General features: G+C 62.6%; 44 protein-coding genes, 2 tRNA genes and 1 pseudogene. 21 read left to right on the top strand and 26 right to left on the bottom strand.

All coding sequences use genetic code 11. The annotated features are described in order from the left end of the window. Positions 1–224 precede the first annotated feature (224 nt). On the bottom strand, positions 225–1,655 hold the full coding sequence (locus VBE63_RS03320; RefSeq protein WP_323681571.1) for an O-antigen ligase family protein: 1,431 nt from the start codon (positions 1,653–1,655) through the stop codon (positions 225–227). A 353-nt stretch (positions 1,656–2,008) separates the two neighbouring features. On the opposite strand from VBE63_RS03320, the gene VBE63_RS03315 reads away from it, so the two are divergent. The 3 genes from VBE63_RS03315 to VBE63_RS03305 all read left to right on the top strand — a co-directional run bounded on the left by VBE63_RS03315 (position 2,009) and on the right by VBE63_RS03305 (position 6,311). Then, positions 2,009–3,238: a glycosyltransferase gene (locus VBE63_RS03315; protein WP_323681570.1), complete on the top strand. Its 1,230-nt coding sequence runs from the start codon at positions 2,009–2,011 to the stop codon at positions 3,236–3,238. 111 nt (positions 3,239–3,349) lie between these two features. Continuing rightward, positions 3,350–5,179: an asparagine synthase (glutamine-hydrolyzing) gene (gene asnB / locus VBE63_RS03310; protein WP_323681569.1), complete on the top strand. Its 1,830-nt coding sequence runs from the start codon at positions 3,350–3,352 to the stop codon at positions 5,177–5,179. Beyond that, entirely contained in the window at positions 5,172–6,311 is a 1,140-nt protein-coding gene (locus VBE63_RS03305; RefSeq protein WP_323681568.1) for a glycosyltransferase, read from the top strand. Before asnB ends, VBE63_RS03305 begins: the two co-directional genes overlap by 8 nt. 83 nt (positions 6,312–6,394) lie before the next feature. Here the strand turns inward: VBE63_RS03305 and VBE63_RS03300 are convergent, their stop codons facing one another. Next, positions 6,395–6,565: a hypothetical protein gene (locus VBE63_RS03300; RefSeq protein WP_323681567.1), complete on the bottom strand. Its 171-nt coding sequence runs from the start codon at positions 6,563–6,565 to the stop codon at positions 6,395–6,397. A 23-nt stretch (positions 6,566–6,588) separates the two neighbouring features. Here VBE63_RS03300 and VBE63_RS03295 point away from each other — a divergent pair, with 23 nt between their 5' ends. Continuing rightward, positions 6,589–8,331, top strand: a complete 1,743-nt coding sequence (locus VBE63_RS03295) for a chloride channel protein (protein WP_323681566.1) — start codon at positions 6,589–6,591, stop codon at positions 8,329–8,331. A 95-nt stretch (positions 8,332–8,426) separates the two neighbouring features. Here VBE63_RS03295 and VBE63_RS03290 read toward each other — a convergent pair. Next, positions 8,427–8,502: transfer RNA gene (locus VBE63_RS03290), tRNA-Glu, on the bottom strand. Positions 8,503–8,581: 79 nt separating this feature from the next. Beyond that, a tRNA-Ala gene (locus tag VBE63_RS03285) sits at positions 8,582–8,657 on the bottom strand. Between the two features lie 267 nt (positions 8,658–8,924). On the opposite strand from VBE63_RS03285, the gene htpX reads away from it, so the two are divergent. The 3 genes from htpX (at position 8,925) to odhB (ending at position 14,529) form a co-directional block, all read left to right on the top strand. Beyond that, positions 8,925–9,812: a protease HtpX gene (gene htpX / locus VBE63_RS03280; protein ID WP_323681565.1), complete on the top strand. Its 888-nt coding sequence runs from the start codon at positions 8,925–8,927 to the stop codon at positions 9,810–9,812. Positions 9,813–10,159: 347 nt separating this feature from the next. Next, complete coding sequence (locus VBE63_RS03275; protein ID WP_323681564.1) at positions 10,160–13,084, top strand: 2-oxoglutarate dehydrogenase E1 component; 2,925 nt, start codon at positions 10,160–10,162, stop codon at positions 13,082–13,084. A gap of 41 nt (positions 13,085–13,125) precedes the next feature. Further along, entirely contained in the window at positions 13,126–14,529 is a 1,404-nt protein-coding gene (odhB, locus tag VBE63_RS03270) for a 2-oxoglutarate dehydrogenase complex dihydrolipoyllysine-residue succinyltransferase (protein ID WP_323681563.1), read from the top strand. 21 nt (positions 14,530–14,550) lie between these two features. Here odhB and rplI read toward each other — a convergent pair whose 3' ends face one another. The 3 genes from rplI to rpsF all read right to left on the bottom strand — a co-directional run bounded on the left by rplI (position 14,551) and on the right by rpsF (position 15,840). Continuing rightward, positions 14,551–15,006, bottom strand: a complete 456-nt coding sequence (gene rplI / locus VBE63_RS03265; protein WP_323681562.1) for a 50S ribosomal protein L9 — start codon at positions 15,004–15,006, stop codon at positions 14,551–14,553. A 43-nt stretch (positions 15,007–15,049) separates the two neighbouring features. Beyond that, complete coding sequence (rpsR, locus tag VBE63_RS03260; RefSeq protein WP_200244815.1) at positions 15,050–15,274, bottom strand: 30S ribosomal protein S18; 225 nt, start codon at positions 15,272–15,274, stop codon at positions 15,050–15,052. 119 nt (positions 15,275–15,393) lie between these two features. Beyond that, positions 15,394–15,840: a 30S ribosomal protein S6 gene (gene rpsF / locus VBE63_RS03255; protein WP_323681561.1), complete on the bottom strand. Its 447-nt coding sequence runs from the start codon at positions 15,838–15,840 to the stop codon at positions 15,394–15,396. Positions 15,841–16,043: 203 nt separating this feature from the next. On the opposite strand from rpsF, the gene VBE63_RS03250 reads away from it, so the two are divergent. Continuing rightward, positions 16,044–17,171: an NAD(P)/FAD-dependent oxidoreductase gene (locus tag VBE63_RS03250; protein WP_323681560.1), complete on the top strand. Its 1,128-nt coding sequence runs from the start codon at positions 16,044–16,046 to the stop codon at positions 17,169–17,171. 7 nt (positions 17,172–17,178) lie between these two features. On the opposite strand, the gene VBE63_RS03245 is transcribed toward VBE63_RS03250, so the two are convergent. The 6 genes and pseudogenes from VBE63_RS03245 to VBE63_RS03220 all read right to left on the bottom strand — a co-directional run bounded on the left by VBE63_RS03245 (position 17,179) and on the right by VBE63_RS03220 (position 26,934). Next, complete coding sequence (locus VBE63_RS03245; RefSeq protein ID WP_323681559.1) at positions 17,179–17,661, bottom strand: hypothetical protein; 483 nt, start codon at positions 17,659–17,661, stop codon at positions 17,179–17,181. 274 nt (positions 17,662–17,935) lie between these two features. Next, positions 17,936–21,841: a methionine synthase gene (gene metH / locus VBE63_RS03240; RefSeq protein ID WP_323681558.1), complete on the bottom strand. Its 3,906-nt coding sequence runs from the start codon at positions 21,839–21,841 to the stop codon at positions 17,936–17,938. A 405-nt stretch (positions 21,842–22,246) separates the two neighbouring features. Then, complete coding sequence (locus VBE63_RS03235) at positions 22,247–22,624, bottom strand: cysteine-rich small domain-containing protein (RefSeq protein WP_323681557.1); 378 nt, start codon at positions 22,622–22,624, stop codon at positions 22,247–22,249. A 221-nt stretch (positions 22,625–22,845) separates the two neighbouring features. Then, on the bottom strand, positions 22,846–23,634 hold the full coding sequence (locus tag VBE63_RS03230) for an anaerobic ribonucleoside-triphosphate reductase activating protein (RefSeq protein WP_323681556.1): 789 nt from the start codon (positions 23,632–23,634) through the stop codon (positions 22,846–22,848). Positions 23,635–23,741: 107 nt separating this feature from the next. Next, a pseudogene (gene nrdD, locus VBE63_RS03225) lies at positions 23,742–23,909 on the bottom strand (anaerobic ribonucleoside-triphosphate reductase); the annotation flags it as partial. A 43-nt stretch (positions 23,910–23,952) separates the two neighbouring features. Next, entirely contained in the window at positions 23,953–26,934 is a 2,982-nt protein-coding gene (locus tag VBE63_RS03220) for a ribonucleoside triphosphate reductase (RefSeq protein ID WP_323681555.1), read from the bottom strand. A gap of 474 nt (positions 26,935–27,408) precedes the next feature. Here VBE63_RS03220 and miaB point away from each other — a divergent pair, with 474 nt between their 5' ends. The 4 genes from miaB (at position 27,409) to VBE63_RS03200 (ending at position 31,373) form a co-directional block, all read left to right on the top strand. Then, positions 27,409–28,803, top strand: coding sequence for a tRNA (N6-isopentenyl adenosine(37)-C2)-methylthiotransferase MiaB (gene miaB, locus VBE63_RS03215; protein ID WP_323681554.1), 1,395 nt, complete (start codon positions 27,409–27,411; stop codon positions 28,801–28,803). A gap of 69 nt (positions 28,804–28,872) precedes the next feature. Beyond that, complete coding sequence (locus tag VBE63_RS03210; protein WP_323681553.1) at positions 28,873–29,850, top strand: PhoH family protein; 978 nt, start codon at positions 28,873–28,875, stop codon at positions 29,848–29,850. Continuing rightward, positions 29,828–30,475: an rRNA maturation RNase YbeY gene (gene ybeY, locus VBE63_RS03205; protein WP_323681552.1), complete on the top strand. Its 648-nt coding sequence runs from the start codon at positions 29,828–29,830 to the stop codon at positions 30,473–30,475. The genes VBE63_RS03210 and ybeY overlap by 23 nt, the downstream gene beginning before the upstream one ends. After that, positions 30,462–31,373 carry an HlyC/CorC family transporter gene (locus VBE63_RS03200; RefSeq protein ID WP_323681551.1) on the top strand — a complete coding sequence of 304 codons (912 nt, stop codon included), beginning with the start codon at positions 30,462–30,464 and terminating at the stop codon, positions 31,371–31,373. Before ybeY ends, VBE63_RS03200 begins: the two co-directional genes overlap by 14 nt. A 127-nt stretch (positions 31,374–31,500) precedes the next feature. Here the strand turns inward: VBE63_RS03200 and VBE63_RS03195 are convergent, their stop codons facing one another. The 8 genes from VBE63_RS03195 to VBE63_RS03160 form a co-directional block, all read right to left on the bottom strand. Beyond that, positions 31,501–32,391, bottom strand: a complete 891-nt coding sequence (locus VBE63_RS03195; RefSeq protein WP_323681550.1) for a phosphoribulokinase — start codon at positions 32,389–32,391, stop codon at positions 31,501–31,503. A 171-nt stretch (positions 32,392–32,562) separates the two neighbouring features. Then, positions 32,563–33,273, bottom strand: coding sequence for an electron transport complex subunit E (locus VBE63_RS03190; RefSeq protein ID WP_323681549.1), 711 nt, complete (start codon positions 33,271–33,273; stop codon positions 32,563–32,565). Continuing rightward, positions 33,273–33,965, bottom strand: coding sequence for an electron transport complex subunit RsxG (gene rsxG / locus VBE63_RS03185; RefSeq protein ID WP_323681548.1), 693 nt, complete (start codon positions 33,963–33,965; stop codon positions 33,273–33,275). Before rsxG ends, VBE63_RS03190 begins: the two co-directional genes overlap by 1 nt. Before the next feature lie 27 nt (positions 33,966–33,992). Further along, positions 33,993–35,057, bottom strand: a complete 1,065-nt coding sequence (rsxD, locus tag VBE63_RS03180; protein ID WP_416274499.1) for an electron transport complex subunit RsxD — start codon at positions 35,055–35,057, stop codon at positions 33,993–33,995. A gap of 11 nt (positions 35,058–35,068) precedes the next feature. Next, positions 35,069–36,802: an electron transport complex subunit RsxC gene (gene rsxC / locus VBE63_RS03175; RefSeq protein ID WP_323681546.1), complete on the bottom strand. Its 1,734-nt coding sequence runs from the start codon at positions 36,800–36,802 to the stop codon at positions 35,069–35,071. Between the two features lie 94 nt (positions 36,803–36,896). Further along, complete coding sequence (gene rsxB, locus VBE63_RS03170) at positions 36,897–37,487, bottom strand: electron transport complex subunit RsxB (protein ID WP_323681545.1); 591 nt, start codon at positions 37,485–37,487, stop codon at positions 36,897–36,899. Positions 37,488–37,583: 96 nt separating this feature from the next. Further along, positions 37,584–38,165 (bottom strand): electron transport complex subunit RsxA, encoded by a 582-nt coding sequence (gene rsxA, locus VBE63_RS03165; RefSeq protein WP_323681609.1) that lies wholly within the window; start codon positions 38,163–38,165, stop codon positions 37,584–37,586. 144 nt (positions 38,166–38,309) lie between these two features. After that, positions 38,310–38,489, bottom strand: coding sequence for a hypothetical protein (locus tag VBE63_RS03160; protein ID WP_323681544.1), 180 nt, complete (start codon positions 38,487–38,489; stop codon positions 38,310–38,312). A 14-nt stretch (positions 38,490–38,503) separates the two neighbouring features. Between VBE63_RS03160 and thiM the strand changes: the two genes are divergently transcribed. The 9 genes from thiM (at position 38,504) to der (ending at position 47,793) form a co-directional block, all read left to right on the top strand. Then, positions 38,504–39,328, top strand: a complete 825-nt coding sequence (gene thiM / locus VBE63_RS03155) for a hydroxyethylthiazole kinase (protein ID WP_323681543.1) — start codon at positions 38,504–38,506, stop codon at positions 39,326–39,328. A 152-nt stretch (positions 39,329–39,480) separates the two neighbouring features. Further along, the gene (gene ndk / locus VBE63_RS03150) at positions 39,481–39,909 is read left to right on the top strand and encodes a nucleoside-diphosphate kinase (RefSeq protein WP_200246837.1); all 429 of its coding nucleotides are present in this window, start codon (positions 39,481–39,483) and stop codon (positions 39,907–39,909) included. Between the two features lie 36 nt (positions 39,910–39,945). Further along, positions 39,946–41,082, top strand: coding sequence for a 23S rRNA (adenine(2503)-C(2))-methyltransferase RlmN (gene rlmN, locus VBE63_RS03145; RefSeq protein WP_416274498.1), 1,137 nt, complete (start codon positions 39,946–39,948; stop codon positions 41,080–41,082). A gap of 25 nt (positions 41,083–41,107) precedes the next feature. Continuing rightward, positions 41,108–41,866, top strand: coding sequence for a type IV pilus biogenesis/stability protein PilW (pilW, locus tag VBE63_RS03140; protein ID WP_323681541.1), 759 nt, complete (start codon positions 41,108–41,110; stop codon positions 41,864–41,866). Then, positions 41,863–43,152: a RodZ domain-containing protein gene (locus VBE63_RS03135; RefSeq protein WP_323681540.1), complete on the top strand. Its 1,290-nt coding sequence runs from the start codon at positions 41,863–41,865 to the stop codon at positions 43,150–43,152. The genes pilW and VBE63_RS03135 overlap by 4 nt, the downstream gene beginning before the upstream one ends. A 10-nt stretch (positions 43,153–43,162) precedes the next feature. Next, a complete protein-coding gene (hisS, locus tag VBE63_RS03130) occupies positions 43,163–44,446 on the top strand; it encodes a histidine--tRNA ligase (protein WP_323681539.1) in 1,284 nt (427 codons plus the stop codon). A 52-nt stretch (positions 44,447–44,498) separates the two neighbouring features. Continuing rightward, positions 44,499–45,140, top strand: coding sequence for a YfgM family protein (locus tag VBE63_RS03125; protein ID WP_323681538.1), 642 nt, complete (start codon positions 44,499–44,501; stop codon positions 45,138–45,140). Between the two features lie 5 nt (positions 45,141–45,145). After that, a complete protein-coding gene (gene bamB / locus VBE63_RS03120; protein ID WP_323681537.1) occupies positions 45,146–46,393 on the top strand; it encodes an outer membrane protein assembly factor BamB in 1,248 nt (415 codons plus the stop codon). A 5-nt stretch (positions 46,394–46,398) separates the two neighbouring features. After that, positions 46,399–47,793 carry a ribosome biogenesis GTPase Der gene (der, locus tag VBE63_RS03115; RefSeq protein WP_323681536.1) on the top strand — a complete coding sequence of 465 codons (1,395 nt, stop codon included), beginning with the start codon at positions 46,399–46,401 and terminating at the stop codon, positions 47,791–47,793. 135 nt (positions 47,794–47,928) lie between these two features. On the opposite strand, the gene VBE63_RS03110 is transcribed toward der, so the two are convergent. The 5 genes from VBE63_RS03110 to VBE63_RS03090 all read right to left on the bottom strand — a co-directional run bounded on the left by VBE63_RS03110 (position 47,929) and on the right by VBE63_RS03090 (position 57,670). Next, a complete protein-coding gene (locus tag VBE63_RS03110; protein WP_323681535.1) occupies positions 47,929–50,796 on the bottom strand; it encodes a DNA phosphorothioation-associated putative methyltransferase in 2,868 nt (955 codons plus the stop codon). Positions 50,797–50,974: 178 nt separating this feature from the next. Beyond that, positions 50,975–52,261: an ATP-binding protein gene (locus VBE63_RS03105; RefSeq protein WP_323681534.1), complete on the bottom strand. Its 1,287-nt coding sequence runs from the start codon at positions 52,259–52,261 to the stop codon at positions 50,975–50,977. Positions 52,262–52,382: 121 nt separating this feature from the next. Continuing rightward, complete coding sequence (locus VBE63_RS03100; protein ID WP_323681533.1) at positions 52,383–56,750, bottom strand: hypothetical protein; 4,368 nt, start codon at positions 56,748–56,750, stop codon at positions 52,383–52,385. Next, a complete protein-coding gene (locus VBE63_RS03095; RefSeq protein ID WP_323681532.1) occupies positions 56,678–56,863 on the bottom strand; it encodes a hypothetical protein in 186 nt (61 codons plus the stop codon). The genes VBE63_RS03100 and VBE63_RS03095 overlap by 73 nt, the downstream gene beginning before the upstream one ends. Before the next feature lie 21 nt (positions 56,864–56,884). Next, positions 56,885–57,670 (bottom strand): hypothetical protein, encoded by a 786-nt coding sequence (locus VBE63_RS03090; RefSeq protein WP_323681531.1) that lies wholly within the window; start codon positions 57,668–57,670, stop codon positions 56,885–56,887. Position 57,671: the final 1 nt, after the last annotated feature.

The raw sequence follows: 57,671 nt of genomic DNA, 5'->3' as shown, positions 1-57,671 counted from the left end.
GCAGGCACCCGCGTTGAACTGCTGGCCTTTAGACTCGCGAGGCGAAGACGATGTCGCCGATCGCACTCAAGCGTACGAGCAAGATGCGCCGCGGCGAGGCCTGCCGGCTTGAACTGCTAGCCGCCATTAGCCACCGGTGTCTCTCATACCATCATCCCGCATGCTGCCGTCTCTAGAATCGTCATCGCTGATGCCATTGCCCCTTGCAGGCTCAACCTCTAACGCTAACCCGTCATGCCCTCGCGCCGGTAAAGCGCCATGCTCAACGCAGCGCCGGCGAGCAACGCCCAGTAGCCGCGGAAATCCTGATGCACGAGGCGGAAGTTGAACAGGCTCCAGATCGCCAGATAGAGCAATGCGAGGATCAGGAACAGGCCCAGATCTTGACTCAACCGCTTACCTCGAACCGCATCATAGACCGCCCAGAGCAAGAGGATGGCGATCAGCATCCAGAGCCCAAAGCCGACCAGACCAAACTGGGCCAGAAGCTCTAGATAGCTATTGTGCAGATGCTTGAGCACCCCATCCTCGGGGTGCCAAATCCCGCGCGCGACCTGGGCCAAGTCCTCGCTCACGGCGCTCGCCCCATCGGCTTCAGCGTCCAAGGCTGGCACGCCGATTTCAGCCCCGGCCGCGTTGTCAGCCGCTGTCGCGGCAACGCTCGCGCTCATCAGCGAGTAGCTGGCGCCAGGCCCCCAACCGAGCCAGGGCCGTTCCAGCCAAGCCTCAAGCCCGAAACGCTGACCATGCCAACGCAGCGTGAATGAGGTGATCTGATCGGTTGGCACCTCACCGCGCAGCAATTGCTCGGCGACCGCCTGCTCCTCGTTCAGACGCTCACTGATCTTGCCCGCATTCAGGGCCATCAACAGCAATAGCCCACTTGCCGCGACCAGCAAAGGCCGGCGCGGAATCCGCCCATGCTGCAGCCTCTGCGCGCGCAGCCAGAGCCCAGCGCCGAGCAGCGCCACCAGGATCAGCCCAAGCCAACTACCACGCGCCTGGGTTAGCACCACGCCTTCAGCGAGCAGCGCCCAGGCCACCAGCCAGAGTGGCAGCGCCCACCAGCGCCGCTGGCCATTGCGCCGGTACCAGCAGCGATGGCGCAGAGCCAGCAGCCCGATCAGTGCCGTACCGGCATAGAGGGCATAAGCCAGCGCCGGAAAACCAAACCCCGGCCGTGAGGCGAAAAAGGCGCCAGCATCACTGAGCAGGAGGCCCCAATCCAGTCGCCACAGGGTCCCCAGCAGCAGGCCAATCAGCACCAGCAAGAACAGTCGCAGCAGGAGTCGCTCATCGCCGCGCAGCGCATAGGCGATCGGCACCACCACCGCAAGCTGCGCCCAGCTGAAGGCCACCACCCAGTGCTGGCCCGGCTCGGCACTCAAGCCCCGTGGAAACAAGGCCTGCAGCAGGCAGTAGAGGGCGAAGGACAGGATCAGCCAGACCAGCGGATGAGCCGGCAGCGAGAATGGAGACAGAGGGCGGATCAGCAACAGCGCCAGCAGCGAGGCCAACATCCAGATCCAGATCAGCGCCAAACCGGCTGAGATGCCAGCCGGGGCCATGAACAGGCTGAGCGAGAGCCCGTAGAGGCTGATTAAGCGCAGAGCGTCCAGCGCCTGCGTCACATTGGAGGTCTTTGCAGTGGTCACGAAAGCCGTAACGAGAACATGGCATCACCAACTTTAGCCTTGACTGTCTTTGCCAGCAAACAACAGCAGTGAGATGATCAAGCGCTGTACTATACCTGACCTGGAATGCCTGACCTGAACCGCCTGACTGACCATGCCTCCGGTGACAAGCCGCCGAGACCCGGCGATAGTGGTCAGCGATTTTACTCACCTAACATTCATGGCCCGGCGCCCCCGTAAAGTGAATCGCGTGACATTCAGGTTAACGTTCATGGCGCCGCGCCACCCCGGAAGATGAATCGCGTGAGATTCAGGTTAAAACGTTCACCGAAAACGCACATCCTGCTAAGGACTCGACTTCTCGTGCAAGACTGATGAAGGCACTGAGTAGCGCTGATACCAAAGCACTCGCGCCGTCGAGCGCGACCGGCCGCCGACAACGACTGGCCATGATTGGCTTCCTCGAGGGGAGTGGCGGTATCGGGCGCGTGATGACAACGCTGATGGAGGCGCTGCTCGAGCGGTGCATCGAGATCGATCTGTTACTTCCAAGCCCCAGGCATCCAGACTTGAGCGAGCTTCGGGGTGAGGTCAAGTGTTTCGTCATCGATCTCGAACACCTCAAGCAGGCCGAGATCCAGCTGCTCGACTATCTGCACCAGCGGCGACCAGGCGCCATCCTCAGCAATCGCGACCGGAGTCATCGACTCCTCATGCAACCTAAGTTGACCGGAAAGCGCCCCTTTACCGCGTTGCGCATCGGTACCAATATTCCGGAGCGGCTCAAGCGCAACAGTCCCTGGACAGCGGCCTGGAATGGCTGGCGACTCACCAGACTTTATCGCCAAGCCGATCTGCTGATCGGCAACTCTTCCGGGGTCAGTGACGCCTTGCAACGCATGCTGAACCGCGGGTCGATGCAGCGCCACCCACCGCCACGCATCGAAACCATCCTGAACCCGGTTGACAACGAGACGATCGCCCGTTTGGCCAGCGAGCCGATCTTGCACCCCTGGCTCAAACACCGGCCTGGGCCGATCATCGTCAGTGTTGGGCGTCTGGTACGAGCCAAGCATTTCGGCCTCTTGCTGCGCGCCTTCGCCTTGCTGCCGCCGGCCCTCGATGCACGCCTGATGATCTGTGGCCAGGGCGGTCAGCATGACCGGCTGCAGGCGCTAGCAACAAGGCTCGGGATTGCGGATCGGATCGAACTGCTGGGTTATCAGCCAAACCCATTCCGCTATGTCGCCGCTGCCGACCTATTCGTCTGCTCATCGCTGTTCGAGGGTTCGAGCAACGCCCTGATCGAGGCCCTCGCACTCGGCACGCCCTGTGTTTCGACCGACTGCCCGAGCGGCGCGCGCGATATTCTTGATGATGGCCGGCTTGGCCCCTTGGTGCCGGTTGATGACCCCGTTGCCTTGGCTGAAGCGATGCGGTCGGTGCTCGAGAAGCCGCTACCGGCAGAGCAACTGCGCGCCGGCGCCCGGCGCTTCGATCCGAAACGCAGCGCCGCGCGTTATGCGGAGGTGCTCGGGCTCAGCGATGCAAGGCCGGAGACGGGTGCTCTCGAGTCAAGGATCGACGAGCCTGGGGCGGACTAAGGGCTGGCTCGCAACGAATCTGTCACAACCGATCGGAGTTGCTGTCGGCCCGCCTCATCCAAGCGCTGGCAGCACTGATTGTCCTCCGCCCCTTCGCCTCGGAATCTGCCTATGTGCGGCATCGCCGGATTCATCATGAAAGACGGCCGCAAGCCGGAACCAACCCTGCTCGACACCATGGCCGCGCAGTTGGCGCATCGCGGTCCGGATGATCATGGCGTGCACATCCAAGGCGCCGTCGGGCTGGCGCAGACGCGACTGTCCATCATCGGGCTCAGCAGCGGGCACCAGCCGATGGTCTCCAGCGACGGCCAGCTCAGCCTCGCGGCCAACGGCGAGATCTACAACTACATCGAGCTAAACGAGGAGTTGCGTCGGCTTGGCCGCCACCCATTCTCGAGCTCAGATTCTGAATCCATCCTGCTCGCCTATGCAGCATACGGCGACGGCTGCCTCGAGCGACTCCGCGGCATGTATGCTTTTGCACTGTACGACGACGCCCAGCGGCGCCTGCTGCTGGTGCGTGACCGTCTGGGCATCAAGCCGCTGTTCTACCTGCAGCTCGCTGATCGCATCGCCTTTGCCTCCGAGATCAAGGCGCTGTTGCCACTGCTTGGCCGTCAACCCGAGGTCCAGCCTGGTGCGCTCGCGCAGTTTCTCTTGCAGCAGTTCAGCACGGGTGAGGAGACCCTTGTCGCTGGGATTCACCGGGTGCTGCCTGGAGAAATGCTGGTCATCGACGCCGATCTGCGGATTCGCCGGCATCGGTATTGGTCGCCGTTGCAGATCGCCCCAAGCAGCCTGAGCCAAGACGAGGCCCTGCAGCAGCTGGACGTTCTCCTCAGCGAAGGGATGCGAGAGCACATGCGCGCCGATGTGCCCTCCGGACTCTTTCTGTCCGGAGGGCTCGATTCGGCGGTGCTCGCCTGTCAGCTACAGGCACTTGGGGCCGGACGCATCCAGAGCTTTTCGGTCGGTTATCGCGGCACGGCGATGGCGCACGAGCTCGACGAGGCGCAACGGATTGCCGACTGGTTCGGCTTCGAGCACAGCGCCTTCGAGCTGGAGCTGGGGCAGGTATTTGCCCGCATCCCCCACAGTGTCTGGGCGGCCGACGAGTTGATGCGTGACTACGCCTGCCTGCCGACATCGATCCTGGCCGAGACGGCCGCACAGGATCTCAAGGTGGTGTTCTCCGGCGAGGGCGGCGATGAGGCCTTTGCTGGCTACCGTCGCTACCGCCCAACGCGGCTGGAGCGCTGGGGTAAATCCCTCATGCACCCTGGCAGCGGCGGCTTTCGCAGCCGTCCGCAATGGTCGCGGGTCTGGATGCAACGCCTGCTCGGGCCAAGCCTGAGCCATGCCGCGGAACGCGCCCGACAGCCGTTCATCGATGCCTGGCAGTCGACCCCACGGAACTGGTCCGACCTGCAACGTCGGCAACAGACCGACCTGGTCACCGCGCTGCCGGATAACCTACTGGTCAAGACCGATCGCATGCTGATGGCCTTTGGGGTGGAGGGGCGCGTGCCCTTCCTCGACCATCGCCTGGTCGAGTTTGGGCTGGCGTTGCCCGATCCGCTCAAGGTGCGCGGCCGAACCGGCAAAGTGCTGCTGCGCCAATGGGCGCAGCCGCGTTTGCCACCGGGTCATCTCGAGCGGCCGAAACGCGGCTTTCATGTCCCCGTTGGCGACTGGCTCAGCGGCCAGATGGCGGCGCGCATTGGCGACCTACTGATGCGCAACCAGGGCGTTCGAGCGTGGTTTCGGAGCGAGGCCATTGCGGATCTCGTGGCGGCGCGACAAGCCAACCGCGGTGGCAGTCGGGAGCTGTTCGGGCTGATGCAGTTCGCGATCTGGCACCGACTCTTCATCGACCAGCCGGGCCAAGTCCCGCGCCCCAATGAAGATCCGCTGGACTGGATCGCCTCCAATGGCTGAGCCACGCATTGCCTTCTTTTTGTCCACCTCCGGCCACAGCGGCGTCGACCGGGTGGCCAAGAACCTGCTACCGGCGATCGCCCGGCGCGGCTATCGGGTCGATCTGCTCAAGGTGCGTGGGCATGGACCAAAACTGAACACGGCTGATGCCCAAACAGCCGCCCCCCGTCTCCGCATCCTCGATCTCGGTCATCGGCAAACCTATGCCTGCTTGCCAAGTCTCGTGCGCTACCTACGTCGGGAGCGACCAGCCGCGTTATTGTCGGACAAGGACCGGGTCAACCGGACCGCCTTGCTCGCGCGTGCCCTGGCTGGCGTCGAGACCCGTTTATTGTTGCGCTTGGGGACAACGCCTTCGCTTGATCTCGCCAGTCGTGGTCGCTGGGAACGCTGGTTGCAACGGACCTCGATCGGCAAGCTGTACCCCTTTGCTGACCAAGTCATCACTCCCAGCAGGGGTGCCGCGGACGATATCGCGCGTTACACCGGCCTGGCTCGATCGCTGATCCAAGTGGCGCCTTCGCCGGTGGTGCCAGAGTCGCTGTTCGACACAACCCTGACGCCGCCGGAGCATCCCTGGTTCCAGGATGCGGACTGGCCCCTGATCCTCGGGGCCGGTGAGCTCTGCGGTCGCAAAGACTTCGAAACGTTGCTACGGGGCTTTGCCCTTTTGCGCGCCCAACGTCAATGCCGACTGATGATCATTGGCCGCGGCCGTCGCCGTGAGCGCCTGCTCGCGCTTGCACGGGAGCTCGGCGTTGCCGAAGATTTCACCCTGCCAGGCTTCATCCCTGAGCCCTATGCCTATCTGGCTAACGCGGACCTCTTTGCCTTTACATCACGCTGGGAAGGCCTGGGCTTTGTGCTGATCGAGGCGCTCGCACTTGGCACGCCCGTGGTGTCGACGGACTGCCCGAGCGGTCCGAGCGAGATCCTCCAAGCGGGTCGGTATGGGCCGCTGGTACCGGTCGGGGATCATCAAGCCTTGGCCGCGGCCATGGCGAGCACCCTCGCCGCGCCCCTACCCGCCGCGACACTGAAACAAGCGGCCCGCGGTTATGGGATCGAAGCCGCGACCGACGCCTACTTGTCCGCCATGAGACTACCGCCCTGGAGGCCGGGCTTCGGCTAGATCCGCTAGCGTCCCGGCCTCGTGAGCAGTGCTCTAGATCTGTTATTTACAATAAGTTATTGATTTATAAAATTAAATATTGTTCAACAACAGATTTCAGCACTACCTTCCATCTCAGCCAAGGTGTCGTCGATCAAGCGGCCCTCAGGCTGTCGCCTCTCTTCCAGGGTCGCGTCCTTGCCTCTGTCCAGCGCCTCCTTCACGTCCTCCAGCCTGATAGACTCGGCAGCACAGGCCGGTTTGCTGAGACGCATGATGGTTCCCCATAATCACCCTCATGGGCAAACGAAGCTTCATGCGCGGACGGCGGCCTAGCCTGGAACGGTTGCGGCTGCAGCTCGCACGGCCGGATGCACTGTTCGCGCATGCCCTGCTCGGGCTTGGCACCGGCCTGGCGACGGGGGTGGTCATCGTCGCCTTTCGGCTGGCGGTGGAAGGCACACAGGCATTGATGCTGCCAGACCATGGCGAGAATTACGAGGCGATTAGCCCGCTCTGGCGGTTCTTGCTGCCGCTGTTCGGCGCGCTGCTGATCGGGCTGCTCTTCCTGCGCTTCGCCAAGGGTATCTATGTGCTTGGTGTCGCCCGGGTGCTGGAGCGCATGGAATACCATCAGGGCCACATGAGCCTGCGTGGCTTCATGCTGCAGTTCATTGGCGCGGCCATTGCGATCGTCAGTGGCCATTCGGTTGGCCGTGAAGGACCGCATGTCTATCTGGGTGCGGCCAGCGGCAGCCTGCTCGGGCAGTGGCTGAGCCTGCCGAACAATAGCATCCGCACCCTGGTCGCCTGCGGCACGGCAGCTGGTATCTCGGCCTCATTCAATACGCCGCTGGCCGGCGTCATCTTTGCCCTCGAGGTGCTGGCGCTCGAGTACAGCATCACCGGCTTCATCCCGATCATCCTGGCCGCGGTCAGCGCCAACGCCCTCTCGGTGTCCTTGTTTGGCAGCGCGCCAGCCTTCGTCATCCCGCCCTTCTTGCTGACCTCGGTGTCGGATCTGCTGCCGGTGTTGCTGATTGGCCTCTTCGCGGGCGCGGTCTCCGCTGCCTATATCCAGCTCCTGCAATCGATCGCGAGCGCCAGCAAGCAGCTCGACTTCTTTCAGCGGATCATGCTCGCCGGGCTGGCCGCTGGCGCCTTTGGCATCCTGGTTCCCGAGGTGATGGGGCTTGGCTATGACTCGCTCGATGGCCTGCTGACACAAGCCCTGCCTTGGACCTTCTTGCTTATCCTGCTCATCGCCAAGCTCTTGGCGACGTCCACCAGCGTTGGGCTTGGCATCCCCGGCGGCACCATTGGCCCGGCGCTGTTCATGGGTGCAACGCTCGGGCATCTGATTGGCGTATTGGCCACGGGGGTGCTGGGTGCCGATGCGGCCTACACGAGTTTCTTCGCCCTGCTAGGCATGGGCGCGATGATGGGCGCCAGCTTGCAGGCCCCGCTCGCGGCGCTGGTGGCGGTGGTCGAGCTGACGCATAGCCCGGGCGTGATCATGCCCGGCATGCTGACCATCATCCTGGCCTTGGTCAGCAGCAAGCAGCTGTTCAAGAAAGATTCCTTGTTCGTGACCATGCTCAAGGCCAACGGCTTGGACTATCGGGCCAATCCGGTTGTCGCCCTGTTGCGCCGCAGTGGTGTCGCCAGCGTCATGAATACCCGCTTCGCGCGCCAGCAACCGACGCTGAGCCGCGAGCAGGCACAGCACTTGATGAGCGACAACCCCGAGTGGATCATCGTCGACCGCGATGGAACACCCGCCTTTGCGATGCCGGGCATCGCCATCGCTCGCTACCTCCCGCAGGACGCCGATGCGGAAACGATCGACCTGCTCGAGATCCCGGCAGAACGTCTCGAGCTGGCCGCGGTGCACCTACAAGCGACGCTGCAAGAGGCCTTGGACATCCTCAATCGCGAGGGCGTCGAAGCACTCTATGTGACTCGCCCGATCGCACCGGGCATCAACCACACCTATGGTGTGCTGACCCGCGGTCGCATCGAGTCGGCTTATCGATATTAACGAGGGCCGCTCAGCTCGCGTGCGATGACCGGATACGCGACGCGAGCAGGCAATAAAAAAGCGCCACTGAAATACCAGTAAGCGCTTGATTAAATTGGCGTCCCCACGGGGATTCGAACCCCGGTTGCCGCCGTGAAAGGGCGGTGTCCTAGGCCTCTAGACGATGGGGACAGAGGCTTTCTATGTCAAAAAACGGCAACTCGACCTTTGCGGTCAGAGCACGGGAGGAGCTGCCGAATCTTTTCAAGATTGGTGGAGCCAGGCGGGATCGAACCGCCGACCTCAACACTGCCAGTGTTGCGCTCTCCCAGCTGAGCTATGGCCCCGTCATCGAGCCCGTTATATTAAGTCGATCACGCGCGCTTGTCTAGCGAGAAATTGCACAGCGGCAAGATGATCGAGGATGCTGAAATCCTCATGCGATTGGCACCTTGTCAAATCCCCACGGAGCATGCATGTTTAGCGCGATTTTCAGGCCCTACCAGCCGCGCGAGCCCGCGCAGGATGCGATCTGAACGGCGGCTAGAATTAGCCTTCGCGAACGCTGCTGGAAGACCAGCCACCTCTTTTTCACTCGACGAGGTCCACTCACCATGATGCGCATCCTTCTGTTCTTGGGCACCAACATCGCGGTGCTCGTCGTCATCAGCATCGTCTTCAACCTGCTTGGCATCAGCGGCCTGCTGGCCGCGAACAATGTCGACCTGAATCTAGGCGCCCTGCTTGTCTTCGCGGCGGTGATCGGCTTCTCGGGTTCGTTGATCTCGCTGTTCCTCTCCAAGTGGATGGCAAAGCGCTCCATGGGCGTGCAGATCATCGGGCAGCCCTCGACCCCGTTTGAGCATTGGCTGATCGATCTGGTCCGTCGCCAATCCGAGCAGGCCGGCATCCGCATGCCCGAGGTCGGCATCTTCGACCAGCCCGATCCGAACGCCTTCGCCACCGGCTGGAACAAGAACGACGCACTAGTCGCCGTGAGCACCGGCCTGTTGCAGCACATGAGCAAGGATGAGGTCGAGGCCGTGGTCGGCCATGAGATCAGCCACGTCGCCAATGGCGACATGGTCACGCTGGCGCTGATCCAGGGCGTGGTCAACACCTTCGTAGTGTTCCTAGCGCGGGTAATCGGCCACACGGTCGACCGAGTGGTCTTTAAGAATGAGCAAGGCCATGGCATCGGCTATTTCGTCGTCAGCATCCTCGCCGAGATCCTGCTCTCGGTCCTCGCCTCGATGATCGTGATGTGGTTCTCACGCTACCGCGAGTTTCATGCCGATGCGGGCGGGGCCGGTCTGGCCGGACGCGAAAAGATGATCGCCGCGCTGCGTGCATTGCAGCGCGTGCATGAGCCACGCGACCTGCCTGCTGGTGAATTCGCGGCCTTCGGCATCTCGGGCAAGATTGCGCAGGGCTTTATGGCACTGTTTGCCAGCCATCCGCCCTTGGAGCAACGCATCGCGGCGCTGGAAGCGGCGCGCTGATGAAAGGCTGGCGAGCGCATAAGCCGACTCACCAAACACATGCCGGTGCTTCAATCGGACAGGGCCTGCCGAATCGAACATGAGACTGAGTCGCCATGCTCAGCGGTTGATGGCCATACGTCGGCGGGTTGGCGATGGGCAATGGGCGATGACGCGCGTCAGGCCCCTGGCCAACCGACTGTTTAGCCCCGATTAATGTCACAACGCGGCCACTCGACTCAGCACTCAGGCGGCGCCCACTGACCTGATAGTAGATATTGGGGTGAGCATCGCCGCTAGGCCGATACGATGCGCTACACTCAACTGTTCGGCCAGCGACCGAGCCCTAGGCTCTTCCCGACATCCTCATGAGCGCGCTTCTCGAGCTATTCCGTAACTCATCCGCCTACTATGGCGGCAACGCAGCCTTCATTGAGGATCTCTACGAGCGTTTCCTCAAAGACCCGGAGAGCATCGACCTGGCCTGGCGGCAGCGCTTTGAGCTGATCCATCAAGAGGCTGCCAACGAGGTGCCGCACGGCCCGGTGCGCGAGAACTTCCAGCGCCTGGCGAACGAGAGCCGCAACCGTGCCCAGAGTCGATCGCTGAGCCGGCTGGAACCTGCCGCGGCGGAGAAGCAAACAGCGGTCGTCCGGCTGATCAACAGCTTCCGCTACCGCGGCCATCAGGTCGCAGCCCTTGATCCGCTGAAGTTGCGCCAGGCACCCAAGGTCGCCGATCTACAGCCGAGCTACCATGGGCTCGAAGACGCTGACCTGGATCAGGTCTTCCATACCGGCTCGCTCTATGCGCCAGACCGGATGCCGCTGCGTGGCATCATCGATCTGCTGCAACGGATCTATTGCGGTCCGATCGGTTTCGAATACATGCACATGACCTCGACCAGCGAGAAACGCTGGGTGCAAAAGCGCATCGAGGGCTATCAAGCGCGTCCCGAGCTGAAGTCCGCCGATCGGCGTTGGCTGCTGACCTTGCTCACCGCAGCCGAGGGCTTAGAAAAATATCTGCACACCCGTTACGTCGGCCAGAAGCGGTTCTCACTCGAAGGCGGCGAGGCGCTGATCCCGCTACTCGACGAGCTGATCCAACGCGCTGGGCGCAAGGGGGTGCGCGAGATCGTCATCGGCATGGCGCATCGCGGCCGACTCAATGTGCTGGTGAATATCCTCGGCAAGCCGCCGCAGGAGATCTTTGCCGAGTTCGAGGGCAAGGTGCGCCTGAGCCCGCGCCAACTCGCCGGCGATGTCAAATACCATCTCGGCTTTGCGACCGATGTCGACACACCAGGCGGCATCACCCATGTCGCGCTCGGCTTCAATCCCTCGCACCTGGAGATCATCGACCCGGTGATCGAAGGCTCGGTGCGTGCGCGCCAGCGCCGCCGTGGCGATCGCAGCGGCGACCAGGTGATGCCGGTGCTGATCCACGGCGATGCCGCCTTTGCCGGCCAGGGCGTGGTCACCGAGACCTTGCAGCTCTCGCAGACCCGCAGCTACGGCACCGGCGGCACTGTCCACATCGTCATCAACAATCAGATCGGCTTTACCACCAGCAACCCACTGGATACCCGCTCGACCTTCTATTGCACCGACGTCGCCAAGATGGTGCAGGCGCCGGTCTTCCATGTGAACGGCGATGACCCGGAAGCGGTCATCTTCGTTACCCGCTTGGCTCTCGACTACCGCAATCAGTTCAAGAAAGACGTCGTCATCGACCTGATCTGCTACCGCCGCCTCGGCCACAACGAGGCCGATGAGCCGGCGGTGACCCAGCCGATGATGTATAAGCGCATCCGCCAGCATCCGACCGCTCGGGCCATCTATGCTGATCGACTGATCGACCGTGGCCAGCTCAGTCGTGATGAGGCTGTGGCCTTGATCGAGGACTACCGATCCAGCATCGAGCACGGGATCGTGGTTGCCCGTCCCGTGCTCTGCGGCCTTGAGCATAGCTACCGAGTCGACTGGAAGTCGCGCTTTGGCGACGACTGGCACTTGCCCGCCGACACCGGCTTTTCGCGCGAGCGGCTGCGCGAGCTCGCCGAGCGCCAGCTGCAGCTCCCGGATGGCTTCGAGCTGCACGCCCGAGTCGCCAAGGTCTGGGCCGAGCGGCGCAAGATGGCGCAGGGCGACCAGCTCGCGAACTGGGGCTTCGCCGAGAACCTGGCCTATGCGACCCTGCTCGATGCCGGCTATCCGGTGCGGCTCTCGGGTCAGGATGCCAGTCGCGGTACCTTTGTGCATCGCCATGCCAAGGTCCATTGTCAGCGCACCGGCAACGACTACACGCCGCTGCAACACCTGGCCGCGCCGCCGGGCCAAACCCTCGATCAGCCCGAGCAACAGGGACCCTTCATCGCCATCGACTCGATCCTGTCTGAAGAGGCAGTGCTGGGCTTTGAATACGGTTTCGCGACCGCCGAGCCAAATGCGCTCACACTCTGGGAAGCCCAGTTCGGCGATTTCGCCAACGGCGCCCAGGTCGTCATCGACCAGTTCATCAGCTCGGCGGGCAGCAAGTGGGGGCTCGACTGCGGACTGGTGATGCTGCTGCCACATGGCCTCGAAGGACAGGGCGCCGAGCATTCCTCGGCGCGGCTGGAGCGCTTCCTGCAGCTCTGCGCCGAGCACAACATCCAGGTCTGCGTGCCGACCACGCCGGCGCAGATGTTCCATCTCTTGCGCCGGCAGCTCTTGCGTGACTATCGCCGGCCTTTGGTGGTGATGACGCCGAAGAGCCTACTCCGGCATCGGCTCGCGGTCTCCTCCTTAGACGAACTCGCGCATGGCGCCTTCCAGCCGATCATTCCGGAAGCCGATCCGCTCGACCCAACCGTGGTCGAGCGCCTGATCTTCTGTTCCGGCAAGGTCTACTATGATCTTTTAGAAGCGCGCCATGCCCGTGGGTTGACCGATGTCGCCATCATCCGCATCGAGCAGCTCTATCCGTTCCCAAAAGAGGCCTTCGCCGCCGTGCTCGCCGATTATCCGGACACCCAGGAGATCATCTGGTGCCAAGAGGAGCCTCAGAACCAAGGTGCTTGGGATCAGATCAAGCACCGTTTCCATGGGCTTATCCTCAGCGGGAAGCAGGCGTTTTATGTCGGCCGGCCTGCGGCAGCCACTCCCGCCGTCGGCCACCGCTCGGTGCATGTCGAGCAACAGGAGCGCTTGATCGACGAAGCCCTCACCGGAAGTATCAATCCAAGCATGAATCGTCGCATCCCGATCCCGCTCGACAATGGGCTTGAAGCGGATGACGATCAGCCCTAGCAGCCGCCTGCGGTAACCATCAACCGACCCACGGGAGCCCCATGCCCACTGAAGTTCGTGTCCCCGCCCTGCCCGAATCGGTTGCCGACGCAACGGTACTGACCTGGCATTTCAAGCCTGGCGATCAGGTTCGCCAAGACGACACCCTGGTCGATCTCGAGACCGACAAGGTTGTGCTCGAGGTGCCCTCGCCGGCCGACGGTATCCTCATCGAAGTGAAGGTCGCCGAAGGCGAGCTGGTCACCAACGACAGCGTCCTCGCCAACATCGAGCCGCAGGCATCTGCGCTTACGCCTAATGCGCCTGCTACGTCGGATGCGCCTGACGCGCCGAATGACCAGCTGCCGGCAGCAGCGGTGGTCGCGGATTCCCAGGCCGACGCATCACAGAACGAAACACGCCCATCCCTAAGCAGCCGCCCTGCGCCCACCGCCGCTGAAGCGCCCACCACCGCGCATCAGGCAGCCGAGCAACGCCCGCCACGACCAGCCGACCCGGTCCTCGCGCCTGCTGCAAGACGTCTAGTCAAGGAGATGAACCTCGACGCTCGCCAGATCCCTGGCAGTGGCAAAAGCGGCCGCATCACCAAGGCTGACGTGATCGCCTGGCTCGACGAACAAGAGGCGGCCGAGCCGGCGATCGACCCCGATGCCGCGGCACTCGCCAAGAAGCGAGCCATGGCCCCCGAGTTCGGGGCCGAACCGCTCGACAAACCTCAGCGACCAAGACTCACCGGCGAGGCCGGACGACCCGAGCAACGGGTGCCGATGACCCGACTGCGGGCACGGATCGCCGAGCGCTTGGTCGAGGCTCAACAGACCGCCGCGATGCTAAGCACCTTCAATGAGGTCGACATGGCCTCGGTGTTAGCTCTGCGCACCCAGTACAAAGAACGCTTCGAGAAGACGCACGGCGTACGCCTCGGACTGATGTCGTTCTTCGTCAAGGCCGCCGTCGAGGCACTACAGCGCTTCCCGATCATTAACGCCTCGGTCGACGGCAACGACATCATCTACCATGGCTACTACGACATCGGCATCGCCGTCAGCTCTGAGCGCGGGCTTGTCGTGCCGATCTTGCGCAACTGCGACCAGCTCAGCATGGCGGACGTCGAGCGCGGCATCGTCGACTTTGCCAACAAGGCCAAGGACGGTTCGCTGAGCTTTGAGGAACTGACCGGGGGGACCTTTTCGATCACCAATGGCGGGGTCTTCGGCTCCATGCTTTCGACCCCCATCCTGAACCTGCCGCAAAGCGCTATTCTCGGCATGCACAAAGTTCAGGAGCGCCCAATCGCGGTCGACGGAGCGGTCGTGATCCGCCCGATGATGTATCTGGCGCTGTCCTACGATCACCGCATCGTCGACGGACGCGAGGCCGTGCAGTTCCTCCAGACCATCAAGGACACGCTCGAAGACCCGGCACGGCTGCTGCTGCGGATCTAGCCCGCAGCCTTGCGCATCGCCTCAGTTGGCCGGAATGACCTCGATGCGCACGCTGACCACGACATCCGAATGCAGATGCAGCTCGACATCATAGTCACCGACGGCTCGGAATGGGCCGTTCGGCAGCCGGACTTCGCTCTTGAGCAGTTCGATGCCAAGACCGCCCTCGGTGATGGCTGTGGCGATATCAGCAGTACCAACCGAGCCAAACAGGCGGCCTTCATCGCCCGCCTTGCGCGGGATGGTGACAATGACGCCTTCAAGCCGCGACTTGCGGGCCTCGGCGGCCGCAAGCGCCTCGGCAGCCTCGCGCTCGAGCTCGGCGCGGCGCTCGTCAAATGCCTTCAGATTAGCGGCGGTCGCAGGCTTGGCATAGCCTGACGGGATCAGGAAGTTGCGGCCGTAGCCAGCGCGCACCGAGACCTTGTCTCCGAGCTCGCCCAAGCCACGTACCTTTTTCATCAGGATCAGGTCCACGGGGTATCTCCTTCGTGAATGCGTTGAGGGATGCAGCTCAGGCTCAGTGGCCGTCGGTGTACGGCAACAGCGCGACGAAACGGGCGCGTTTGATGGCGGTGGCAAGCTGGCGCTGGTAGCGCGCCGAGGTGCCGGTAATGCGACTCGGGACGATCTTGCCGGATTCGCTGACAAAGGCCTTGAGCAAGTTGAGATCCTTGTAATCGATCTCGGTGATGCCTTCAGCGGTGAACCGGCAATAGCGTTTGCGGCGGAAATAGCGTGACATAAGGTGCCTCGACACATGCAGAGAGAGGAAAGGGAATGCGATCAGCGAAATCGATCGCTTACCGGCCTGGGCTCAATTCAGCATGGCTCAATCCGGTGTGGACTCAATTCGCAATGGCGTCAATCGCGATCTGAGTCGTCGTCTGAATCGCGCGAGCGTTCCCGCCCTTCGCCGCCATCGTCATAGCGTCTCGGGCGACGCTCGCCCCGGTCTCCGCCCTCGTCATCCCCGGCGCTCTCACGCTCATCGCCACTCTTCAGTAACGGCGACGGCTCAGTGACCGCCGCATCGCGCTTGATGATCATGTTGCGCAACACCGCATCGTTGAAACGGAAGGCGCTTTCGAGCTCGGCCAGGGCCTCGGCATCGCACTCCACATTCATCAGCACATAATGGGCCTTGTGGATCTTGTTGATCGGATAGGCGAGCTGGCGCCGCCCCCAGTCCTCAAGCCGATGGATCTGGCCGCCGCGCGACTCGACGCTGGTCCGGTAACGATCCAACATGGCTGGAACCTGCTCGCTCTGGCTCGGATGAACCAGAAAGACGATCTCGTAATGACGCATAATGCTCCTCACGGATAATAGAGCCCCCAGCGACGCGACGCGTGCCATGCGTGCTATGGAGCAAGGAGTTACGCCCTTCGCGGACGTAGCCGATCATTATGCGACCTCTTTACCGGGTTGGTCAAACCATTCAGCGGCCCTCTAGCAAAGGGCAGCACGAACGCCCACCTCGAACAGATTCCTAGCAGATTTTGGAGACCCTTATGCAACGCCTGACCATCGTCGGCGCCGGATTCGGCGCGCTGACGTCCCTCAAGACCCTCCGAGACGAGGGCTTCAAGGGCCAGATCAGGGTCGTCAGCCCGCGCCCTGAGTTCGTTTACTATCCGGGCCTGATCTGGGTGCCGAGCGGACTGCGCAGTGGCGAGGATCTCCGGCTCGACCTCGGCCACTTCTTTCGCAAGATGAACGCTGAGCATGTCGCCGCCTCGGCGACTGGCTTGAGTGATGGCGGCCGCATACTGCAGACCGATGCCGGCCCCATCGAGAACGACGGCCTGATCATCGCCAGCGGTGGACGCTTCATCAAGAAGCTACCCGGCATTGAGCATGCGATCACACCCTGTGAGGGCATCGCCGCAGCACAAGCTATCCGCGATCGACTGGGCTCCATGGACGGTGGAACCGTCGCCATGGGCTTCGCGGGTAATCCGAATGAGCCCTCATCGATGCGCGGCGGGCCGATCTTCGAGTTCCTGTTCGGGCTCGACCGACAACTGCGCAAGGAAGGCCGTCGCGAGCGCTTCCGCATCGTCTTCTTCACCCCCGCTGAACGGCCCGGTAATCGGCTTGGACCCAAGGCGGTGGACAAACTGCTCGGCGAGATGCAGCGGGTCGGCATCGAGACCCATCTTGGACATAAGCTAAAGCAGTTCACCGCCGAAAAGGTGATCACCGAAGGCGGCGAATTCCCCGCCGACCTAATCATTTTTATGCCCGGCATGACCGGCAATACCTGGTTCGACGACACCGATCTACCCCGCTCGCCCGGCGGTCTGGTGCAGGCCGATGCCCAGTGCCGGGTGCCCGGCTTCGAGCGCACCTATGTGGTGGGCGATTCCGGCAGTTTCCCCGGCCCCGATTGGATGCCCAAGCAGGCGCACATGGCCGATTTACAGGCCGGTGCCGCAGCCAAGAACCTGGTCGCTGAACTGTCTGGCAAGACGCCGAGCGAGACCTTCAAGGTCGAGCTACTTTGCATCGTCGATGCCAATGATCGCGGCATGCTGGTCGCACGCACGCCCAAGTACAATCTGGTGCTGCCTAGCTCACCGGCGTTTCACTGGCTCAAGCGGCTGTTCGAATGGTGGTACCTGCGCCGTTTCCGCTAGGGTTCGCTCAGTAAACCGGCTTGGCGCCAAAGCGGCGCCTCAGGTCATTCCCGAGCGGCTTGACAATCGCGTCAAGGGCATCGCGGTTTCCCGATGCCCGACCGCGATAGCGCTGACTGAAGCCATCATCCGAGTTGTGCTTGCGGTAGGCGCGCACCTGCAACAGCATCTGTTCGAACCCACCGCGACCCGGCACTGCCTCAATCACGACCGGCTCGATCAGGATCTCGGCCTCCGTGCTCTGATACGGCGAATCCAGCGGGTAGAGACCGGCAAAGGCCGCACTCGCCGCAAGCTCCGTGACCAAACGGCGCTGGACCAAGGCACCTTGGACGCCGGGTGGGCGCAGGATGCCAGCCGCAGCCTGTCCGTCATAGGCCTCTTGTTCAGTCACCTGCGGCCCTGATGCGCAGGCACCCAGCATCCCGGCTAGGCCAAGCAGGAGCAACAGTATGCGCTTGTTGGGCGAGCGCGACGTCTTGAATTTCACGCGGCTTTCTCGAAACGCTGTGCATTGTTGATCAAGATTGTAGGGCTCTGCCTGTATGGAAGCAGGGGAGGGTTTGTCCCTGATAAGACAGCAATATGCTCTAACATGAACATGCTCGTTTTTGCCTGGTCTATGCAGCCATTATTGTACAACCCCAAGCTCAGCAACTTTTCCCTAACCCCCCGCGTAGCTCAAGAGACGGCCCAGGAAGGGCAGTCTCTGAATGTTATCGGTCATGGTCGATTAGCTGATGCGGTGCTGAGCGAACGCGCTCCTACTCCGGATCATAGCCCAACACCGGCGACAGCCAACGTTCGGCCTGCTCCAGCGTCCAGCCCTTGCGCTGGGCATAGTCCTCGACCTGGTCTTTCATGATCTTGCCGGTGCCGAAGTAGCGCGACTGCGGGTGCGCGAAGTACCAGCCGGAGACCGCTGCGGTCGGCAGCATCGCAAAACTCTCGGTGATGGTCAGGCCGATGCGCTCATCGGGCTTGAGCAACTCCCAGAGGGTGCCCTTCTCGGTGTGATCCGGGCAGGCGGCGTAGCCAGGCGCTGGGCGGATGCCTTCGTACTTCTCGGCGATCAGCGCGTCGTTGTCGAGCTGTTCGCCGGGCTTGTAGCCCCAGAGCTGGGTGCGCACCAGCTGATGCAAGCGCTCGGCGAAGGCCTCGGCGAGACGGTCGGCCAGCGCCTTGAGCATGATCGAGCTGTAGTCGTCGTGATCGGCCTCGAAGCGCTCGATATGCTCGTCGATGCCGATGCCGGCGGTGACCGCGAAGCCGCCGACCCAATCGCCCTTCTGGGAATCCGCCGGCGCCACATAGTCGGCCAGGCTGACGTTGGGCTGGCCCTTGCCGGCGGTACGCTGCATCTGCTGGCGCAGCATGTGCAGGGTCGCGGTCTTCTCGCTGCGGGTCTCATCAGAATAGATGGCGATGTCGTCGTCTCCAACCCGGTTAGCCGGGAAGAAGCCGCAGACGCAGCGGGCCTGCAGCCAGCGCTCCTTCACAATCTGTTCGAGGAACGGCACCGCGTCATCAAACAGTTGCTGCGCCTCCTTGCCGACGATCTCATCGGTGAGGATGGCCGGATACTTGCCGGCCAGCTCCCAGGCCTTGAAGAACGGCGTCCAGTCGATGTACTTGACCAGATCGTCAAGCGGGTAGTTGTTGACGGTCAGGATCACGCCGTCGCCGCTGCGCTCGAGTTTGATGTCCTTGGCGTCGAGCCCCGGCAGCGCGGCCGCAAGCGCCGTTGCTGGATCGCTGCTGCCTGCCCCCGGCGCGGCGACATCACCGCCTGCACGCTTGGCTGCCATGTCGGCTGCACCACCAGCGGCCTGTGCCGCTGCAACCGCATCACCGCCCTGATCTCGCTCAGCGCCAGCCGCCAAGATCACCGGCTTTGGCGGCTCATAGCTCGCCCAGTCGATCTCAGTCTTATTCGCGCGCGCCTGGGCCAGGCCCATCAGCTTGCTGGTCTTGCCCTTGGCCAGTCGCTTGGCACGCACCTCAGCGTACTCCTCGACGATGCCCGCCACGTAGCCGTCACGCTGGGTCTTGCTCAGCAGGTTCGAGACCACGCCTACTGCGCGCGAGGCATCCGGCACATAGATCACCGGCTCCTCGCGCTGAGGCGAGATCTTGACCGCGGTATGCACCTTGGAGGTGGTGGCGCCACCGATCAGCAGCGGCTGGGTCATGCCCTGGCGTTTCATCTCCTTGGCGACATGGACCATCTCATCCAACGACGGCGTGATCAGCCCGGAGAGACCGATGATGTCGGCGTTCTCCTCGCGCGCCCGCTGCAGGATGGTCTCGGTCGGCACCATGACCCCCAGATCGATCACCTCATAGCTGTTGCATTGCAGCACGACGCCGACGATGTTCTTGCCGATGTCGTGCACGTCGCCCTTGACGGTGGCGATGAGGAAGCGGCCGTTGCTCTCGTGCTGGGTGCCAGCGGCCTCCTTCTCGGCCTCCAAGTACGGGAACAGATAGGCCACCGCCTTCTTCATCACCCGCGCCGACTTGACCACCTGCGGCAGGAACATCTTGCCCTCGCCGAACAGGTCACCGACCACATTCATGCCGTCCATCAGCGGTCCTTCGATGACGTGCAGCGGCTTCTCGGCGGCCTGGCGCGCAGCCTCGGTGTCTTCCTCGATGTACTCGGTGATGCCCTTGACCAGCGAGTGCTCGAGCCGCTTATTGACCGGCCAGCCGCGCCATTCCAGATCCTCCACCTTCTCGGCGCTAGAGCCGTCGCCCTTGTACTTGGGCGCCAAGTCCAAGAGCCGCTCGGTCGCATCATCGCGACGGTTCAGGATCACATCCTCAACCGCCTCGCGCAGTTCCTCGGGCAGATCGTCGTAGATCGCCAACTGGCCGGCGTTGACGATGCCCATGTCCATGCCGGCCTTGATGGCGTGGTAGAGGAACACGGCATGGATCGCCTCGCGCACCGGATTGTTACCACGGAACGAGAACGAGACGTTGGAGACACCGCCCGAGACCTTGGCATGCGGCAGGCTGCGCTTGATCTCGCGGGTGGCCTCGATGAAGTCGACGGCGTAGTTGTTGTGCTCCTCGATGCCGGTGGCGACGGCGAAGATGTTCGGATCGAAGATGATGTCCTCGGCCGGGTAGCCCACCTGCTCGGTCAGGATCTTGTAGGCGCGGGTGCAGATCTCGACCTTGCGCGCCTGGGTATCGGCCTGGCCGACCTCGTCGAAGGCCATCACGATCACCGCCGCGCCATAGCGCCGACAGAGCCGCGCCTGCGCGATGAACTTCTCCTCGCCCTCCTTGAGTGAGATCGAGTTGACGATGGCCTTACCCTGCACGCACTTGAGCCCGGTCTCGATCACCTCCCACTTCGAGGAGTCGATCATCACCGGCACGCGCGCGATGTCGGGCTCGGCCGCGGTCAGATTCAGGAACCGATGCATCGCCTCGGCCGATTCCAGCAGCCCCTCGTCCATGTTGACGTCGATGACCTGGGCGCCACCCTCGACCTGCTCCAGCGCCACGCTCAGCGCGGTATCGTAATCGTCCTCCTTGATCAGCCGCTTGAAGCGCGCCGAGCCGGTGACGTTGGTGCGCTCGCCGACGTTGACGAAGAAGCTGTCGGCCTTGATGTTCATCGGCTCCAGGCCAGAGAGCCGGCAAGCCGGCTCCAGCACCTTGGCATCGCGCGGCGTCATCCCGGCGACGGCCTCAGCGATGGCCTTGATGTGCTCAGGGCCGGTGCCGCAACAGCCGCCAACGATGTTCAGGAAGCCGCTGCGCGCCCAGTCACTGACCTCCTCGGCCATCTCCTCGGGGCCAAGGTCATAGCCGCCGAGCTCGTTCGGCAGACCGGCGTTGGGATGCGCCGAGACCCGACACTCGGCGATGCGCGCCAGCTCTTCCACATAAGGACGCAGCTCCTGCGGGCCGAGCGCGCAATTGAGTCCAATGCTCAGCGGTTGCGCGTGGCGCAGCGAGTTGTAGAAGGCCTCGGTGGTCTGCCCGGTCAGGGTGCGGCCAGACTGATCGGTGATGGTGCCGGAAATCATGATCGGCAGCTCGACGCCGTCCTCGTCGAACACCTTCCAGACCGCGAACAGCGCCGCCTTGGCGTTCAGGGTGTCGAATACCGTCTCGACCAGGATGATGTCAGCGCCGCCCTCGATCAGACCGCGCGTGGACTCGGCGTAGGCCGTGACCAGGGTGTCAAAGTTGACGTTACGAAAGCCCGGATCATTCACATCCGGCGAGATCGACGCAGTGCGGTTGGTCGGCCCGAGCACGCCGGCGACGAAGCGCGGCTTGTCGGGCGTTGCGTAGCCGTCGGCGGTCTTGCGCGCCAGTCGCGCGGCCTCAACGTTGATCTCCCGTGCCAGCTCCTCCATGCCGTAATCGGCCATCGCGATGCGGGTGGCGTTGAAGGTGTTGGTCTCGAGGATGTCGGCGCCTGCGGCCAGGTACTCGCCATGGATGTCGGCGATCAGGTCAGGCCGGGTCAGCACCAGCAGGTCATTGTTGCCCTTGAGATCACTCGGCCAGTCCTTGAAGCGCTCGCCACGGTAATCGCCCTCTTCCAGCTTGCGGCGCTGGATCATGGTGCCCATGGCACCGTCGAGGATGAGGATGGTCTGTTCGAGGCGTTGCTTCAGAAGGTTGGTTCGATCACTCATAACAACTTGCTGGGTCCGATGGTTGAATTAGGGTCCGCAGCCGCTGGCGGTCAGCAGGCCAAGACGGGGCCGCGTTCAGATCGCAGCCGCGCAAGCGCCAGCATTAGATGGCTTGCTCCTCGACTGCGGCTAGGCTGTGTCTGCTGCTCAGCATCTGCGATATTTGACCAGAATCGTCTGATCAGAATCGTCTGATCAGAATCGCTAAGCTCTTCGCCGCACCTGGGAGCGAAGCGCTAGGCATCCAGGACTGCCTGAGCTCGCGGATCATCCAGAACGTCCGAACGCTCATGGCTCACCGCCACCCCGAAAATGAATCGCGTGAGATTCACGTTAACAAGGCCGACGGCTAGGCCGTAAGCCTGTAGCCGGCGCAACTGCGGTATTTGGCGTCAGTCGCGGTAATCAGTCTTGCCTGTCGTCTGCCACTTTCGGCATCTGGTCCGGAATCTGATCCGACTTGAGCCGCGCCTTGCGCCTATAACGCTCATGCTGAGGCTGGCCATTCCAGACCACAGGCTTCGCTAGCCATTTTTGGATGAAGGCCCAAGAGGCCTGGTAGCCATCATGGGGGAGCGTGCAAGCGGTGCAGTCCTTTCTCGTCACACCCTGAGCGTCCGTGAAGACCTCGTAGGGTCCAGGACAGTCGTACGCGATCAGGGGACAATAACAAAAAAGGCAGTTAAATTCTCGTTTGACCCCAGAATGGCAGGGGAGAAATGGGCAATTTTCGTTCGTAAACCCTTTGAAACCCTGGTTATTTGTAGAATCTTTCGGCTCCATTGTCGACAACCCTTGGCAAACGCCGACCAACCTCGAATGGCGAGCCGAGCAGCATGAACAGACATCATGGGGACCATCCGAGCAGGCACAAAGGACCGCAACCCGCCTCTGCCGACCGCCTGCGGCATTGGGTCATCAGACGCAGATTTGGCGAGAGCCCACACCCAAGCCGCCAACCGCCGTTGCGAGCAGGCGCGCCGCAAGCATGATCAAGACGACGATCAGGCGGCGCGCAGCTCGAAATGCGGGAATGGATTGGGCAGTCCGCCCTCAGAGTCCTCAAGGCCCGAAGCATCGGAGAGCGCGTGCTTGGAAAAATGACGCAGCTGATGACGCAGCGCTGGCTCCAGCAGATGTGCGGATTGCGCCTGCTGCAGGGCGTAATGGGTCACGCCGGCCTCGGCCAGTTTGAGCATTAACCGAGATAGATAGGCATCATCATCGAGCCCTGGCATCGGTGTGGTGCGTACCTCCAGTGAGACCTTGGCTTCGAGCAGTAAAGCCAGGCTCTGCCAAGCCTGCTCGCCGGAGCCGGGCACGCCGGTCACCTGAGGATAATCCTCGGGCAGGGCTTTGATATCGAGCCCGACCCAGTCGAGCAGCGGCAGCAGGGCGCGCAAGCGTTGCGGATAGGGACCGCCAGTGTGCAGTCCAACCTTGAAGCCGAGTGCGCGTACATCGGCCATCGCATCGGCGAGTGCAGACTGGGCAGTTGGCTCGCCGCCGCTGAAGACCACCGCGTCGAGCAGACCACGGCGGGATTTCAGCAGCTCAAGCACATCGGGCCAGGTGATCGCATGCTGCTCTATCCCTTCGCTTGCCTCTTCACCTTCACCTTCACCTTCATTTTCAGCCTCAGGCGCGGCATCGAGCAGATGGCCGTTATGGCAGTAGGGGCAGCGCCAGGGGCAGCCCCGACAGTAGATCACCGCTGCTAGCTCGCCCGGATAATCGACGCTGGTCAGCGGCGTCAGCCCGCCGAGCTGAAGCTTATTAGCCTTGGCACTCACGCAGCTTGGCGCCGAGCCTCAACAGCGCGCTGATGCGGACGATGGGTCGCCTGCTGTCCTGAATCCTGGCCCGCACGCCAGTTCGAGTGCGGCTGCGCATCCGTGCCCCCCGCTGGTCGCTCCTGAAAATAGATGCGCTCTTGATGCTCGGCCTGCTTACCGCGATTGAAGGCGGACACCGGCCGGTGATAGCCCATCACGCGGGTCCAGACCTCGCACCGGGTGCGCTCCTCGTCGCGCAGCTCGATGGTCGGCTCAGTGGTTGTTTCAGTCATTGGATGCTCCTGTCAATGGAAGGGTACGGCTGGTCAGCCGCGTTCAAGCCGTCTCTGTGGCCTGCAACTCGGCACGCTTCTTCTCAATCAGCTCGGCATCGCACTTGGGGCAGAACTCGTGCTCGCCGGCGATGTAACCATGGGTTGGACAGACCGAGAAGATCGGTGTCACCGTGATATAGGGCAGTCGGAAATTGGTCAGCGCTCGCTGCACCAGGCGCTTGCAAGCATCGGTGGAGCCGATGCGCTCGCCCATGTACAGATGCAGCACGGTGCCGCCGGTGTACTTGGTCTGCAGTGCGTCCTGCGCCGCCAGTGCCTCAAAGGCATCGTCGGTATAGCCGACCGGCAGCTGCGACGAGTTGGTGTAGTACGGAGTGTCATCCGTACCGGCCTGCAGGATGTCAGGGAATCGCTTCTTGTCCTCGCGCGCGAAGCGATAGGTCGTCCCCTCAGCCGGCGTCGCCTCCAGGTTGTACATGTGCCCGGTCTCTTCTTGGAACTCGATCATCCGCGCACGCACATGATCCAGCAGTCGGCAAGCGAAGGCATGGCCCCACTCGGTGGTGATATCATCGGTATCCGCGGTGAAGTTACGGATCATCTCGTTGATGCCATTGACCCCGAGCGTGCTGAAGTGATTTCGCAGGGTGCCGAGATAGCGCTTGGTATAGGGAAACAGCCCGGCATCCATGTGGCGCTGGATCACCTTGCGCTTCAGCTCCAAGCTCTTTTTGCCCAGCTCCATCAGCTCATCGAGCCGGCGCAGCAGCCCGGCCTCATCGCCACGATGGGTATAACCAAGCCGCGCGCAGTTGATGGTCACCACACCGAGCGAGCCGGTCTGCTCGGCCGAGCCGAATAGCCCGTTGCCGCGCTTGAGTAGCTCGGTCAGATCCAGCTGCAACCGGCAGCACATCGAGCGCACCATGTTCGGCGAGAGCTCGGAGTTGAGGAAGTTCTGAAAATAGGGGAGGCCATATTTTGCAGTCATCTCAAAGAGATACTCTGCATTCTCGCTCTCCCAGGGGAAATCCTCGGTGATGTTGTAGGTCGGGATCGGGAAGGTGAAGATGCGCCCCTTGGCATCGCCCTCGGTCATTACCTCGATGTAGGCGCGGTTGATCATGTCCATCTCGGCCTGCAGTTCGCCGTAGCTGAACGACTGCTCCTGGCCGCCGATCACCGGCACCTGCTGGCGCAGATCCTCGGGGCAGACCCAGTCAAAGGTCAGGTTCGTGAACGGGGTATTACCGGTAATGAAGGTCTTGCCGCGACGACGAGCGACGAAGGTGCCGTTGCGGGTCGTCGGACACCAGACCTTGCCGCGATAGGGCTTGCGCTCGATCAGCTGAATATAGGTCTCGCGGTTGCGGACGATGTTCAGCACATGCACGCCGGAATCCTTGCGGGTGTAGACCGTGCTGCCCCAGCCCGCCAGGCTGCAGAGTTCTTGCAGGGCGTCGAGGTTTTCCTGGTCGTTGGTATAGATGCGTGTGCGGCCGTTCGGCTCGATGCTGCCGTCGCCCTTGACATAAGTCTCGAGAAACAGCCGGATCTGCCGCGCCGACAGGGTGCGGATCAATGCGGGCACACACTTGCGCTGCAGATAGCCGAGCACCAGCTCACTGCCCTCGCTGTTGAGCCGATAACGACAGACAGGGTGATTGGCATAGGTGCCAGTCTGGCGTCGCTCATGCCAGGTCAGGCCCATCTCGGTCAGCAGCCATTCGATCTCGGCCGCGTTCTCGCGGTTACCCGTTGATTGCCAGATGCTGACGCGACGCCGACCGGCGTCAAAATCGAGGTTCCCCTCCGCAACCACCCAAGCCAGCAGCATAACCAGGTTGTCATCCACCTCAACCGTCGAGGTGGTCTCCCAGGCATTCGGCACGATCACCGGCGATTTCAGCTTAGCGACGTCTTCGATCTCTTCGAGAATCCAACGGTTATCCGAGTTGAAAACCTTTCTGACGACCTTGTGCTGTGGCGTGACCCATTGCTCCTGGGTACGGTTGCGCAGCACATACATCTCGCCGTCGAAGTCGTAGGCCGTGATCGCCAGCGGCTCCAGGTACTCCAAGCGATTATTGCGCCAATCGAAGGTGGCAATCCGTTCGCCCTCGGCGATCTGGTCGTAGCGTTTCCAGCCCTGCTCGGTCAGGCACTCGGTCTCGGCATCGACGCACTGACAACCCCACCGCGAGGGCACATTCAGGTTGTAGATCAGCTCCTGGATGTACTGCTTGACGCGCGGATAGTCGAGACCATCGACGCGCACATAGGGCGCCATGTAGGTATCGAAGCTCGAGAATGCCTGGGCGCCCGCCCATTCGTTCTGCAAGGTGCCGAGGAAGTTGACGATCTGTCCGATCGCGCTCGACATGTGCCGCGGCGGCCCGGCCTCGACCTTGCCCGGCACGCCATTCAGCCCCTCGGTCAGCAGGGTTCGCAGCGACCAACCGGCGCAGTAGCCGGCGAGCATGTCGAGATCATGGATATGGATATCGCCCTCGCGATGCGCCTCGCCGACCTGCGGCGGATACACATGCGACAGCCAATAGTTGGCGATCATCTTGCCGGAGGTGTTCAGGATCAGCCCGCCGAGCGAATAGCCCTGATTGGCATTGGCCGCGACGCGCCAGTCCGAGCGGTCCAGGTACTCGTTGATCGAGCTGGAGACATCCACCAGCGTGCGCCGATCGGCGCGCAGCTTGGCGCGCTGCTCACGGTAGACGATATAAGAGCGCGCGGTCTCGAAATGATTGGCGCTGATCAGCGTCTGCTCGACGACGTCCTGGATACCCTCGATGTCTGGGTTGCGCCCTTCACCGTAGCGATGTGCCAGCACCTTGACCACCTGCGCGGTCAACAGCTGCGCCTCCATCTCGCCGAATTCGCCCGTCGCTTGCCCAGCACGCGCGATCGCCGACTGAATCTTTGAGGCGTCAAACGGAACCTGCTCGCCATCGCGCTTGGTGACGCTTGTTGGCAAAACAGCGAGTTGGGCAGCAAGGGTCGTCATAGAAAGGCTCACCGACGAAAGACACAAGATATTGTGTTGCGGAGTATAGCGAACGCAAGATGTGGTTGATAGCGGTCTGCCGCAACAGCCGGCAGCGCATTGACCCAAGTCAGCTCCAATGCGGACTGCCCCTCGGTGATCCCCAGACGCACAGGTTCCGGACCAGCCCGATGTTCGCTCGCCCTCTCCAGAATCACGCTTAGCAGGATGAGCAGGAAACCCGGCGATCTCAGCTGCTGCGTGACGCCAAAGACGGGTGCAAGAACCCGCAGAGCGCTGTGCGATCAGCAGGCTCAGCACCGACAGCGGCCTGGCCGATCGGCGGTTCGACCGGCGGCACAGGAAATCCATTGATTCAGCAGCGCTTGACACCATGATCCCCTTTCCCGAGGATGAGCCGCTCAACCCCGTCGCTCTCAACCCCATCGCTCGCCCCACATCGCTCGATCAGCCTTAGCGAATCGAACAGAATCCATGCCTCGCAAAGTCTTCATCCAAACCTACGGCTGCCAGATGAACGAGTACGACTCGTCACGGATGGCCGACCTGCTGCGTGAGTCACATGGGCTCGAACGCACCCAGTGTCCCGAAGAGGCCGATGTGCTGCTGATGAACACCTGTTCGATCCGCGAGAAGGCACAAGAGAAGGTGTTTTCCCAGCTTGGGCGCTGGCGGCCCTGGAAGGCCCATCGGCCAGGCCTGGTGATCGGCGTCGGCGGCTGCGTCGCCAGTCAAGAAGGCGAGCTGATCCGCGAGCGCGCCCCTTATGTCGATCTGGTCTTCGGTCCACAAACGCTGCACCGTTTGCCGGCGATGCTCGATGCGCTCGAGCAGCGGCATCAGCCGCAGATCGACGTCAGCTTCCCCGAGATCGAGAAGTTCGACCGCCTGCCCGAGCCGCGTGCCGAGGGGCCGAGTGCCTTCGTCTCGATCATGGAAGGCTGCTCCAAATACTGCACCTATTGCGTGGTTCCCTACACCCGTGGCGAGGAGGTCAGCCGCCCCTTCGATGACGTCATCGCCGAGGTTGCCAGCCTCGCTGAGCAGGGCGTGCGCGAGATCAACCTGCTGGGGCAAAATGTCAACGCCTATCGCGGCCCGATGCACGATGGCGAGATCGCCGACCTGGCATTGCTGATCCGCTACTGCGCGGCGATCGACGGCATCGACCGCATTCGCTTCACCACCTCGCACCCGGTCGAGTTCTCCGACAGCCTGATCGCGGCCTACGCCGAAGTCCCCGAGCTGGTGAGCTATCTGCACCTGCCGGTGCAGAGCGGCTCAGACCGCATCCTGGCGCTGATGAAGCGCGGCCATACCGCCCTCGAATACAAGGACAAGATCCGTCGGCTGCGACGTGCCCGCCCTGAGATCAGCCTCTCATCGGACTTCATCGTCGGCTTTCCCGGCGAGACCGAAGCCGATTTCGAGGCCACACTGCAACTGATCCGCGAGATCGGCTTCGACCAATCCTTCAGCTTCATCTATAGTGCGCGACCCGGCACCCCAGCTGCTGACTATCCCGACCTCGTCCCCACCAGCGTCAAGCAAGCACGGCTCGCGCGGCTGCAGCAGCAGATCAATCAGCAAGCGCAGCAGATCAGCCGCAAGATGGTCGGCGAGCTGCATCGCGTCCTGGTCACGGGCCTCTCTCGCAAAGACCCGAGCCAGCTAGCCGGGCGCACTGAGAACAACCGAGTGGTCAACTTTAGCGGCCCCAAAGTGCTGATCGGCGGATTCGTTGACCTACTGATCACTGAAGCCCTGCCAAATTCCCTGCGTGGCGAGCGACAGCAGGCCACCGCGGCTGGACCAGCGAGCTTGGTCAGCGTCGCACCGCCACTTGGGCTCGGCAACGCCCGGCTATAGTTTAGCTGCAGTGCATTTGCGACCGATCGACCGATCAGCCCTGCCAACAGCGCCTCGTGCGCACCGCCCTTGACCCAATCACCCATCAACATCGACCTCAGCCTGTCGCCCGAAGACAACGTGCGCCTAGCAAACCTCTGCGGCCAGTTCGACGCCCATCTGCGCCTGATCGAGCGCCGCCTTGGCGTCGAGATCGCCAATCGCGGCATGAGCTTCCGGGTGATTGGTGAGCGCAAGGCTGCCGAGGCAGGGGCGCGCGTGCTCGAGGGTCTCTATGCAGCGACAGCGGATGAGGTGCTAGCGCCAGAGCGCATCCATCTCGAGCTGGTCGAGTCTGGAGCCGATGCCGTTGCCGCCGCCAGCGCCGATGCATTGCCGGAGCTGATCATCAAGACCAAGCGCGGACTGATCAAGCCGCGCGGCGAGATGCAGCTCAACTATATGCACGCGATCCTGCGCCACGATATCAATTTTGGCGTTGGCCCGGCGGGCACCGGCAAGACCTATCTCGCGGTAGCCTGCGCGGTCGAGGCATTGGAGACCGAACGGGTCCGGCGTGTACTGCTCGTCCGCCCGGCGGTCGAAGCGGGCGAGCGGCTGGGCTTCCTGCCTGGTGACCTCGCACAAAAGATCGACCCCTACCTGCGCCCGCTCTATGATGCCCTGTTCGAGATGCTCGGCTTCGAGAAGGTCAACAAACTGATCGAGCGCAACGTCATTGAGGTCGCTCCACTCGCCTACATGCGCGGGCGCACCCTGAACGACGCCTTTATCATCCTCGACGAGGCCCAGAACACCACGCCAGAGCAGATGAAGATGTTTCTAACCCGGATCGGCTTCGGCTCGACGGCGGTAGTCACCGGTGATGTGACCCAGGTCGATCTGCCGCGCGGCCAGCCTTCGGGTCTACGCCAGGCGGTCGAGGTCTTGCGCTCTGTGGAAGGCATCAGCTTCTCATTCTTCAGCGCCCGCGACGTGGTCCGTCATGCCTTGGTGCAGCGCATCGTCAACGCCTACGAAGCTTATGACCGCGACCCAGGCAGCTAAGCCGACGGCCACAACCGAGGCACCAGCCTCGGAGCAGCGATCCACCGAGCTCACCGACCCTGAGCCTGGTGAGGCCTACTCAGCCCCGGCGCTCTTGCTCGACCTACAACAGGGGTCGCTCAGTCCTCGGCAATCCTCAGCACTGCCTACTGCGAGCGATCTCGAGCGCTGGGCGCTGGCCGCCCTCGCCCCCGGGCTCTCGCCCCGCCACGCTCAGCGGCACTGGCCCGCCGAGCTGACCATTCGCATCACCGACGAGGCCGAGAGCAGCGCGCTCAATCAGCAGTTCCGTGGCCGCTCGGGTCCGACCAATATCCTCTCGTTTCCGTTCGCGCTGCCGCCGGGCATCGACGCAACAGATCCCGCGGTTGCCGGGCTCGGTGCCCTCCTCGGCGATTTGGTGATCTGCGCCCCCTTGGTCCAGCGCGAAGCGGCCGAGCAAGGCAAGACAGAAACCGCCCATTGGGCGCACCTGGTGGTGCATGGGACGCTCCACCTACTCGGCTTCGACCACATCACGCCCACTGAGGCCGCCCCCATGGAGGCACTGGAAATCCACATCCTCGGTACACTCGGATTCCCTTCACCCTACGAGGTCAATGACGACGCCAATGGCGAGCGATGACGGCTCTAGACAAGGCGCCCAAGCCAATCACTGGCTGCAGCGCCTGCGCTTATCAGGGCTCATGCAGCGGTTAGTCCGCACAGAGCCACAGACCAAGGAGCAGCTCACCGAGCTCCTTCAACAAGCCGAGTGCCGGGGTCTCCTTGACCGAGAAGCGCTCGGTATGATGGAAGCCGTGCTGCAGGTTGCCGACCTGCGCGTTGGCGATATCATGATCCCCCGTGCCGAGATCGTGCACATCCGCCGCGACGACCCCCTTGAGAGCATCCTGAGCATTGCGGTCGAGAGCGCCCATTCACGCTTCCCCGTCACCGGCGATGATAAGGGCGAGGTGGTGGGTATCTTGCTCGCCAAAGATCTGTTGAGCTACTGCTCAGAGACCCATCAGCGCTCGTTCAATATCCGCGACCATCTGCGCCCGGCCGTGTTCGTCCCGGAGAGCAAACGACTCAATGTACTCCTCAAGGAGTTTCGCGCGAGCCGCAATCACATGGCCATCGTCGTCGACGAATATGGCTCGGCCGCTGGCCTGGTCACGATCGAGGATGTGCTTGAACAGATCGTCGGCGACATCGAAGACGAGCACGACTTTGACGAAGGCGCCTTCATCTACAAGCGTGGCAAGGGTGAGTACACGGTCAAGGCACGTACCGGAATCGACGAGTTCAACGAGTATTTCGGCACCTCGCTCGAGGGGGGCGACCTCGATACGATCGGTGGCCTGGTCGTGCAGGCCTTTGGCCACCTACCTAAACGCGGCGAGTGGGTCGAGATCGACAGCTTTCGTTTCGCCATCATGCGCGCCGACAGTCGCCGCGTGCATCTGCTGACGGTGCGCCCGCCAAGCAGCGATCCGGGGGCATTCAGCCACGACCCCGCCCCCGCTGATCCAGCTTAGTGACTGTCCAGAAATGACTTCCCGATTTCAGGGCGGCCTATCACGGCAGCTTCGGGAAGCAAATGATGCACACGTCCTTAGTCGACCACCCTCAGACTCAGCCAGCGACAGCGGGGGGAGATTGGCGTCAGACGTTCCGTGCGGCCATCATGCGCTCGATGATCGGCTGCAGGATGATCTCCATCGCAAAGCCCATCTTGCCGCCCGGGACGACGATGGTATTGCGCCGAGACATGAAGGAGTCCTTGATCATCGCCAGCAGATACTGGAAATCCACATCGAACTTTTCTGGCTCTTTGAAGCGGATGACCACAAAGCTCTCATCCGGAGTCGGGATATCGCGGGCAATGAACGGATCTGAAGTATCCACGGTCGAGACGCGTTGGAAGTTGATATCCGTTCGCGTGAACTGCGGCGTGATGTGCCGGATGTAGTCAGGCATTCGGCGAAGGATGGTATCGACGATGGCCTCAGCGGAGTATCCACGCTCCGCATTATCACGATGGATCTTCTGAATCCATTCCAGGTTGACGATCGGCACCACGCCAATGCCGAGATCGACATGCTTGGCCACATCCGCCTCGTCGGTCTTGGCAAGCCCGTGCAGCCCCTCATAGAACAGCAAATCCGTACCCGCCGGCACCTCTTCCCAAGGCGTGAAATCACCCGGCGAAAGGTTGGTGCCAAGGCGCTCGTTATGATGGGCAGCCTCTTCGTCACTATGAATGTAGTAACGCTTCTTACCCGTGCCGGTGTCGCCATAGCTGGCGAAGAGCTCGGCAATGAGGTCGAAATGATTTGCTTCGGGGCCAAAGTGGCTCAGGTTGCGGTGCTCCTCGGCCGCCTTCGCCATCTCTGCCTTCATCTCTTGGCGGTTGAAACGGTGGAAGCTATCGCCCTCGATCACCGCAGCATTGATACCGTCACGATAGAAGATGTGCTCGAAGGCACGCTTGACCGTCGTGGTCCCTGCGCCAGACGAGCCGGTAACGGCAACAACTGGATGTTTCTTAGACATGCGTAAACTCCCCGTCTTTTTTGAGATGCTGCCAGCGGCCGTTGCGCAAGGTTGGGCACCAGTGGCTGACGTGACTAAAGCTGCAAAATCAGATCAACGCGCAAATATACCATTTCCTTGGCCTCCGCTTGACAATCAACTGAGCTGAAGACGAAGCGCTTGGACCGGGCATCACCCAGCCGTGGGCGCCATCTCCCGCGTCGACGCCGGCTCAGTCGATAGGCGCTGCGCGCGCTGGCGGCGTTCTGCAGCCTTATCGATCAGGTTCTTCAGCGCGATCAGGAAACCCAGCCCGATAAAGGCACCAGGCGGCAATATCGCTAACAACGCACCTTGGAAGCCCTCACCGAGGTTCAGACCGAACCCCTCCGCGGCGGGTCCCAGCAGCAGCTCGGCTTGATAAAACAGGGTGCCTTGACCCAGGAATTCGCGCATCCCACCCAGCACCATCAGCACCAGAGAAAACCCGATCCCCATCGCTAGGCCATCGACGACCGCCCGATCCAGCCGCGCCTTAGAGGCAAAGGCCTCGGCACGGCCGATGATCGCGCAATTGGTCACGATCAGCGGGATAAAGAGCCCCAGCACCAAATACAGCTCGTAGAACTGTGCCTGCATGGTCAGTTCAACCGCGGTGACGAAAGAGGCAATGACCAACACGAACACCGGCAACCTGACCTCAGGGCGCACCAGATTGCGGATCAGCGAGATCGTCGCATTCGACAGCACCAGCACCGTCGTCGTCGCCAAGCCCATCCCAAGCCCATTGGTGGCGGTAGTGGTGGTTGCCAGCAGCGGGCACAGCCCGAGCATGGCGACCAGGGCCTGGTTGTTGCTCCAAAGCCCCTCGCCAACTAAGGCACCATAGCCTTTCTCAGCCATCAGGCGTCCCCCACAGTGGTGGTGGTGGCGAGCGACTCAGCTTCGGCGGCTGTTCCCTCCTCCGCCTGGCCGGCCGCCGGCTTCGCATAGAGCGAATCCCCGTTCTGTCGCACGAACAGCAGAGTTCCTTTGACCGCATTGACCACCGAGCGCGGTGTGATGGTCGCACCGGTGAACTGGTCAAACACGCCGCCATCACGTTTCACGCTCCAATGCTCTAACGGCGGCTCGTCGAGCGAACGCCCATTGAACTGATCGATGATCCAATCGTCCTTGCGCTCCTCGATCTTGTCTCCTAGACCAGGCGTCTCATGATGAGAAAGCACCCTGACGCCACCCAAGGAGCCGTCACGCAGCACCGAGACCAGGAGCCTGATCGGACCGGCATAGCCATCGGGAACAATCGGCTTCAGGATCAGGGCGACCGGCTCATCGCCATCGCGCACCCGGTAGACCTCCGTCTTCGGCGCGCCAAGCAGATCAGGATCGCTGACCTCAATGCGATCCTGCAGCGGATCATTCGACATGCGCCCTGCCGGCACGATGGCCTCGAGCTTCGCCATCATAGCCGCGCGCTGATTCTCGGCGATCTTGACATCGGTGATCTCATGCGTCACCGCGACCAAGCCAACGCCGCCAACGGCGAAGCTTCCAAGAATGAATGCGGCGATGAGGATGGGAGCCTTTTTCATGGTCTTTGTCTGTCCAATGCTGTGTGCTCAGGCCTTCTTCCGCTCGCTTCGGCGATGCCCGAAGACCCGAGGCTGAGAATAGTGATCGATCATCGGTGCGGCGATGTTCATCAGCAACACTCCGAAAGCAACCGCATCCGGATAGCCGCCCCAGGTGCGGATCACGAAGATGATCAGGCCAATGGCCGCACCATAGATGAGCTGACCACGCCGAGTGGTGCAGGCCGAGACCGGATCGGTTGCGATAAAGAATGCGCCTAAGATGGCCGCGCCCGAGAACAGATGGAACCCCGGGAACGGGAAATGCTGAGGATCAACCAGCCAGAACGCTGCTGAGGCCGCCAGCAGAGCACCGAGCAGGGCGACTGGAATATGCCAGCTGATCACTCGCCGCCACAGCAGATAGAGCCCGCCGATCAGGAACCAGTTCCCGACCCATTCCCAGCCGCGACCGCCAAAATCACCCCACAGCGGACTGCTGGCTCGGATCTGATCGATCGTCTGCCCCTGATCGAGCAGTGTGCGCATCTCATCCAGTGGTGTCGCCGCACTCACCGCGTCCCAGGTCAGACCCTCGGGCAGGCTGCCCATGAAGATCAGCCGCGCAGAGTCCAGGAACGAGAGCGCCGATAGATCGCGCGCCTCGAGCAGCGCCGGAATGTCCGGTGGCAGCCAACTGGTGGTCTCTACCGGATAGGAGATCAGCAAGAAGACATAGCCGGCCATGGCCGGATTGAACGGGTTGTAGCCGATGCCACCATAGAGCTGTTTGACGATGACGATCGCAAAGACGATGCCGAGCATGGTCATCCACCAAGGCATGGTGGGCGGGATGGTCAGCGCAAACAGCAGTGCCGTCACCAGGGCGCTATAGTCACTGATGGCCGGCAGCGCCGGACGCCCGCGCAGTTTCATCACTAGCGCTTCAGCGAGCACCGCAAACAGGCTCGCCAGCGCCATATTGATCAGCACGCCCCAGCCGAAGAACCAGATCAGAGCCAGGGTGCCGGGCACCAGCGCCAGGCAGACCTGGAGCATCACCTGGTCAACACGATTGATGCGCGCGCTATGCGGCGACGAGACAAAGGTCATAGCCACCGGCATTACTCCTGGTCGGCCGCAACCGCTTCCCGCGGCTGGGCAGGTCGGGCGAGCAGGGTGCCGTCACTCTGGTCAACCGGTGCGGCAATGGCTTCAAGCTGGCCGGTTGCATGCTGCTCGACAGGCTTGGCGGTTGCTGCAGTCGTCGCGACCGTCGCCTTCTTCTCCGCGGCGCGTCGGCGTGCAGCCTCAATGGCGGCCTGCTTGTCCGCCTTATCCGACTTCGGCGAAGCTCCACCCGCGGAGACGGCCTCTTTCTTCTTGCGCAGCTTGGCTTTCCGCTCGCGCTCCTGACGCTCAAGCCGAGCCTCGCGCGCGGCATGCCGCTCGCGCGCATGGTCAGCAGCGCGCCGCTCTTGCTCGCGCGCCCAGCTCTCGGTCTTGGCGAACCGGTAGTACTGCACCAGCGGGATATGCGACGGACAGACATGCGCGCAACAGCCGCATTCGATGCAGTCGAACAGGTTGTAGTCCTGCACCTTGTCGAGCTCTTTCGCTCGCGCGTGCCAATAGAGCTGCTGCGGCAACAGGTTGGCCGGACAGACCTCGGCACAGCGCCCACAGCGAATACAGGGCAATGGCGCCCCTGGATCAGGGCTTTCGTCCGCGGTGAGCGCCAACAGACAGTTCGTGGCCTTGGTGATCGGCACCAAATCGGTTTCGAGTCGGAAGCCCATCATCGGACCGCCAGCCACCAGTTTCGCGATCTCGCCGCTGTAGCCGCCACTCGCCGCGACCAGGGCCTCAGCCGAGGTCCCGATCGGCACCCGATAGTTACGCGGCTCCACCACACCACGACCAGTGACAGTGACCAATCGCTCGATCAATGGCCGCCCGCGAAAGACCGCATCGGCGATCGCGGCCGCGGTACCCACGTTCTGGCAGACGACTCCGATCTGCGCCGGAATGCCATGGCTCGGCACCTCCTTGCCGGTGAGGATGCGGATCAGCTGCTTCTCGCCACCGCTCGGGTAGAGGGTTGGGATCACCACCACCTCGACCCGATCGCCCATGACCGCCGTTGCGATCGCGGCACGCATGGCCGCTGCCGCCTCGGGCTTGTTGTCCTCAATGCCAATCAGCGCTTGCTTTGCCTGCACCAGGTGCAGCATCACACGGACACCATCCAGGATATCCGCGGCACGCTCGCGCATCAGCAGGTCATCGCAGGTGATGTAGGGCTCACACTCAGCGCCGTTGATCACCACCGTATGGATCGGCTGATCCTTGCCCGGATTCAACTTCACAGTCGATGGAAACGAGGCGCCCCCCATGCCGACGATCCCGCTCGCACGGATGCGCTCGCGGATCTCAACCGGATCGCAGGTGCCAATCTCGGCGGCAGAAGCAGCCAATGGCGGCGGCAGTTCGGCCCAATGATCCTCGCCGTCGGTCTCGATGACGACACAGGGCGCACTGAGGCCCGATGGATGCGGGATGGGTCGCGATTCGATCGCGACCACAGTGCCCGAGCTCGATGCATGCACCGGCGCACTGATATAGCCCTGCGGATCGGCGATCGGCTGGCCTTTCAAAACCTTGTCACCCACCGAGACCCGACAGCGCGCCGGCGCGCCAATGTGCTGCTGCAAAGGCAGCACAAGCTCGCGTGGTCGCGGCGCTGCAGCGACCGGCTGGCCATTGGAGAGCGTCTTTTCGTCCGGCAGATGGACACCGCCGTGGAAGTGCCACAGCTTGCGCTGACCACCGTTGAGGAGCGATCTAAAACCTGACATCAGATGCATCTAGTCGGCTATTTGAGAGGGCTGTTTGAGGGCTGAGCACGCGCGGTGTGGATGGCGCGCGCCCTTGTTGGCTGCGTTGACGCGCCTAGGCGGCCTCGCGATGCTCCGGCAGCAGTTCCGATGCGGGCGGCAGCACAAGCGGCTGGCGCAGCGGCGTCGGGTAAGGCCATTTCCATGTGGATAGCGTCTCCGGCACCGGCTCTAGATGGATACAATCAACCGGACAAGGGGCCATACAGAGACCGCAGCCGGTGCATTCGCTGGCGATGATGCCGTGTAACTGCTTGGCGGCCCCAACGATGGCATCGACAGGACAGGACTGCAGGCATTTCGTACAGCCGATACAGACCTTTTCATCGATGACCGCGATCTGCTTTGGCGTTTCCTCGATCTCGCCGACTTCGACCGGCTCGCGACCAAGGAGATCAGCAATCGCCAGCATCGTTCCCTCGCCGCCCGGCGAGCAGAGGTTGATCTCAGCCTCACCAGACGCGACTGCTTCCGCATAAGGCCGGCAACCGGGATACCCACACTGTCCGCACTGACTCTGCGGCAGGAGCGCATCAACCTGATCGGCAATCGGGTCGCCCTCGACGCGAAAACGAATCGCGGAGTATCCAAGCAAGAGCCCGAATCCAACCGCAAGACCCGCTATTGCCGCGATGGCTATCAACATCTCAGTCTTCTCCTGGGGCCGGCATCGACGGGTGACCTACCCATCTGCAGCAGCAATGCTGATCGCCTGCACCCGTTGCGTTAAAACCCGTCCAGCTTAAACGGAAACAAGACCGGCAAACCCCATAAAAGCCAAGGACATCAGTCCCGCCGTGACCATGGCGATGGCACTGCCTTGGAAGGGCTCGGGCACGTCGGCCACCGCGACCCGTTCGCGCATCGCGGCAAACAGTACCAAGACGAGCGAGAAGCCGATGGCCGCGCCAAACCCATAGAGCGCAGATTCAAGAAAGCTACGCTGCTCCTGCAGGTTCAGCAGCGCCACACCCAGCACCGCGCAATTGGTCGTGATCAACGGCAGAAAGATGCCCAGCACCTGATACAGCACCGGACTGGTTTTGTGCATCACCGTCTCGGTAAATTGCACGACAACCGCAATCACCAGAATAAAGGCGATGGTTCGCAGATAGTCGATGCCGAGCGGCACCAGTAGGTAGGTATTGACGATCCAGGTCGTCACGGCAGCCAAGGTCAGCACGAAGGTCGTCGCGAAGCCCATGCCGATGGCGGTCTCGAGCTTCTTCGAGACTCCCATGAACGGACAGAGCCCCAAGAACTTGACCAAGACGAAGTTGTTGACCAACACCGTGCTGACCAAGATCAATGCGTACTCTGTCATTGTCCCCATCTGAACCCCAGATCTTTCATTAGAACGCCAATACACTTGTGGCCAGTAGGGCCATTGCCGGGACGGCAGCTTACTGCGATTTGTGCACTGCAGCAAGAGCGATAGAGCCATCACTGCTGCACTTTAGCAACCCGCCTAGAGCGAGGCGTTGACGACCATCACCTGCAGCTGATCGCTCGCGCACGACACAGCCGCTGATTCGGAGCAACAAACACCGTGACAGACAATCCACTGGCCGCCATCGAATTCATAGCTTTCATCGGCTTCGCCCTCTGGCTCTTCCTGCGCAAAGGCTAAGCCAGCCATGATCAGCACCGGAGCCCACTGACATGCACACCCCCAGCGCCGACCTTGCCAGGGTGCGCGCCGCCGCACCCTTGGTGCACAACATCACGAACTTCGTCGCCATGCAGACCCTGGCCAATGTGCTGCTCGCCATCGGCGCCTCGCCCGCAATGGCACATGCACGCGAGGAGGCCGCCGAGTTCGCAGCCCTCGCGAGCGCGCTGACCATCAACATCGGCACACCATCGATCGACTGGCTCGACGCCATGGGCGAGGCCGCGCGCGCCGCCAATCGCGCCGGCACTCCCTGGGTGCTCGACCCCGTCGCCGTTGGAGCCACCGCGTTTCGGCGCCAAGCCGCGCGCCGACTTGCCAGCCTTGGGCCCAGGGTGATTCGGGGCAACGCCTCAGAGATCATCGCGCTGAACGCTGTCATTGAGGATCAGGACTTCCTGTCACGCGGCGGCAAGGGCGTCGATGCCACAGACCCGACCGAGCATGCCGAGGCCGCGGCACAACAGCTCGCACGAACCACCGGCGCCGTCGTAGCCGTGACCGGCCCGAGCGATCTCGTATGCGATGGTGAGCACATCGCGATCATCAACAACGGCCACCCACTGATGCCACGCGTCACCGCCCTGGGCTGTGCGTTAACCGGCGTCATCGGTGCATTTCTGGGCGCCAGCGCCAAGCCCTTCGAGGGTACTGTCGCCGCGCTTGCCTACTACGGTTTAGCTGGACAAAAAGCCGCTGAGCAAGCACAGGGCCCGGGCAGCTTCGCGGTCCACTTCCTCGATGTGCTAAGCGCGCTCGACGAAACCACCCTCGACCGCGAGTCGCGCATCAGCCACCGCTCATGCAAGCACTGAAGGTCGCGATCGATGTGCGCCTGATGTCGCGACCAATAGATTTAAAACCTGATAACCAGTTAGACTAGGCGGCTGTCATCGTCATCCGCACCGCTGCCCCAACCGGCTCTCTGCCAGACCTGGGCATCGGACAACCCCATTTAGGAGCTTCCATGGCCGAGCAGCTAACGCTCTCCATCATCAAACCCAATGCCGTTGCCAAGAATGCGATCGGCGCCATCTGCGGTCGTTTCGAGCAAGCCGGACTCCAGATCGTCGCCGCCCGCATGCTGCACATGAGCCTCGAACAGGCCAGTGCCTTCTATGCCGAACACCAGGGCAAGGGCTTCTTCGACGAACTGGTCGGATTCATGACCTCCGGGCCTGTGCTGGTCATGGCGCTGCAAGGAGAGGATGCGATTGCCAAGAACCGCGAGCTCATGGGGGCCACCAACCCGGCCAACGCCGCGCCAGGCACCATCCGCGCCGACTTCGCCGACTCCTTCACCGAGAACGCGGTCCACGGCTCCGATGCCCCAGAGACCGCCGAGCGCGAGATCGGCTTCTTCTTTCCGGATGGCATCTGCAAACGTACGCGCTGATCCGCGAGCACCAGCGCCCCCCAGCGAGCCGCGTCGATGTTCAGCCCTGCTACCCCGAGCAAACAGCTGATGCCAACCGCACCAACGACAGGCTCGGACCTGCGTATCCCCTTGCTCGATCTCGACCGGCCAGGCTTCGAGGCGCTCACCGCTGGCTGGGGCTTCAAACCCTTCCATGGCCGCAACCTGTTTCGCTGGCTGCATAAACATGGCGTGTCAGACCTCCAGGCGATGTCTGATCTGTCCAAGGCACTCCGCGAGCGATTGGCCGCCGAGACCCAGATCGACCTGCCGCGCGTCGCGGTCGAGCAGCCCTCTGCCGACGGCACCATCAAATGGCTGTTTGACCTGCATGACGGACAGCGCGTCGAGACCGTCTACATCCCTGAAGCGAGCCGCAGTACGCTCTGCGTCTCATCACAGGTCGGTTGCGCGCTCGACTGCCGCTTCTGCGCAACGGCACGCCAGGGCTTCAGCCGCAACCTCAGCGCCGGCGAGATCATCGGTCAGGTCTGGCATGCCACCCGTGCGCTCGGCAAGCCGCCGACCAATGTCGTCATGATGGGCATGGGCGAGCCACTGGCGAACTTCGATGCCGTGGTGAAGGCAATGGCCATCATGCAGGACGATTTCGCCTACATGCTAGCCAAAACCCGAGTCACAGTCTCAACCTCGGGCATCGTGCCCAATATCTACCGTCTTGCCGAGGTCAGCGAGGTCTCGCTCGCAGTCTCCCTGCATGCGCCGGACAATGAACTGCGCGATGAGATCGTCCCGATCAACCGCAAGTATCCGCTCGAGCAGCTGATTCCCGCCTGCAAGGCCTATTTGCGAGGCGAGCCGCGCCGCCGTATCACCTGGGAATATGTGATGCTCAAGGACGTCAACGACAGCGACCGGCAGGCGAAGGCGCTGATCCGGCTGCTCGAGGGAACCCCCTCCAAGGTCAACCTGATCCCGTTCAATCCCTTCCCGAACAGCGGTTTCGAGACCAGCGACCCGGAGCGGATCGAGGCCTTCAGGCAACGCTTGAAACGCTCCGGCCTGGTCGCGACGACGCGCAAGACCCGAGGCGACGAGATTGCAGCGGCCTGTGGGCAGTTGGTCGGGCAGGTCCAGAACCGTCGGCTGCGTCGCCCGGCGGCCGAGCTTCCTGTCCGCCTTGGTCTCTGATGCCGCACGGTCTCTGATGCAACCGATGATCCGCCGCCGGTCGGCGCTCGTCCGCACCCTGAGCGCACTCGCACTCGCGCTTTCGCTCGCCGGATGCGCCAGTGGTGTTGGAAAGCGCGCGGAGGTCCCCGAAGGTGAAAGCCCAGCGGATCTTTATGTCGACCTCGCCACCGAGTACCTGCAGCGCGGTCAGCTCGACACGGCACTTGGGCGGGCCAAACAAGCGGTTGCCGCTGACCGCAAGAGTCCCCGTGCACATTACATCCTTGGCATCGTCTACCAGCGCCTCGGCGACCGCCAGTCGGCGCAACAAGCATTCGCGGAAGCGGTCGAGCGATCACCAAAGAACCCGGATTATCGCAATGCCTGGGGCGCCGTGCTCTGTGCCAACGGACAATTCGACGCCGGTTTGCGCGAGATCCAAGCCGCGCTCGCCGACCCGCTCTATCAGGGTGCCGAAGTGGCCCTGATGAATGCCGCCGATTGCTCCCGCCGGGCCGGTCGGCGGGCCGATGTCGAACCTTATCTGCGCCAGGCGCTAGAACGCAATCCCGGCTTCCCGCCTGCACTTCTAGCGCTGTCTCGGCTTGCCCACCAGCGCGGCGATTACCAGAGCGCACGATCGTTGATGACGCGTTATTCTCGTACCGGGGAGGTCTCTCCGGAGGCCCTCCTGCTCGCGGCGCGTATCGAGCGACAGCTCGGCAATGCAAAGCTCGCTCGCACGCTCGAGGAAGCCTTGCGAAAACGCTATCCCCATTCCCCCGAGGTAATCGAACTGTGACCACGGCCGAAGAGACAGAGGCTCTCCCATCCACCACGCCCGCCCGCATCGGCGTCCCGAGCGCATCAGCAACCGACTCTCCAGGCCAGCAGCTACGCCAGGCCCGCGAAGCACGCAAGCTCGATATCTCTCAGCTTGCCACCTCGCTGCGCGTCACGCCGCAGGTTGTCGACGCCATAGAGCGTGACGACTACGCGCAATTACCCAGTGCTGTCTTTGTCTCTGGCTATATCCGTAGCTATGCCAGGCTGGTTGGACTCGACCCGGAACCCTTAAAGCAGAGTTTTCACCGTCTGCACCCAAACGCTGAACCCCCGCTCGCCCATGTTGCACGCACCGAGAGCAGCAAAAGCAGCGGAGAAGCCCCTGAAGGCAGCGGCTTGGCGCCGTATCTGATCACCGGCCTCATTCTGTTGGCCTTGGCCGCAGGTGGTTACGGCTGGTGGGTTTCGCGCCCAGAGCCCGATCTTGATGGGGGTCGCCTCCCAGCCCAACCATCCATCGGCGACATCCTCCGCGACGAGCCAACCGAAACCCCGGCAATCGGCGCAGACCCCAGCGCGGATAGGACATCGCAAACCGCACGACAGGGAGACAGACCAGGCCAAGCGCAAACCCCAAGCCCAGATATCCTCGTCATGGGTCAAGGCGAACAGAGGCCTGGCCTATCTGCTCGGACTGACGAAGCGCTCCAAGACCCGACAGCAGAGCCGAGCCTCAGCGCCGGGGACGACAGGACAGGCGATCCATCCACCGCAGCATCACCAGATGACAGGGCCACCGAACGCCCCGCCAACACCGCATTGCCAACCCCGGCGAGTCCAGAGGAGGAAAGCCCCCGCGTGACTCAGACGGCATCGCTGTCAGCGGACAGCAGGACTGTCGAAACGCAGGCGGAAATCGGAACGCAAGCCGAAGCCGAAGCCGAGGCCGAAGCCGATCCTGCCACGGCTGATTCCGCGTCGCCGTCCGTCGAGCTGGCCTTCAGAGGCCCCTGCTGGGTCGATATCCGCGACAGCACGGGCAAAGTGTTGCTGTTCGGCGAGATGAGCCGAGACGACCGCGAGCGCTTGAGCGGCACCCCCCCCTACTCACTGGTGCTTGGCAACGCCGCAGCCGTCGAGCTCACCGTGGCGGGCCAGCCCTTTGACCTGAGCTCGATCGCCCGTGGTAACGTGGCCCGTTTCCAGCTCGACCCGGCTGAAGTGATCCGCCAAGCCGGCGATGCAAGCGCTGGCAGCGAGGCGAACGCCGGCCCCGACCCAGCCACCGAAGCGAACAACTAGGACAGACCTGATGGCAAGGCAGACCCCACTGCGTGCAATCCGTGGCATGCATGACCTGCTCCCCGACGAGAGCGCGCGCTGGCAGCAGCTCGAGGATTGCGCCCGGGCTGTGCTCGAACGCTATGGCTACAAGGAGATGCGCACGCCACTGGTCGAGCAGAGCGAGCTGTTCAAACGCTCGATCGGCGAGGTCACCGACATCGTCGAGAAGGAGATGTACAGCTTCGAGGACCGCGGTGGCGACCAGCTCAGCCTGCGCCCCGAAGGCACCGCGAGCTGCGTGCGTGCAGCGATTGAGCATGGACTGCTGGATCAGCCACGCCGCATCTGGTATCGCGGCCCGATGTTCCGCCGCGAGCGTCCACAGCGCGGGCGCTATCGCCAGTTTCACCAGATCGGCGTCGAGGTGTTTGGCCTTGCCGGCCCGGATATCGACCTTGAGGTGATCCTGCTGACGCGCCGACTCTGGAGCGCACTCGGCTTGACCCAGCTGCGGCTCGAGATCAATAGCCTTGGCGATCGCGCTGAGCGCGCTGCCTATCGCGATCAGCTCGTCGCCTATCTGCGGCAGTATCAAGACCGTCTCGACGACGACAGCCGCCGGCGCCTAGAGACCAACCCGCTGCGAGTGCTGGATTCGAAGAACCCCGACCTGGCGGAGCTGATCGCCGAGGCCCCCAGCCTCACCGAGGCCCTTGGCAGCGAATCGCGCGCGCACTTCGAGACCCTCTGCGCCGGGCTCGAGCAGGCCGGGGTGGCCTACCAGATCAATCCGCGATTGGTGCGCGGACTCGACTACTATAATCGCAGCGTCTTTGAATGGATCACCGATGCGCTCGGCGCTCAGGGTACGGTGTGCGCCGGTGGGCGCTATGATGGATTGGTCGAGCAGCTCGGCGGCCGCGCCACGCCAGCCGTTGGCTTCGCACTCGGGATCGAGCGTCTGCTCGAACTCAGTCAGATGCCGCCACCGCCGAGTGCCGACGCCTACCTGATCGCAGTCGGCGAGCAAGCCACGGCAGCCGCCATCCCGATCGCCGAACAGATCCGCGATGCCCTGCCCCAGCTGCGACTCCTGTGCCATTGCGGCGGCGGCAGCTTCAAGAGCCAATTCAAGCGCGCCGACCGCAGCGGCGCCAAGGTCGCACTAGTGCTCGGTGACGACGAGCTAGCCGAGCAGCGCATCGGCATCAAGCCGCTGCGTGGTGCCGACGGCGATGACCCACAGGCCAAGGCCGAGCAGATCAGCGTTTCGATCGACGCGCTTGCCGATCGACTGCGCAACTTCCTCTAACCCCTGACTATCTCTCTCTCCGATATTCGCTGATGATTCACCGAGGACACCCATGGCTGAGCTGACCACTGACGACGAAAAGGTCGAAGCAATCAAGAAATGGTGGAAGGAGAACGGCACCGCCGTCGTTGCCGGCATCCTGATCGGTCTGGTTGCCGTGTTTGGCTGGCGCGCCTGGGTCAATCATCAGGATCAGGTCGGCCAAAACGCCTCGCTTGCCTTCGAGCAGCTCATGATGGCCACAGGCAGCGGACAGCATGATTCGGCGATCAAGCAGGCCGAAAACTTGGTGAATCAGCACGCCGGCACGCCCTATGCCGCGTTAGCGGATCTGGCGCTGGCCAAGGTCCGCGTCGAACAGGATGATCTCGATGGCGCCGCTAAGGCGTTGCGCTCAGCGGTTGAGCGGGCCAAAGACCCCAGCCTCGCAACACTGGCCGCGCTTCGCCTAGCGCGGGTTCTAATTGCGAGCAACGCGCTGGATGACGCACTAGCCGTGATCGAGCAGCAGGATCAAGGAACGGCCTTCAGCGCTGACTTTGCCGGCCTGCGCGGCGATATCGCAGTCGCCAAAGGCCAAACCGCAGAGGCCCGCGCCGCCTACGAGGCCGCGATCGCCGGCAACGCCGGTCTCTCGCGGCTGATCGAGCTCAAGCTCCAAGACCTGCCGGCTGCGCCCCGCTCCGCCTCTTGACCATCATGAACACCCAGCGTCTACCCTGCATTCGCCGCCGCGGACTCCTCGCAGGCCTCGGCAGCGCCTTGCTGCTGCAAGGCTGCGGTAGTCTCGGTCTTGGCTGGCTCGGCCTCGGTCGCGATAAAGATCCTAACCCCCCCTCGCCGCTAACCAAGACGCCCCCTCAAGAGATCCAGCTCCGCTCCCTCTGGACGACGCGCATTGGCAAGGGCAGCGACGGCCGGGCGCTCAGCCTGCGCCCGGCAGTGTCGGGAAACCGCGTCTACGCCGCCGACCATAGCGGGATCATCAGCGCGCTGAACGCGGCTGATGGCCGAGTGGTCTGGGAGCGCAAGACCGGCCGACCCTACAGCGGCGGCCCAGATGTCGAGGGAGAGCAGTTGGCGGTCGGCTCCTCGAGCGGCGAAGTGCTGCTGCTCTCAACCCGCGATGGCAGCCAACGCTGGCGTGCCCAGCTCAGCAGCGAGATCCTCTCCGTGCCGCGCCTCATCGGCGATCTTGTCGTGGTTCACAGCATCGATGACAGTATCTACGGACTGGATATCAACGATGGCAGCCAGCGCTGGCGCTTTAGCCATCAGGCGCCCATCTTGACCCTTCGCGGCAGTAGCAGCCCAACCCCAGGCCCAGACGGCATCATCGTCGGCATCTCCAGTGGTCGACTGGTCTACCTGGACTACACCCAGGGCATACCGATTTGGGAGGTGCTCGTCTCGCCACCCAGCGGCCGCACCGAGCTCGAGCGGATCGCCGATATCGACACCGACCCCGTCGTGCTTGGCGACCAGGTGTTCGTGGCCAGCTTCAATGGCGATCTGGCCGCCGTGGATATCGGCAGCGGCGCGGTGCTCTGGCGGCGTGAGCTCTCTGCCCATGCCGGTTTGGCGGCAACCCCGGAGTCGCTCTACATCACCGATTCCGATGATCAGCTCTGGGCCGCCGACCCCACCGATGGCGCTGGACGCTGGCGCCAAGACAGCTTGCGCCATCGGCAGCTCACCGCGCCGGTCGTGATCGGTAATGCGCTGGCGGTGGGCGATCTGGAAGGCTATCTTCATCTCGTCTCGCGCCGCGATGGCCGGCTGCTCGGTCGGCTAAGGGTCGCCAAGGCAGCCGTGACCTCGGCGCCTGTGGTGGTCGGCCAAACGCTCTATCTCCAACTCGACAACGGCACCATTGCCGCAGTCCGCGCCAGCGGCTCAGGCGCAAACCTGAGCGCCGAGTCTTCCGTCCCGAGCGGACAGGATTAAGCAGGATGCTACCGGTCATCGCCTTACTGGGTCGACCGAACGTCGGCAAGTCGACACTGTTCAACCGGCTCACCCGAACCCGCGATGCCTTAGTCGCGGATTTCCCTGGACTGACTCGCGATCGCCAATACGGCATCGGCCGCATCGGGCCAAGCCCCTATGTCGTCGTCGACACCGGCGGCATCAGCGGCGGTGACGGCATCGAGGCACTCAGCGAACAGCAGGTTCGAATCGCCATCGGCGAGGCCGACCGCTTGCTGTTCTTGGTTGATACGCGCGACGGCACCACGCCCGGCGATCTCGAGATCGCCGCAGAGCTAAGACGCACCGGCAAGCCGGTCACCCTGGTCGCGAATAAGGTCGATCATCTCGATTGGAATCTGGCCGCCGCTGAGCTGCACCAACTCGGCCTAGGCGACCCGCAACCCATCGCCGCCATCCAGGGCCGCGGTGTCTCGGCACTGATGACGCGGGTGCTCGAGGATCTACCCGACGCCGAGGACTCAGCAGCACCCGAAGAGGATCAGAGCGCCATCCGCGTGGCGGTCGTCGGTCGACCCAATGCCGGCAAATCAACCCTGATCAATCGGCTCTTGGGCGAGGAGCGCGTGGTCGTCTACGACAGCCCCGGCACCACCCGCGACAGCATCGAGATCCCCTTCGCGGTCGGCGAGCGTCAGTATCGACTGATCGATACCGCCGGCATGCGCCGCCGCGCGCGGATCAGCGAGCCCATCGAGCACTTCAGCGTGGTCAAGACACTGCAGGCAATCGAGGCCTGCCATGTCGCGATCCTGGTGTTGGATGCCCATGTCGGGATCGGCGAGCAAGACGCCACCCTTGCCGCCCATCTGATCGATAGCGGTCGCGCGCTGGTGGTCGCCGTGAACAAGTGGGATGGGCTCAGGCCCGATGACCGAGCCGCGCTCAAAGCCACCATCGAGCGCCGACTGCCCTTCCTCAACTTTGCCGAACAGCACCTGATCTCCGCGTTGCATGGGAGCGGCGTCGGGCTCCTACTGGAGGCCGCCGATCGGGCCTATGAGAGCGCAATGCGCACCCTACCAACCCCCCTACTGACTCGACTGCTCGAGGATGCGGTTCAGGAGCATTCGCCACCGCTAGTCCATGGACGCCGGATCAAACTGCGTTATGCGCACCAAGGCGGGCGCAATCCGCCGATCATCGTCATCCATGGCAACCAGACCGAGGCCCTGCCCGAGAGCTATCAGCGTTATCTGATCAAACGCCTGCGCGATGCCCTGCGCCTGCAAGGCACGCCGCTACGCCTCGAGCTCAAGAGCGGCGCCAACCCCTTCGCTGGACGCAAGAATGAGCTCACACCGCGCCAGCGCCAAAAGCGCGGTCGGCTGCGCGCCTTCGCCAAACGCAAGCGTTAGCAAGCATCCTGTCTTACTGGCAGACGTTCGGCTATTGGGCGCTATTCTCGGCGGCCATGGTCACCGGGCTGTCCGAGCGCATGCTGTTCATGCCGGGGATCACCTCGATCGATGAGCTCAAGCACGACTACCGGCTTAAATACGATCGGCGAGTGCAGAGCGGAGAGTTGGAAATGCCTCCAGGGAGAGCGTCCGCGGCACCAAGCGGCCACTCGGGCCAGGCAGCATGCTGACCAACTGACGCGACTGCTCGGGGCCGTAGCTGACATGGATGGGCTTGTCTGCGCCGTAGAAGTAGAGCCGATCGAAGGGCGTATTGTCAGCCACCCATTGCGCGACCTCGTGCATATCCTCATCGGCGATGATGAAGTCGACCGCAGCGCCTAAGCGCGGGCAGATGAGGTTGCCAAGCCGGTTGCGCTCGTGCGCAGCATGCTGATCGCGCTTCGGATCGATGCGCCCTGGAATCTGGCGCACCAGCGGCGGTGAGCAGAAGCCGTAAGTGAGCTGGATCATGCCAAACCAGTCGATCACCGGGTCCAGCACCTGCTCCGCCAGCTCCAGCAGCGCGTTGTAGCTCTCTGGCTGTTGCGGGAGATTGTCGATGCCGGCCCCCTCAGCAGCTAACCGCTGGTAGGTCTCGCCGCATTCGATCAGATCACGAAAGCGCAAGAACTGACCGCAAGAATCATCCAGCGCCGGCGCAGTCTGCAGGCGTCGAAGCCGCAGCCCGTCGACCTCCCAGCGGTGTCGCGCCAAGCGCGCGTCCAGCTCCGCCGCGGCCGGCCCGTAACCGGAGAGATCGAGCAACCCACGCGCCTCAAGCTGATCCAACGCCTCATCAAACGCAACCTGCTCCGGATAGCCCGGATGTTCCTCATTGATAAAGCGCGACTTGCGGTAAAGATACGGAGGCTCGAAGACCTCGCCATAGCCGAACAGATCCACATCCTGCTCGCGCAGCTTGATCTTCACCCGCTCCAGCATCCGCGGCAGCGCCCGACCGTCGAAATCGTCGAAGCGCATCAGCGTCAGCTTGCCGGAGCCGATGTGGATCTTGAGCAGATCGGCATTGTGCAGGTCGCCATAAAGCACGGCCGCCGCGTTGATGTAGACGCGCAGCAACGCCGGCAGCTGCTCGACCAGACTGGAATGCAACGTCAGCGAGCCGTACAGCGTGCGCTCAGCTCCGGCCTCCGCCTCCGCGAGCTCAAGCCAACCCAGACCATGCTCCCACGCCTCGCGACAAGCCGCGGTGATCGCCTCGACATCGGCGATCCGCAGCAGGCTTGCAAAGCCCGCGGTGCGCGCTGCTGCGTAATCCCCAAAGAAGGCCTTGATATCACGCTGCAGACCCGCCTCAAGATGCGTGTACGGACGGCGACGCTCGAACTGCTGCAACGCCAGATAGACCTCGAGATCCGCCATGCGCTCGGCCTCGGCACACTCAAGCAGCGCGGTGATCGCCTCCTCGCCCAGCGTCTCGCGCTGATAGCGCTCGAGGAACAGCAGCGCCTTACTGAGACTGCCGAAACCCTCACTCAGCGCCAGCAGCTCGGGGGCGTCGAGATCCGCCTTCTCCGGCCGCCGCCCCAGACTGAGCCACTGCTCCCAAAGCCGCTCGAGCAGCGCTTGATGAGCGGCATACTGCTCGAGACGTCGATCCCGACGCTGACTGATGCGCGGCGCCCGCGCCGACCGCACCGATGCCGACGCGGGTGCCGAAGGATCACGCAGCCGCGAGCGCCGACGGCGATAGCGCTCGACCAAGAACCGCTGCTCGGCATCCTTATCGCGGAAGACATAGAGCACCCCAGGCGCCACCGGGATCGGCTCCTCGTCCAGCGCATCGGTCAGGAACGCCTTGATCTCCTGCTGGGTGAAATACTTCTGGAAGGTCTGGCGCTGAGTGATCACGCCATCGCGAAAGCACGTCCCGCGCGGATCATTCTGGTTGGCCAACATCACCGAGACCACCAGCAACCGCTCAGCCAGCGACCAGGCCCGCTGCAACGCCTCAAGCCGCTCATCGAAATCCTCGATGACGTTGATGACAAAGCCGAGATTGACCAGATCAGCCGACTGGATCGGCTGCTCAGGCGCGAAATACGGGTCCCAACCGCTCGCCGTCAGGCCGTTCTCGCGCAGCCCGCGCAGATCGTCGCCGCGCCCGCAGCCGTAGTCGAACAGTCGATATTGGCCATCGAGAAAGCCATGCCGCGCCAGGCTCTGGATCGGCGCCGAGAAGCCATAGCGGACCATCGCGGTGCGATGGCGCGCCGCCTCCCAGCCGGCGGGCGAAGGTCTTGCGCCATCCGCACCGGAGCCTGCTCCAGGCGCTGGCCCACCTTCCGGCAGGCCGTACAAGCTACCCTCCAGCTCAGCGCCGTGGCTGGCGGCCTCGCCGGCAGCTAGAGCCTGCCGCGCGCGATCTCCCTCTCGATCTTGCTGGCCATCTCCCTCGCGATCTCCCGCGCCATCGCCATCGTCCTCAACATTGCCGAGCGGCACCAATAGATGCCCGTCGAATCGATAGCCCTTGGCGCGCACCAACTCCAGCCATTGTCGACGGTAACCAATGCGGGTGGTGTCTTCAAACAGACCAATCAACTCGGCTGCCTCGGTCAGCGCCTGATACTCTTCCAGACGCGGATGATCAGCCGGCAGCAACAGCTCCTTGCGGTGCAGGATGGGCGGATTCAGCGAGTCGGCATAGGTGCGATAGCCCACCGCGCCTGTGGCCGGCTCAAAGCGCCAGCTCTCGCGCAGCGCCGGGAAGGGATCATCAAAGAATGCCGGATAATGCAGCAGCGCAACCTCGCCGCTCTCCGCATCGAGCCGCACAACATTAAAGCCGACTCCGCGCTCGACCCCGACCGCCTGCTCAGCGGCGACAACAAGCGCTTGCCAATCGCTGCCAGCGCTCGCTTGCACAGTCGTGAGTGCATCGATGTGCAGATAGGTCCGCCGACCGATGGTTTTACCTCGATGAGCGAGCGCCATCGTCCTGGCCAATCGCCTCTCTGATCTCTAAATCCAGCGACACAAGATCGCTGAAGCCCTTAAGAGCATCGACAAAGGCAGACAGCCTCATATCCATCGCTTCACCTCCGCTCGGACAGGCTCGCCAAACTCACCTCGCAGCATTGCGCGAATAGCGTCTTCCGATAAGCTTATTAAGTTAGAGCGATTCATGACTCGATACAACCCCGGTAGCCGCGAAGATCGTCAGCAGCAACTCGTCATCATCAATCAGTCGATACTCTGGGCGGCGCCCGGAGAGTCTTTCACTATTCTCAAAGATGATCCGCACACCCTCACCACGCTTGTCCATGTAGGTTTGTCGGTCGCTTTGTAGCCAAGACAGCTCCGTTGGCACTGGGCATTTTGCGAGCAGACTGGTCAGTGTCTCGTTACGAGCCGATTGCCGATACAGCAGACTCTCAATCGTCATCGCATTTGGAATCGAGCCAGGTGAATAGAGCTCGAGCCGATCAGAATACAATCGCAAGCGAATCTTGGCGCCATAGATCGCGTAATCACGATGCGCCACAGCGTTGACCATCGCCTCAAACACCGCCGTCAGATCGTATTGCGGAATATCCCTCCTGCCCATTGTCTTGACCGCCGCCACCTTCATATTTCGCGCAACGAAACGACAGGCTTCGCGCACCTGCTCATCAAGTGGCCCAGAGAGATCACGCGCATCCAGTTGATAAGGAAGATTCCCATCGGTTTCCGCGGGTGATGTGCCATGATAGGCAACTGCCTGAATAAAGGCATTCGGCATCCAGTCACGCGGCTCGGCGGTGGCCATCAATACACCGCTCACCGAAGGATGCAGCTCACCTTGGTCATCCCGCGCGGCCAGGCCCAATTTAGATAAAAAGTCAGTTGCTTCGTCGCGACTCCGAGAGGTGCGAAAACGCTCATAAAGCGAGGCATCAAGCGCAGACAGAGGCGCCTGTACCACAGGCTGGTCATCAAAGCGAATCAACCGAGTCTGGCTGCGTTGCTGACCAAGGCGAATGATATATTCGGTCGACATGCGTCGCTTGCTACTGCCGATTCGATAGAAATGTCCATTCGGGCTCTCATGAACGAATAGGCTTCGCGGGATATCGACCTTGAGAATCGGCTGGGGCTGTCCCTGCGCATTGGGCAGTCTCCATTTCTCAATGCGGCAGAGCATGGGCGGCTTGATGCGATCCGCAATTACGCCTTGCAGCCACTGCTCAAGCCGATCCAACTCCTCAACACTGAGACCTTGAGGCTGCTTGCTCCCCTCATCGAAACCTAAGATCACAACCCCGCCCGAGCTATTGGCAAAGGCCGCCAACTCATCCGCAAGCCCATCGGCATGTGGACCAGTAACTCGCTCGCCGCGAAACTGCACCGCCTTGAACTCGAGGCGACCGTCTTCGCCAAGCTGGATCTGCTGCAAAAGCGCGTCTTCAGTATCGAACATCACAGGCTCCTTCTAGCTCACCAATCCTCTTCCTCGAGATTCATGTCGTCACGCATGTTGTCATGGTGCTTACCTAGAAAACGCAACGCCCCCAGCAATAAGAACTCCTAGGGGTGCCATTTTAGGCCATCTCAGCTGTCAGGAGGCTAATCAGCTCCCGCTGACGCTCCTCAGGCAGTCGCCGAATGCGCGCAATAATGTCATCCATACTCATCTGGTCATAATGCATCGCCAGGGCATGGGCGATCGGCGCTAGCTCGGCGCTTTCCCCTGCCGTGAGGCTGTCAGGCGGGTTCTCCAACGCCTTCAGCAGAAACTCGGTCTCGGGCTTACCGAGCGTGCCGATGTCCTCAGTCGCCGGGAACTGGCTTCGCCACTTGGCCAGGCGTTCCAGGCGGGCCTCGTGGTCCAGCGCATGCCGGCGCAGCGCAAGGGCCTCGCGCAGGGCTTCGACCTGCTCGCGATGCGCCTCAGCCAGATAGCCAGGCGCGGCGGCCAGTTCCTTCTCCAGGCGATCACAGTCAGCAGCGCTGGCGTTGGCCATCGCGCTAGTCAGTTGCTGACGTGGCTTGATCCAGTCCTCTGATCGGCGTTGAGTCGCCTCGACCCGTTCCTTGGCCAGCGCCTGATAGAGCGCGGCCATCTCCCAGGCCGGCTCGATCTCCTGCTGCTCAAAGTCTTGCGTCAGTGTCGCCAGTTGATCGCTGATCTGCTGTTGCAGTAGCTCCTGCTGACGCTCGGGCGAGACATCGTCCGCGGTCCAGGCAGCGCTATCGGCAATCACGCGCTGCAATTGCACGGCCAGATCATTGATGTCGCCGAGATCCGGCGTCTCGACAAAGATGGCGCGCAAGCGGTTGACCTGAACTAACGCTTCGCGCACAGCCTCTTCGCGCTCCAAGCGCAGACTGTAGACCGCGCTGAGCTGCTTGTTCTGGTCTTCTAAGACCTTGCGCAACTGTTGCTGTCGATGCTCAATGGCCTTGATCCGCGCGTTGATCTCCGCCTCCCCGAGCACCGACTGAGTCTTCTTGATGCCCTCGATCAAGGCATCGCCTTTCGCGATCCCATCGCGCAGCTCGCGCACCGGCGTCGAGCTGTTGGGCTCGGTTTGGCGCGGATAGTCATCGCTTTCGTTCAGGATCAGGATGAATTGCTGCCGCTTCTCCACCTGCATGATGGAGCGCTGCGCCTGCTGCTCGAGCGCCTTCGCCTCGGTCACAAAACCCAAGTCTTGCAGGCTACTGATGGCCTTCTCCATCCGCTGTCTGAAGGCTCCAACCTCGGCGGGACTCTGACAGCCCTGCCGCGGAATCCAGCCGCCGACGCGCTCGGAGACCATCTCGCGTCCAATCGCCAACAGCTTCTCGCAGTCATTGCCAAACTGCTTCGGCCAACAGGTTCCGTCTTCGACCTGCCGGCGCTGGCGGAACAGCAGGGTCGAGATCCGCAACAGCTCACCGACCTTGTTCTGCCGCTCGGCGCGCTCGATCCCCTGCTCCCATTCAACCAGCTTCGCCTTGAACTCCCGCAGCTGGATCGCCGCCTTCACCGACTTGTCCTGCAGATACTTCAGCCGCCCTTCCAGCACCTCCGGTACCGGCTCAGCCTTCTGCATCTGCTGCGCTTCCCGATCCAGCTCGACCAGCGCCTGATAACGCTCCTCGGTCTCCCAGCGCTCGAGCAAGGCGCGCCAGCGCCCGGCACTATCCTCGGAGAGAAACCGTAGCGTCGTCTTGCGCAGGATCGCGTCATCCAGGAAATGCTTGCCGCGCTGTGCGGGAAACGCCGACGTGACCCAATCCATCGCCGCCACCATCTGACCGCCGTGCTCGATTCGTCGCGGTGGATGCTCGCCGCCGATCAACAGCCCCAGCAACACTGCTGCCGAAGAGGCATTCAGGCCATAGGGTGGCGCCATCAAGGCCTGGTAAGACACCCAGAGGCTGCGCCCTGGATCATCGCCATGCACCTGCTTGAGCCAATCGAAGGCCAGCTTCACCTCAGGGTTCTGAGGCTCGGTGAGCTTGCCGGCCGAGGTCAGTGCACGCCAGCTGCGCACCAGTACTTCCGCCACCCGATTCTGCAGCCGCCGTGGCTGTGCCGGCACCCAGTTGCCGTCGATCTGACGCATCATCAGACTGCGCGCCAACTGGCTGGCATCCGCCGCCCCGCCACCACTTGAGGTGGTAAAGCCATCGAACGGAAAGGGCAGCGCCTGCGGATAGACCCGCGCAAAAATCTGCTCGCCAACGCGCGACAAGCGCCCCGTGGGCACATCGCTGATGCCCGCTACCCAGTAGAGACGCTCCTTGATTCCCTCCTCGACCGCTTCCTTCAGCGCCCGCTTGCTGCGCTCCTGCTCTTCCGGCACGAAGCGGCGAAAACGCTCCCGCTCTTCCGCCGACAATTGCTCATCGAACAGATACAGACGCCCGAGATGATGGGCGATCGCGCCCGTGCGATCGGCAATGCCCACCACCCAGATCGGCGCCGCAGGCTGCCCAATCCGCGCCAGCGCCGCCGTGAAGGCAGCCGACAAGCGCTGATCGATGAGCGCGGGATCATCCTCGGCATGCAGATAGAGATAGATCACCCGGCCCTTAGCATCCTTCGGCAAACTCGCCTGTTGCCAGTCCTCAAACGCAGTCTTGACCGCCGTTTCCAACGAATGGATGTGCGCACACTGCGCCTCAAAGAACCAATCCGGGGTGGCGATCTGACGGCTGGAGCCAAAGCCGGTCTCGATATTGCCGATCTCGCTATCGGCCGCACCACGACCGACGAACAGATCGCGCACCATCTCCGCCGTGATCGTGTTTTGACGCTGACGCAGCCACTGCTGGAACTGCCCACGCGTCGAGGCATCGGCAATCAGCTCGTACTGACCGAGGTCCGCATTCCATTCCAGCGCCCCCAGATCCGCGCTCAGGCGTTGCAGCGCGACCTGCAAGGTCTGCGGATCGAGCGCCGTCGCCTCCGCCAACAGCTGCCCCGCATCCAACTGCGCCTGCTTGCCGACGCGCATCTTTTCCAGCGCGGCAACGCCCGCCAGCAGCAAGCGCTCGGCGTCACTGAGATGGCCCTGAAACTTCTCCAGCAGCAATTGCAGCGTCTCGGCCACGGTCGCGCCGGTCTGCTGCTCAGCGGCGATCATCTCCGGCAGCATGCTGCGCAGCACCAGCTCCGCCGCGCTCACCTGACGCAACCGCGCCGCGCTCACCGCCTCCTCGTCGCCAATGCGCTCGACCACATCCTTGATAAAGGTCAATGCCGAGCGCGACTGCACCAGATCGCGCTGACGAGTCAGAAACCAGGTCGCTAGCGGATGCAGCGGCCAGCAGCCCCGGGCAATCACCCGCGCGCAGCGCTCGGCATCGCTCCAGACCGGATACCGCTCGAATTCCGGCAGCGCCCGCGACAACCGCTGCCAGGTTACCTGCTGTTGCCGCTCCGCTCCGGTCTGCTCCCAGATCGCCGCCATGCCGGCCTCATCCTTGCCGATCATGTGCGCGAAGAGGGTTTCCAGATTGGTCGACAGATACAGCTTCTCCGCCGCATCGAAGCGCGTGATATAGCGCTGCAGTTGGCGCAGATCGGCGCTGCTGAAGCGCTTCAGATAGGCCTTTAGCTCATACTGGATCAGCCCGACAAAGCGCACCTTGCCGCTATGGTCTTGCACCCCTTGAAACAACTGCTGCAGCGCGGAATCACCGGCCAGCTGCGGCTTCTCGGCCGCATACTCCAGATAGCGCCCAAACTCATCGAACAGGATTACCACACCCGAGAATGCCCCATCCTCGCCGCAATAGACCTCGCACAGGGTCTGGATCAGCTCCTGCGCCGACTCCTGACCCGTCACCGGGATCGGCACACCGTTAGCCTCCGCGTAGAGCGCATCGACCTCGGTATAGATCGCCTCATCGTGATGACGCAGCCGCGCGCAGATCACATCACCATCCAGACCCGGCAGGCGCTTGCCGAAGGCCTCGGCGCGGATACCCAGGTTGCGCTGTACAAACTGCTCCGCGGTCTGAAAGCGCGGAGACAGCTCGCGGATGGCGCCCGCATCCACCCCATAACGCTGCAACTGCGCGAACACCGCCTGGCTCAGCGCGTTGCCCAAATGGAAGCCGGCCATGCCATCTAGACACAGCACCAGCGCCGGCTTCGACAGCTGAGACACCGACCTGGCCAGCGTCGCGCCGATCTCGGCATCCGCCTGCTGCACATTGGCGATGATTTGCGCAGCGGTCGCATCAGTGGGAGCGCTCAACAGGCAGGCGATGGCGGTGGAGAGATGCGACTTACCAGCGCCGTAACCGGCCACCGCCAACCAGAACGGATTGCGCTCCTCGCCGCGCTGCCCAGCCAGCAATGACGCCAGCAGATCAGCAACCAGGCTCGCGGTATCTTTCAGCCGATAGCCGCCATCGATGCCATCTTGTCGCGCGTCGCTCGCGCCGTGATAGCGCGGGCCATGAAACAAAAGGCGGTCGCCGCCTCACGCGCCAGCTCTGGCCGCTCCTGCACCCAGCGCAGCTGCACGGCGCCATCGAAGAATCGTTCGTCGTTGAACCGAACCAGATCGCTGATTTTCATGGACCGCTCCTGATCGAGAACTCAATGCTGCCTGAGTAGCGACTCCAGACTGTCGGCGGATAAGATGGCTGCTGACCAGTCCTCCAAGACGGCTTGATCTGCTTGCGTCAGGCGTTGTTCAGCCCAATCCGGCAGCTCGCCGAATTTCAGCTGGATCTGCGTGCCGAGAAGCCGTCGGGCTTCTTCTTTCTGGCCCTCTCGGCGGCCTTGCTCAATAAATCGCTCGGAAAATCGCATCATGGTTCCAGCCTCTTGCGGATAACGTTGGCGGTACTGTTCTAGCTCGGCCTCATCCATCATGGCGTAAACATCAATGAAGTCAGCATACTTGAGCCGGCGTTCGGGATCGGGCTCCAGATCCATCAGCCCTCGGGTCGCGGCGGCGATGACCTCGAACTTTTCGTCCGGGGTGTAGGCCATGGTCGGCAGCGTGAGCCGCGCAACCAGATTGCTGCTGGTCAGGTAGTCACGCGCCGGGGTGGCGAACAGCGCACGGTGCAGGTAGTGAAAATGCAGGTAGACCTGCTGCTCGCTGCCGAGCCGCAGTTGCTCGGGGTAAGTGCCCGGATGCAGAAAGATCACCACCGGCACCACCCGCTCGGTCTCGCACAGCACCGACAGGTCTAGACAATAGTGCGCCAGGCGATGGATCGAGAAGCGCCGCGGATCGGTCTCCTCCTCAAAGACGAACAGCAGCGCGGCACGCCGACCATCCAGCCATTCGACGAGCAGCGGTACATCGAGTTCTCGGAATCGCTCGCCGAGACGCTCCTTGAGCTGCTCCTCGCGGATCGGCAGGATGCGCACG

It is taken from the genome of Lamprobacter sp. (genome assembly GCF_034860625.1).
In the GTDB taxonomy this organism is placed as follows: domain Bacteria; phylum Pseudomonadota; class Gammaproteobacteria; order Chromatiales; family Chromatiaceae; genus Lamprobacter.
This window is presented reverse-complemented; position numbering and strand designations above follow the sequence as displayed.

Bases quoted from the DNA above. Each gene is read 5' to 3' on its own strand.
- miaB (WP_323681554.1), top strand. From the start codon at position 27,409: ATGCCTCGCAAAGTCTTCATCCAAACCTACGGCTGCCAGATGAACGAG.
- VBE63_RS03095 (WP_323681532.1), bottom strand. From the start codon at position 56,863: ATGAAAATCAGCGATCTGGTTCGGTTCAACGACGAACGATTCTTCGAT.
- rpsR (WP_200244815.1), bottom strand. From the start codon at position 15,274: ATGTCACGCTATTTCCGCCGCAAACGCTATTGCCGGTTCACCGCTGAA.
- VBE63_RS03220 (WP_323681555.1), bottom strand. From the start codon at position 26,934: ATGACGACCCTTGCTGCCCAACTCGCTGTTTTGCCAACAAGCGTCACC.
- VBE63_RS03125 (WP_323681538.1), top strand. From the start codon at position 44,499: ATGGCTGAGCTGACCACTGACGACGAAAAGGTCGAAGCAATCAAGAAA.
- rsxB (WP_323681545.1), bottom strand. From the start codon at position 37,487: ATGTTGATAGCCATCGCGGCAATAGCGGGTCTTGCGGTTGGATTCGGG.
- ndk (WP_200246837.1), top strand. From the start codon at position 39,481: ATGGCCGAGCAGCTAACGCTCTCCATCATCAAACCCAATGCCGTTGCC.
- VBE63_RS03315 (WP_323681570.1), top strand. From the start codon at position 2,009: ATGAAGGCACTGAGTAGCGCTGATACCAAAGCACTCGCGCCGTCGAGC.
- metH (WP_323681558.1), bottom strand. From the start codon at position 21,841: ATGAGTGATCGAACCAACCTTCTGAAGCAACGCCTCGAACAGACCATC.
- ybeY (WP_323681552.1), top strand. From the start codon at position 29,828: ATGACCGCGACCCAGGCAGCTAAGCCGACGGCCACAACCGAGGCACCA.
- odhB (WP_323681563.1), top strand. From the start codon at position 13,126: ATGCCCACTGAAGTTCGTGTCCCCGCCCTGCCCGAATCGGTTGCCGAC.
- rsxG (WP_323681548.1), bottom strand. From the start codon at position 33,965: ATGAAAAAGGCTCCCATCCTCATCGCCGCATTCATTCTTGGAAGCTTC.
- asnB (WP_323681569.1), top strand. From the start codon at position 3,350: ATGTGCGGCATCGCCGGATTCATCATGAAAGACGGCCGCAAGCCGGAA.
- rlmN (WP_416274498.1), top strand. From the start codon at position 39,946: ATGTTCAGCCCTGCTACCCCGAGCAAACAGCTGATGCCAACCGCACCA.
- rpsF (WP_323681561.1), bottom strand. From the start codon at position 15,840: ATGCGTCATTACGAGATCGTCTTTCTGGTTCATCCGAGCCAGAGCGAG.
- VBE63_RS03195 (WP_323681550.1), bottom strand. From the start codon at position 32,391: ATGTCTAAGAAACATCCAGTTGTTGCCGTTACCGGCTCGTCTGGCGCA.
- VBE63_RS03110 (WP_323681535.1), bottom strand. From the start codon at position 50,796: ATGGCGCTCGCTCATCGAGGTAAAACCATCGGTCGGCGGACCTATCTG.
- rsxA (WP_323681609.1), bottom strand. From the start codon at position 38,165: ATGACAGAGTACGCATTGATCTTGGTCAGCACGGTGTTGGTCAACAAC.
- VBE63_RS03295 (WP_323681566.1), top strand. From the start codon at position 6,589: ATGGGCAAACGAAGCTTCATGCGCGGACGGCGGCCTAGCCTGGAACGG.
- thiM (WP_323681543.1), top strand. From the start codon at position 38,504: ATGCACACCCCCAGCGCCGACCTTGCCAGGGTGCGCGCCGCCGCACCC.
- bamB (WP_323681537.1), top strand. From the start codon at position 45,146: ATGAACACCCAGCGTCTACCCTGCATTCGCCGCCGCGGACTCCTCGCA.
- htpX (WP_323681565.1), top strand. From the start codon at position 8,925: ATGATGCGCATCCTTCTGTTCTTGGGCACCAACATCGCGGTGCTCGTC.
- rsxD (WP_416274499.1), bottom strand. From the start codon at position 35,057: ATGACCTTTGTCTCGTCGCCGCATAGCGCGCGCATCAATCGTGTTGAC.
- VBE63_RS03300 (WP_323681567.1), bottom strand. From the start codon at position 6,565: ATGCGTCTCAGCAAACCGGCCTGTGCTGCCGAGTCTATCAGGCTGGAG.
- VBE63_RS03275 (WP_323681564.1), top strand. From the start codon at position 10,160: ATGAGCGCGCTTCTCGAGCTATTCCGTAACTCATCCGCCTACTATGGC.
- pilW (WP_323681541.1), top strand. From the start codon at position 41,108: ATGATCCGCCGCCGGTCGGCGCTCGTCCGCACCCTGAGCGCACTCGCA.
- VBE63_RS03305 (WP_323681568.1), top strand. From the start codon at position 5,172: ATGGCTGAGCCACGCATTGCCTTCTTTTTGTCCACCTCCGGCCACAGC.
- rsxC (WP_323681546.1), bottom strand. From the start codon at position 36,802: ATGTCAGGTTTTAGATCGCTCCTCAACGGTGGTCAGCGCAAGCTGTGG.
- hisS (WP_323681539.1), top strand. From the start codon at position 43,163: ATGGCAAGGCAGACCCCACTGCGTGCAATCCGTGGCATGCATGACCTG.
- VBE63_RS03190 (WP_323681549.1), bottom strand. From the start codon at position 33,273: ATGGCTGAGAAAGGCTATGGTGCCTTAGTTGGCGAGGGGCTTTGGAGC.
- der (WP_323681536.1), top strand. From the start codon at position 46,399: ATGCTACCGGTCATCGCCTTACTGGGTCGACCGAACGTCGGCAAGTCG.
- VBE63_RS03200 (WP_323681551.1), top strand. From the start codon at position 30,462: ATGGCGAGCGATGACGGCTCTAGACAAGGCGCCCAAGCCAATCACTGG.
- VBE63_RS03105 (WP_323681534.1), bottom strand. From the start codon at position 52,261: ATGTTCGATACTGAAGACGCGCTTTTGCAGCAGATCCAGCTTGGCGAA.
- VBE63_RS03250 (WP_323681560.1), top strand. From the start codon at position 16,044: ATGCAACGCCTGACCATCGTCGGCGCCGGATTCGGCGCGCTGACGTCC.
- VBE63_RS03235 (WP_323681557.1), bottom strand. From the start codon at position 22,624: ATGGAGCCGAAAGATTCTACAAATAACCAGGGTTTCAAAGGGTTTACG.